Raw genomic sequence first — 53,936 nt, 5'->3', positions numbered from 1 at the left:
AGGGAATAAATTAAACAACCTGAAAGTCGTCATTTCCTAAATGCACCACGGGTATAATGTATTTTAAACAGTTGAATTTTTCCCTATTTAAACAACTACTTCGCAAACCCCTAGGCTATATCGTCGTGATTTCGACCATATTACTAGTTGCCTGTGGCGGTGCTGGCGGAGGCGGAGGCATTGCAAATCAAGCCTGTGAGACGCTAACTCTTCTGACAACGGACACCATACTGCCCGGCGATCCGATAGAATTCAAAACAAACGAAACCCTCCAAGCAGTCTCCATAGTTCTGCCAGACAGCGAAGTCCCGCTGAGTAGTGTTACTAGCGATATGGGGTACATCGTCAGTGCGCCCATAACACCGGACTTGGCAGCAAACGGTGGCGAAATTTTACTGGTTGCAGAAGTAGATGGCGCACGCTGCAACATCCCAGCTATCAAAGTCGATCCCCTCCCCCCGGCTAGTGATACCGATAATTACGCTGATGTGCTGGATACCCTTGAGCAGACACTTATCAAGTTTGAAGAGGCCTTCGGTTACGATCCGGCGACGGTAACAGACGAAGATATCCAAAATGACCCCTATCTTTTGACGGCCCACTACATCCACGAGTTATTCAACGATCCCACCAGTGAAATTAGCTTGGCTTATCAGCGCGACGTGTTCGCGACGATGTCCGCAAATGAAAAGGCCTACATCGCGCAGGTGATGGAAAAACTGGATCTCAAAAGCTTATTAGAGAATTTTGCGAGTCGTTTTGATGGGCCAATCTTTACGACAACCCCAGACTTGGGGGAAATAGGCAATGTTGCCACGACGGAATCGATGGTACGCCGCGCCCAATGCACGGGCAGCTACGCAGACAATCGTAAACATAAAGTGGCGATACATGATGGCGAGACGCTGTCTCGCGGTATGAAGTTGTCATACGAGGCGCAAACTAAACAGAGAAACGCCCAAAGTGCCGCAGCAACCCAAGCGGCTAAGAGCTCAGCACTCAACACGTTATTTACCGTAAGTGGCCAACTAGGCAAAGGGGCTATTGCGACACCGCTGGCGGTATTGACGACTGCGATGGCGGTTAGCAGTATTACCAACAATATGGAAATTGACATGGTTGCAGCGCTGCTGCCATCTGAAATTACGGAAGCCAAACTGACAATTATTCCAAAACCACGCCTCGAAGAAGATTACACCGACAAGTTTTCAGAACCGAGTTGGCTTTTTCGAGTAGATGCGCGAAGCAAAGAATACGACTTTTCTAAATTGGTTTTAGACACTGGTTTTGCGGTATTAGGTGCGCCAAAGAGCCCAGTTGACCCCAACTTACTGTTCGGGGCCAGTGAAGTCGCGAACAGAGTTACCTCTAAATCAGGAACTCAAGATTGCGAGTTAATTGTGCCTCCTATCAGCTGGAATAACATCCAGATTGGCAGTGACTATGCTGAGCCAAAGTTTATTTCAGGCACTGCATTTTCTTTAAACACCGGACAAGATCGTAAAATCACGCCACAGGAAATTGGTCAGTCTGAACTCGAGGTGAAACTGAAATCAGGGAAGTTTCCCTCATATACCAACACGCTCGCGATGGAGCAAGACACCATCGTGATGGAAAACCTCGCAAAATCATTTTTGTTTTCCTCTAGCCCAATTGTTGTCAACAACCCAGGAGAAGTCATTGATGTCGACGTGACCATTCTCAACTCAGTGCTTCCCGAAAAACATGAAATGCAGACCTCCAGTAATCTTAGCGTGTCTAAGACACGAAGCGGAGACTCATTACAATTAAGGATAGCAACCCCCTCGGATCCAGAGGGCTACCCTCAGTACATTACATTAACCTCTACATCTAAAACCCTAGTGCCAACAGAGCCTCGCAGGACAACCGCAGAAGTTAAGTTGGCAGACTTAAAGATTAGTATTGAGGAAACACTAGCCGGTAGTTGCGACGAAACTGTCTACACGGAAGAAAATCGCGCCATCATCACCGGGTTTAGCGATGATGACTCTGTAACTTGGACTTCCGATGGCGGCACGCTGACAGAGCTAGCCAATAATACTGTGCGATTCATTACGGAGGAGGTAGGCACGTTTGTACTCACCGCCACCAGTAATGAAGATAGCAACATAAAGGCCAATGTGACAATCAATACACTAGATTGCGCGGGCAATGTCTATATGAATGCAAACGTGGTGACGAATGCCAGCTCACCAAGAGAAGATTGCACCAACAGCAATCCTGAGGACGTCGAAGTAGAAACCACCTTTGGTGTGGTAGACCCCGATTACGAGGGTCTGTCACCAACAACTATCCGTCAAAAAATGGGCTCGCTGTCTGAAGGCCGCCCGTTTAATTTTGATCAATCGGATTCAGACAATTTAGTCTTTTCTGAAGAGCGCGGCGATCAATGCCTAACTACGAGTGTGGCGTTGATTGCAGACAGCGCTGGCACGATCGAGAATATGGGTGACAACACCATCGGCTTTGGTACCTCAAGCGAAACGCAGGGGCGGTGTATTGAAGTTGAATATTCGGAGGGTGAAAAAGGTACCGATTGCGTTACCTCTGGCGCATTGGGCAGTTACATTATGGCCTGGGTCTTCGATCACGAAGCCGAAGCCGATTACGAATTGCAAATAGATCTTGCCTGCTCTGCTAAACCCGTTGAAGGCCTTCAATCGGGTAATAATATCATTTTCGTTATACATACCTACGATGAAAGTGGCCAAGAAGTAAATGTGCTTCCTTTGACAACTCCCCCTGGCGGCGGGACGACCTGCTTAGATGGTGTGCAGCCTTCGGGTAAACGCTGGACGATACCTGCGATGGCTAGTGGATCTCAAGTAATGATTTATGCCAGCTTCTTTGATTCTGTATTGGCCTCGCCCCCGGCAACTCAACAGGATCCGGGCGAACAAGTGCTGAAAAATAACGGAGATGTGTCCGGCACCATTCAAGTTATTGTGGAATAGCACAAAGCTTAAATCGCCAGTTTCGTCTACCTAGAACTGGCGATTTAAGCTTAAGCCCATCACTTACAAAAAGTGATTTCAGCATTAGAATAAACAATCCCTCTGCGTAATTTTATTGCAGTTTCCTGTAAGTTTACTCACCCTTCCACGATGACATAGTTATTCAGCACGATTTCACTCTCAGGTTAGGTGCCTTTAATTGTAAAAATTTCAAACGGAAAGCTACTTGAGTCAGATCCGAAAATCTAAAACACCCTCTCAATTAATGCTAAACTGACGGTTCGCAACAAGCAGCTCAAGAACACGTCGGCTATGAACAATTCAAAATTTCCCGATCTCAATGCCGAAGCAGGCTTGCTAAGCGAAGTACCCCTTGCTCTATACATCCATATCCCTTGGTGCGTTCGCAAATGCCCCTACTGCGACTTTAATTCACATGAAAAAAAGGGTGAATTGCCAGAGCAAGCTTATATTGAGGCGATGCTAGAGGACCTCGATCAAGATTTAGAATTTATTCAAGGTCGAGAGTTACAAAGCATTTTTATCGGTGGCGGCACGCCCAGCTTGTTTAGCCCGCAGGCATACCAAACCCTATTTAAAGAATTACGCGCGCGGCTGCACTTCGCGCCAGATATTGAAATTACCCTAGAGGCAAATCCCGGTACGGTTGAGCAAGCCCGCTTTGACGGTTATCGCCATGCGGGAATCAACCGTCTATCCATTGGCGTGCAAAGCTTTGATGCCAAGCAGCTTCAAAAACTAGGCAGAATACACAGCAACGATGACGCCCTGAGAGCAATAGCCTGCGCAAGAAATGCCGGCTTCGATAATTTTAATGTTGATCTTATGCACGGCCTCAATGATCAAACCCAAGACGATGCCTTGCGTGATTTGCAGATTGCCATTGACGCCGGTGCACCCCACATTAGTTGGTATCAACTTACCATCGAACCCAATACCGAGTTTTTTAAAAGACCGCCGAGCCTACCCGTAGAAACGGAAATGCACCGCATTCAAAGTGCCGGTTTCGATCTTTTGGCCGAATCAAGTTTCGGCCGCTATGAAGTATCTGCTTTTGCCAAGGCTGGCCACCAAGCGCGACACAATCTTAACTACTGGCAATTTGGTGACTATCTCGCAATTGGTGCTGGCGCGCACGGCAAAATCAGTCAAGTGAATGGCGAGCTTATTCGCTATCAAAAAACCCGCAAGCCGGAAGATTATTTGAGTCGCGCACCGTCTAGAACAAGTAAAACTGACATCATTGCCCGGGCGGATTTACCACTAGAATTTATGATGAATGCGCTGCGTCTGCAGACAGGATTCTCCGCGTCCTTGTTTGAATCTCGCACTGGCTTGGCTTGGCAGACGATAAACCACACCATCGATAAATTTATCAGCACTGGTTTGCTGCAACTCGTTGGCGGCAATTACTCACCAACACCACGCGGCTACGATATGCTGGACTCTGTACTCGCGGAGTTCTTAACCGACTGATGTAGCGCGAATGATGTCACACATACGCCACCGCACCACCGTCGATGCGAATATTCTGGCCATTGATAAAACCCGCTAGATCGCTGCAAATAAACGCGACCAAGTCTGCGACTTCCTGACGCTCTGCAATACGACCGCTGGGATTTGGATATTCCGTTGCAACAATATTTTTCACAATATCATTCCAATCATCACCCCAGCCCTTTTTCTCCGCGCGACGTCGAAAGCCCGCTTCCAATTCTGCAGTGCGAATATAACCTGGCGAGATGGTGTTAACGGTAATACCGGTATGACTCAACTCTTTAGTCAAGCTCACACTCATCGTCGCCAATGCACCTTTGGAGGCGTAATAATGCGGCATGATGCTATTGGGTTGATGACTGCCGATCGTGCCCAGCTGAACAATTCGCCCCCAACCTTTTTCACGCATTGCAGGGCTGAAGCCCTGAATCAAACGTGCCGCCGACAGCACATTTTTCTGGTACATATCCAACCAACCTTCGGTGTTGCTTACCGCCCACTTACCCGCCGTTGCAGTGCCATAATTGTTTACCAAAATATCAATTGTACCCACCGCGCTTTGGGTTTGTTGCAATACTTGATCGCAACCTGCATCGGTAGCTATGTCGCCCCACACCGCATGCGCATTCTCGATACCAGCCGCTACTTGCTCAGCGGCACCTTCTTCGTTGCCATGAAAAACAACGACTGCACCTTCTCTGGCGAGAGTTTGAGCAATCACTTCGCCAGTGCCGCGATTACTTCCGGTCACCAAGGCGATTTTATTCTTTAATTTAAGATCCATACCAAGATACCGCTTGTGTCTGAATTAAGGGTAAGTAAGCCACTGATTTACCACAAACATAGTCGCATACCGCCGCTCTGTGGCAAAATCTGTGAATTGACTATATTACCCAACAACAATCTCGAGGTTGCTCCATGAATTTCTGCCCCCAATGCGCCAGCCCCATTGCCGAACGATTGATCGATAGTGAAATCCGCAAGGGTTGTCCAGATCCCGCTTGTGGGTTTGTATTATGGAACAATCCCGTACCGGTGGTCGCCATGATTGTTGAAGTAGAGGGCGGTGTAGTTATGGCCCATAACGTGACCTGGCCAAAAACGTTCTATTCTATTATCACCGGTTTTTTAGAAGCTGGCGAAGATCCCGAGGAATGCGCGCGCCGTGAAACCATGGAAGAACTAAATCTACATGCCTTGGAGACATCACTGGTTGGGGTCTACCCATTTGCGCAGCAAAATCAGGTCATTATTGCCTACCACGTAAAAGCTGCCGGCGAGATAAAACTCAACCACGAATTAGATGATTACAAAATTGTCGCCCCAGCAGACATTAACCCTTGGCCGATGGGTACAGGACTCGCGTTAACAGATTGGATAAAAACCCAAATCGGTAAATAGGGATTACTAATTAGCGATGGGCGATGGCGGGCGACATATTGATGCTGCCATCTTCCTCTAAGATACCAATATTCTCGCCAGATGCGTCAATCACCACCACAACCCGCTCTTGGAAAAGTGGCCTCCTGATAAAATGAAGTCGCCAACCAAAGCCCTCCATTTGGCGCAATGCCAGTTGTTGCAGCTCATTTAGCATGTCTGCCGCGCCCTGTGGAATAGGAGCATCTCCCCTACGCTTTTCTTGATCCATAGCGTTCACCTTTGTTCAGCGCTTTCAATTTTTATCGCTCAAACCGGCGCTAAACTTGCTACGCCGAGAACGGGCCTTATTCGTGCTGGATCTTCATCACTTTGAACGAGTCACTTATACAAAAGCTGGGCATCGCTATTATCATTTTCGGTAACAATCCTATTGCCTAGCCTATTTTTTTAGCGGTTTTTCCTCCTCTACTTCCTCAGTATCGTCTTCATCCTTTCCGTGACGATCTCGCGCAGCTTCTACCTTGGCATTTTCCCGCGCCGTCTCAAGCTCTTCGGTTAAGGCCGATAGCTCTTCTTTGACTGCGTCTCGATCTATATCTTCCTCACCCTCTATCGGCTCGATTTTTAATTTTTCCTTCAATTTTTTTATTTTTGCCTCAAGATTTTCAACGGCGCTGGCCACTTCTGCTTTGCTAAACAGGATTTCCTCAGCGTGTCCGTTTTTATCTTCTTCCGGCATATTTACTTTTTTCCGGGTTGGAATAAATTTTAATTCCGGTGGCAAAGGTCGCTGATTCATAAATGACGGCGACACAATCTCAATTCCAGCGTCGTGCAGCGCATCTAGCATTTTGCCTCGCAATCGGGAGCGCGCACTAACCAAAAGCCCCGCCTCTTTCAACCAGCCGCTGGCGCGGTAATTAACCGAAAAGTCGCCAAGATTGCGAATTTGCACAAAGCCGTCACCCAGTTCCGCAGCCTCAATCGCTTTTAACAGCGCCGTTTCTATATCGCGGCGATCAACGTCGTAACCCAGTGACACTTCGGCAGACACCACCGTGCCGGATGACCGCACTACGTTGTAGGGTTCTTGCACTAACAATAAATTCGGTACCGTCACCAGCTCGCTGGTTTCGTTCTGAAACTCGACGTGCAGCAAGCCACGCTGCGATACGCGGCCCAATTCATTGCGAAATTCAATGTAGTCACCGGCGCGAAAGCTATTGACCGTGCGCAGCATAAAACCCGCCATTAAATTGCCCATCACCGAGGTAGAAGACAGCGCAATAGCGGCACTGAGTAGCAAACCCACCAAGCTCAACAACTGGCCCCGCAGCTCGCTTTCCATCGGGAAGGTAGTGATCCCCAGCAGTAACCCGCTTAAGCGAAATACCAGCTTGGTGCCCTGTTCGCGGTAGCGAATATCCGCACCGTGATCTTTTTGAACTGCAAATATCTTGCGGGTAAAAAACCAAACGCCGAACAAAAGGAGCATGACGACGGCAAAAGGGCCCCAAACGCCCAGCCAATCGGGTGCCACACTATTTACTGCACCCAGTGCCTCATCCATTTCTTAACTCCCGCTGTGAATTTCATAGTAACTGCAATCGCGACAAACCAAGCAAAATTTGATTACTGCAATTACAAAGTAGATCATCTTGCCAATGTACGCAGACAATTGCACATTAGAGCCCAGAGTATGGCGGATTCGTCCATGCGACGACACGGGGCTATGTGTTAAACTGACGCGCTTTTATACTCTATGCACGACACGGCTCGGCGATCGCCAAAGAGGAATTTATGCCTGTATATCGTTCTAAAACCACCACTTCCGGCCGCAATATGGCGGGGGCACGCGCATTGTGGCGCGCCACCGGCATGAAAGACGGTGACTTCGAGAAGCCAATCATTGCCGTGGTTAACTCATTTACGCAATTTGTGCCCGGCCACGTCCACCTAAAGGACATGGGTCAGCTAGTCGCCCGAGAAATTGAAGAAGCCGGCGGTGTCGCCAAAGAATTCAACACCATCGCGGTCGACGACGGTATCGCCATGGGTCACGACGGTATGCTGTACAGCCTGCCCAGCCGAGACATTATCGCCGATTCTGTCGAATACATGGTCAACGCCCACTGCGCCGATGCCATGGTGTGTATTTCCAACTGCGACAAAATCACCCCCGGCATGTTGATGGCAGCGCTGCGCTTAAACATTCCCGTGGTATTCGTCTCTGGCGGACCAATGGAAGCGGGTAAAACCAAGCTCTCTGAGCACAAGCTCGACTTGGTTGACGCCATGGTTATCGCCGTCGACGACAGCGCCACCGACGAAAAAGTCGCCGAGTATGAGCGCTCCGCCTGCCCTACCTGCGGCTCGTGTTCCGGCATGTTCACTGCTAACTCCATGAACTGTTTAACCGAAGCCCTCGGCTTGTCGCTGCCTGGCAATGGCTCAATGCTAGCCACCCACGCAGACCGTAAAAAGTTATTCTTAGAAGCCGGCCGCCGTATTGTCGAACTCGCCAAGCGCTACTACGAAGAAGATGACGACAGCGTGCTGCCGCGCAGCATTGCCTCCTACGACGCCTTTAAAAATGCCATGGCGCTGGATATCGCCATGGGCGGCTCAACCAATACTATTTTGCACTTGCTTGCGGCAGCCCAAGAAGCCGAGCTGGACTTCACCTTAAAAGACATCGACAAACTGTCTCGTGAAGTACCGCAGCTTTGCAAGGTTGCGCCAAATACGCCGCTCTACCATATGGAAGACGTGCATCGCGCCGGTGGCGTATTCGCTATTCTCGGTGAACTCCATCGCGCCGGTTTACTCGAACCTAACCTGCCGACAGTACACGCCAGCACCATGGGCGCCGCCGTTGCCCAGTGGGACATCATGAGCACCGATAACGATGCCGTGAAAAATTTCTTCAAAGCAGGCCCCGCCGGCATCCCAACCCAAACTGCCTTTAGCCAAGACACACGCTGGGGCTCACTGGACGCCGACCGCGAAAATGGCTGTATCCGCAATTTAGAGAATGCCTTTTCTACAGAAGGTGGCTTAGCGGTACTTTTCGGCAATATCGCTGAGGACGGCTGCGTCGTAAAAACCTCCGGTGTTGATGAAAGCATCTTGGTATTTGAGGGCCCCGCGCACATCTGCGAGAGCCAAGAAGGCGCGGTAGACGATATTCTCCACGACCGAGTTAAAGCCGGCGATGTGGTTATCGTTCGCTACGAAGGCCCCAAAGGCGGCCCCGGTATGCAAGAGATGCTATACCCAACCAGCTATATCAAATCCAAGGGACTGGGCAAAGTCTGCGCGCTATTAACTGACGGCCGCTTCTCTGGAGGCACATCGGGCTTATCCATCGGTCACGCTTCGCCAGAGGCAGCTGCTGGCGGCGCTATTGGCTTGGTGGAACAGGGCGATATTATTCGAATCGACATACCGAATCGCGGCATTAACGTGCTGATCGACGAGGGTGAGCTCAATAAACGCCGCAAAGCGATGGACGCCAAAGGCGCCGATGGCTGGAAGCCCGTGAACGAGCGGCCGCGCAAAGTATCAGCAGCCCTTAAAGCCTATGCCAAAATGGTCACCAGCGCCGACAAAGGTGCAGTGCGGGATATAAACCAGCTTTAATCCACTATTTTGAGTGCATAAAAAAAAGGGGCCAAATGGCCCCTTTAAATTTGGCTGTATCTTCACGCAACAGAAGACAAAACCCGTCCCATTATCTTCTCAGCAAGTAGCCGCTAAAAAGACAGTAGGCGTAATATAGCCTAGAAACGGTCAACTTTTGATAGGCAATTACCCCTAATTTTTGTGGTAGTATTCAAGCGCAAAACCTATGGCCCTGAACTGGGCGACGGTTCGCCGCACTGCCAGCAAAAATCAAAACTGCTCGGGCTCTCTTCGTCACAACGAGAACAAACCCAAGCCTGCTCTGGCCGCTGGCTCAACTCTGCCAACAAGCTTTTTGCCTTGGCCAAATGTCGCTCATCAATCCACAACTCTGGCCACACGTCTGTGAAGGCCAAGCTTCCGGACGCGCCACCTGCATACGTATTGCGCAGTTCGCCAGCTATTCCCTCTGCCAACAACAGATTTTGCACATTCACAACCAACATCAAATTCTGATCGGTAAATATTTTTTCCACCTACCACTCCGCACACTATGGCCGAACCGGACGCACATCAATATCGTTCAGTTTGGCGTCGAAGGCATCGGTCAGCAAGCAGTCATAACGGCGTTCATCGTACTCTGCAAGCCGCTGCGACTGCTGCTCAGTTATCAGACCAGCCGCCACTGCCGATTGTAATTTTTCAGCAAAGCTATCGCCTGGCAATTTGCCATGAAGAACCGCATCGTAGTCGTTTTCAATTTCACTCAACAATTGAAAAGCGCGATGAATACGGCCTTGGGCGTCCTCGTCGTTGTCGCTCATATGTACCGCATCTGCCAATATCGACCGCACCGGATTTTGGGTCATAATCATATCGCCCAAATCGCGAATATCATTATCCGACACGTCAAAGCTCGGCACACCCCAGGGGAAAAATACTACGCGTAACACACAACCCATCCAACGCTGTGGCATATTTTGATAAAAGCCCATTAGCGCTTTATTTAATGCTGTAAAACTGCGTTTTAAGGCAAACTCCGCATGTAGCGTATTAGCTTCGCTGGCATGCTGACTATCATGAAATTTGAGAATAGCGCAGGCGATAACAAGCTGACTATGCACGTCCCCAAGTCGCGCCGACAGTAATTCCCGACGTTTAAGATCACCACCCAGTAGCAGTAATGCAAAGTCCGCCGTCGCCGCAAATACGGCACTGTAGCGATCAATTCTAGGATACCAGCGCGCCGACAAAGCGCTATTTCCGCAATCCGTTTTTGAAAACTTGCTCGCCGTCAAACCCTGCAAAAATCCGCGACTAAACACGCCAGCGGTGTGCGCTAAGTGAGCGCTAAGCAAGCCATCAAAGCGCTCTAAAGCGCCATCGCTGTCATCAGACAGGGCTTCAAGTTCATCCGCCAAATAGGGGTGACAACGCATCGCTCCCTGTCCGAATATAATCATCGAGCGGGTAAGAATATTTGCGCCCTCAACGGTAATCGCGATGGGAATAGTCTGGTAAACCAGCGCCATAAAATTTCTTGGCCCCATTTGAATAGCCCGACCACCCAGAATATCCATGCTGTGATTAATCAGACTGCGCATGGTTTCCGTCGCGTGATATTTGGCCATCGCCGTTAAGACCGACGGCGCGCCATCAGCCAAGGCGCGAGTCACTAGGGCACGATAGGCTTCTAGCATATACGCACCCGCCGCAATGTCTGCGCTGGCTTCTTGAACACCCTCAAACTTGCCAACCGAAATGCCAAACTGGCGTCGAATTCGCGCGAAAGCACCGACCATTAAATAGCTCATTTCGCCACCGGCAGTGGATAGTGCGGGCAGTGAAATACCGCGCCCAGCACCCAAACACTCCACCAGCATCATCCAGCCTTGGCCGATATATTTTTTCCCACCAATCAACATCGACATGGGTATAAAGACATCGACACCGGTTATCGGGCCATTCATAAATGCCGAACCGGGATAATGACGGCGACCGATTTCCACCCCCGCCAAATCTGCGGGAACCAGCGCGCAGGTAATACCGCGCTCAACCTCGTCACCTATTAATCCGTCGGGGTCGCTGAGGCGAAATGCCAACCCCACAACCGTCGCGATCGGCGCAAGGGTAATCCAGCGTTTTGAAAAATTGAGTTTTACGCCCAGAACTTTTTCGCCGTTGTATTCTTGTTCGCAGACCTCGCCGGTATCGGGAATCGCGCCGGCATCCGAGCCCGCCTCGGGACTGGTCAAACCAAAACAGGGCACTTCTTCGCCCTTAGCCAAACGCGCCAGCCAAAAGTCTTTTTGCTCATCGGTTCCGTATTTCAGCAACAGCTCGCCGGGACCTAATGAATTGGGCACCATCACGCTGACCGCCGCCACTGTCGAGCGACTGGCAATTTTGCTCACAACGCGGCTTTGCGCGTAAGGCGTAAATTCGAGACCGCCGTATGCACTGGGAATGATCAGGCCGAGAAAACCTTTGTCTTTTATGAACTGCCACACCGCTGGCGAGAGGTCTTTATCGTGATGATGAATTTGCCACTCGTCGAGCATCTCGCAGAGCTCTGCGGTTTCATTATCAAGGAAGGCTTGCTCTGCTTCGCTAAGTGTTGAAAGCTCGATCGCCTCGAACTTAGACCAATCGGGATGACCGGAAAATAAATCTTTTTCCCACCAGGTGGTGCCGGCATCCAGCGCCTCGCGCTCAGTACTGCTCATCGCGGGCATCATTTTTTTCAATGCCACTTTTGCCGGTGCGCTGATAAAACGGATTCTTAAGCTGTCGACAACAATCACCGCCAGCACGGCCAACAAGACCAGTAAAACGATGGGATGAACAAAGAAGTCACTGCACAAACCAGCCAGCAACCAGGCGCCAACAAACACCGCGCAGCCGCGACGCCGAGATAACTGGAAAGAAAAAATTAAGGCGGTGACAATAACAATTGCAAGAAATGCTAACAGGCCAATCATAGTACCCTCTCTGAGCTGTAGTGGTTTGCGATACAAACGTTTAGATCAGTGAATAGTGCTTACCATGCTACGCTGTCGCAGTGACTATTGCATTAATGAGGCAAAGCCGGCGATCGAAAGTTCACACATAGACCAGTAACGACGCGGCCTAAATTTAATTTAGTTATACCAAAATATGGACTGCATCAACGATGTCAGCCACACTCTCGCCTCTAACTAATTGAAAGAGACCCTTACACGAACTGGAATTTTGTTCTCTGACAAAGAAAGATCGCACGCAATAGGACAGGGCCGAGCGAGCGCTTTGGCTACGATTTAAGCAAAAGTAGAGCTGACAGAGAGCAAAGCAACAATTGTGTATAGGCCACTTTAAAATAATATCGGGATTACAAACATGAACTCCTCAGTCGTTATTAGCGGAGTGGGCCTATGGACCCCAGCAAATAGCATTAGCAACGAAGAACTCGTAAGTAGCTACAACGCGTGGGCCGAACACTTTAACCACGAGAATCACGCTGCTATTGAAGCGGGCGAGTTAGACGCTAAGCCACTTTCCACTGCAGCCTTTATTGAAAAAGCATCTGGCATCAAAAGCCGCTACGCCTATTCAAAAGAGGGTATTTTAGATATCCATCGTATGCGCCCGCTGCTGGAAGTACGCGATGATGAGCAGGTCTCGCATCAAGCAGAGATGGCTATTTCCGCAGCAAAAAAGGCGCTTATAGCCGCAAATAAAACTGCTGCTGATATTGATATGGTCATTGTGTCCTGTGCCTACACTCAACGCTCCTATCCCGCGATTGCGATTGAAGTACAAGCGGCCTTAGGAATCGAAGGTTTTGGTTTTGATATGCTAGTCGCGTGCTCGGCAGCCACTTTTGGCTTGCAGCGAGCCGTTGACGCAATAAAATGCGGCACGTCAAAAGGTGTATTAGTCATTAGCCCTGAACTCACCTCTCCGCAAGTTAATTACATGGATAGGGATTCCCACTTTATCTTTGGCGACGTGGCAACAGCCGTGGTGGTCGAGAGCAGCGAATCGTGCCAATCTGCCCACGCCTTCGATGTGGTAAGCACCAAATGTGTGACGGCGTACTCCAATAACATTCGCTCAAACTTTGGCTACACGTCGCGGACAACCGACCAAGATCCCTATGCTGCGGATATGCTATTCCACCAAAATGGTCGCAAAGTCTTTAAAGAAGTGTGCCCCATGGCCGCCGACCACATTGAGACTCATTTGCACAGCAACGGTATTCAAGTCGCCGAGTTGAAACGCTGGTGGCTGCATCAAGCCAATATCAATATGAATCTCTTGATAAGCAGACGGTTACTGGGTCGTGACGCCACCCTCGAAGAGGCACCGATTGTTCTCGACGAGTATGCCAACACCGCGTCAGCGGGTTCGATCATTGCGTTTGCAAAACATCATGAAGATTTAGCCGCTGGCGATATCGGCGTGATTTGCTCCTTCGGTGCCGGCTACTCTATCGGCAGTCTCATACTTCGAAAACGCTAGCCGCAGTGACTACCTTCCAATTTGGAGGGTAGTCAACGTATCGATTCACAGCTAGCCAGTTAAAGCCTCGCGCCATGCGGCAAGCATGGTGTCGCGCTGCTCCTCACTTACCGCCGCTCGACCCAACCACACGCTCAAAATGATCGACGCCGACTCAGGTGAGCTAATAATGCCCAGCTGCCGGCCATTCAAAGCCAAGCCAAGCCCCTCGTCTGGCACCCAGGTAAGTTGGTAGTGATCTCCCTTCTCTACCGCTAAATACCAGCTGCAAAAGCGAGCAATATCGGCAGCTGCCGGCGCCAACTCCTGCTCGCTAAACGCACCGTCTAAAGCTTTATTGGTCATTTTCTGAAAACGTTCGGCGGACACACCGACCTTGTATTCAATAATAATTTGCTTTGCATAACTCGGTTTTAAAATATCACCGTTCTCGGGCAATGCTTGCTGAGGATCTACTTGTAATCGGGTAAAAGTCAGGTCTTTCCACAACAAGGTGTAGGTCTCACTGCTGACCGTTTGCCACTCGGTGGCATGGGCAACACCTTGCATGAATATCACGCCCGTCATAATCAGAGAATTGAGCCAGGCCCCGCGCCAAACCCCGCCACACACTTTTTGCTTGCGATTCATACATCTGCCCTCTTTCCAAGCCAAGCCACTGATTCGCGCCCCAGCAAATAAAAAACGAATAATTTCAGGACTACCGGCGCAAGCACGTAGGCGGCCGTAATTGCCCACACTGGCGGCACATCGATGTTTACCTGACTACCCAGCCATAAATACGACACACCCACTGCCAAGCCCATTGCCGCTTTGCTCAGCATACTCCACAGCGCAAACATTCTTGCCCCCAGCGCGGCACCCCCGTGCTCTTTAGACAAAGCTTGTGCCAGGCCGGTTTGCATCGCTGAAGGTAGAGCCTGATCTGCACCCAGCATCAAGCCAGTACCAACACTAATCGCGATAAACCAGTAAACATCGCCTTCGCCAAGCAACGCTGCAAAACTAAACAGCAATGCCGAACAGCACAGACCAATTCGCCAAGAGCGCAGGTCACCCAGCTTTTTCGCCAGAAAATACCAAAACGGCACGCCAATTAAACCCGCTAAAAAATAGCTAAGCAGCGCCATCGGCACCGCATCTTCGGCATCTAATACCTCTCGCATAAACAACAGTAAGACTGCTCCGGGTATCGCATTTGCGAACATGTTCACAAACCAGGGCAGCGCTAGGCTCCTCACCCGATAATCAGCCAGCAAGACCTTAAAACTTAGGGTACTATCCGAGCCGGCAGAAAAACCCTGACTACCTTGCAAATAAACGGCAACAAACAGCCCCGCTAGCAAAACGATTAGTGCTGAGGGTAGAGATGACGGCGCCACGAGCGCGGGCGCTAACATCGCTATTAACGTACCGAATAACAGCATGCCCTCGCGACTACTGTTATAACGCAGACGATCCATATTGTGTTGTGAAAGGTTCACAGGTAAGGCCAACCACGGTACAGTAATGCCCGTCCAGCCCAGCATGAGTAATACCAGCGCGAGCGCCAGTATGCTTGGAGGCCACGGATGAGGAATAAATGCCAATGACATTGCGCTGGCAGCGATTAAAAGCCAAGAGCCCAACCACAGTACTCGACGACTGCCGCGACGATCTACCCAAGCGCCAACAGGCAGGTCACTGGCAACATCGCTAATGCGAGCTAGAATAAATATGGTTCCCACCACGGTGTAACCATAGCCACCTTGCTCAGCCAACCACAGCGGAGCATAGATATAAAACGGCAGCCCCAATGCCGCCAGCGGCAAACCGGGCAGCGCATAGCGAAAAAATCGCCAAAAGGCTAAAGGACTCCGCATACAAACTCCGTAGCGGCCAAGGACGGCCCATTACAGACCCACGCAAAGTGATCTGATCAAGGGCGGTATACGTAACAACGAGATTGTGAGATCACTGATATTTATATGCAAACACTAACACCAAGCGCGCCTCTTAATATTGCCGTCATAGGCTCGGGAATTTCTGGCCTGAGCAGCGCGTGGCTACTCGGCAAGCATCACAAGGTCACCTTGTTCGAGCAAGACTCGCGCCTAGGCGGTCACACCAATACTGTTGATGTAATGACCAGCGCTGGCACGGTTGCCGTCGATACCGGCTTTATCGTGTTTAATCAACGCTGCTATCCCAACTTGATCGCCCTATTCAAAGAGCTAGGCGTTGTCTATCAAGGCACTGATATGTCCTTCGGCGTCTCGTTAGATAAAGGCCGCTTGGAATATAGTGGCTCTAATTCAATATCGACTTTGTTTGCTCAAAAACGAAATCTCTTCCGGCCGCGATTTTGGGGCATGATCCGAGACCTCCTGCGCTTTTATAAACAAAGCGCCGCTTGGCTGCATTCACTGCCAGACGATATGTCCTTGGGCGAGTTGCTAGAGCGTGAAAAATTTGGTCCCGGCTTTTGCCAAGACCACCTGCTCCCGATGGGAGCCGCCATTTGGTCAACGCCGGTCGAAAAATTCATGGCCTACCCAGCCAAAACCTTTCTGCGGTTCTGTGACAATCACGGCTTGCTACAAGTTAACGAACGCCCCCAGTGGCAAACGGTCATAGGCGGCTCGCGGGAGTACGTAAAGCGTATTCAGCAAACCTTCACTGGCGATATCCGACTAAACTGCAAAGTGGCCAAGGTGCGTCGCTTTCACGACCACGTCATAATCACCGACAACAATGGTGAAAATCACCGCTTTGACCATGTCGTGATGGCCGGTCACGCCGATCAATCGCTAGCGATGCTCGACGATGCAAATGCCGATGAAAAACGCCTACTCGGTGCCTTTGCCTACGAGCAAAATGACGCCGTACTGCACCGCGATGAAAAGCTGATGCCAGTGCTCGGTGAAGTGTGGTCGAGCTGGAACTATCTCGCCGACAGAGAGCAAGAGGGTAGCAAAGTATCGGTTAGCTACTGGATGAATTCCCTGCAGCACTTGCCCTGTCACGAGCAATTAATTGTTACCCTAAACCCGCTACGCACTCCGAGAAAACATTTGGTTTACGAGCAGTTTAGCTACCAACATCCGGTGTTCGACGATGCCGCCCTCAATGCGCAAAAACACCTTTGGAGCCTGCAGGGCAAACAGCGTACCTGGTTTTGTGGCAGCTATTTTGGCTATGGCTTCCACGAAGATGGTATTCAATCAGGCCTCGCCGTCGCCGAACAATTAGGTGGCGTTTCGCGGCCTTGGAATACGGAACAGGCCAGCGACCGCATCCACGTGCACGCCGCAAGCACCTTAACCGCTGCGGCATGACTGCAGACGATCACACGGCAATATACTGTGGAGAAGTGATGCACCATCGCTTCTACCCCCGCAAACATCGCTTTGTGTATCGCATGAGCAGCTTTTTATTCGACCTGGACAAACTGGATGAGACGGCGCGCCGCTGCAAGCTGTTCTCTTTTAATAGATTTAACTTCTTTAGCTTTTATAATCGCGACGTCGGCAATGGCAGCGGTGAAGCGCCGCGCGAATATCTTGAGCGCACCCTACTCGAGCACGGCGTAAATACCCCTCTTAAGTCCGCAAGCCTACTCTGCTACCCGCGCATTTTAGGATTCACCTTCAATCCGCTGAGCGTTTATTATTGCTACGGTGACGATTTGCAACTGTTCGCTATCTTGTACGAAGTCAGCAACACTTTTAAGCAGCGCCATACCTACTTAATCCCCGTATCTGAAAGCGATCAAGGCAAAGGCATAGTTCGCCAGCAGTGTGATAAAAATTTTTACGTATCTCCATTTATTCCCATGGCTGTGCGCTATCATTTTAGAATGCACCTACCAACGGAGCGTATCAGCTTGGCAATTCGCGAGACCGAGCATGAAAAACCGCTTCTTCACGCGGTATTTCGGGGCGAAAGACGTCCTTTCTCAGATCGGGAGTTACTTAGAAATTTTATCAGCTTGCCGTTAATGACAATTAAGGCCGTTGTCGGTATTCACTGGGAAGCCCTAAGACTTTTTATCAAAGGCGTGAAATTAGTACCTCGCCCAGCTGAACCGAAAGCGTCAGTTTCACGTATTGAGCAATAATTGTGATAGAAAACGCTAAGGGTTCACTATGAAGACAGCCACTGCTGCTCTCGAAAATAATATCGGTTCTGGCTGGTGGGCGAAGCGCCAACAGCAAATGGTTGCGAAAGTTCTCGCCCCACTATCACATGCAAAACGAGGTGTTTTGCGGCTCACACTGCCCAACGGCAACAGCATCGAATTCGGCGAACACCCCTGCGATCATTTCAACCCCGTAATTGTGCTGCACAACTGGAAGGCTGTGCGCAAAGCCTTTACCGGCGGCTCAGTGGGCTGGAGCGAAGCGTATATGGATGGCGACTGGGACAGCCCCGACGTCGCGATGTTAGTGGAATGGATTGTCATTAACGAAGACTATTTTGGCGGCATGCTAGACAGTGGCAAAATCGAGGGCGCCTTCCAAAAGTGGCGACATCAACGCAATGCCAATAGCAAACGAGGCAGCCGACGCAATATTTCCTATCACTACGACTTAGGTAATGAGTTTTACCAGCAGTGGCTAGATCCGAGCATGACCTACTCAGCCGCCTATTACACCGACGATCATCAAACGCTCGCCGAAGCGCAGTACGCTAAATATCAGCGAATCATCGATCTGCTTGATATCAAAGACGGCGACCGCATTCTCGAAATTGGCTGCGGCTGGGGCGGGTTTGCTGAACAAGTTTGCAGCCAAAAGAAAGTCTCCCTGCATGGCATCACGCTTTCTGAGCGACAGCTAGAGTTTGCTCAACAGCGCTTGGCAAAGGCTGCGACGGTAGGCAGTGCCGAATTCAGCCTAACCGACTATCGCGATACCAAAGGTGAGTACGACCACATTGTCTCTATCGAGATGCTAGAAGCAGTGGGCGAAAAATATTGGCCAAATTACTTCGAAACCGTCTGCAAGCGCCTCAAGCCAGGCGGCAAAGCCTCGGTCCAAATTATCACCATTGAAGACAAACGTTTTGCGCAGTACAGCACTAATCCCGACTTCATTCAGACCTATATTTTCCCAGGTGGAATGCTGCCAACACCAGATATCTTCAAGGAACAAGCGGAACTAGCTGGCTTGAGCGTGGCCGATGAAGAAGCCTTCGGCCTAGATTATGCCCGCACCCTCCGTGAGTGGGGCGATAAATTCCATCAGCGATGGGAAGAGATCGCGCCGCTGGGCTTTGATAAGCGCTTTCAAAGAATGTGGCATTACTATTTAACTTATTGCGAGGGTGGCTTCCGGGGTAATTCCATCGATGTTTATCAGTTCGTGCTGGAAAAGCCTGCGCAACATTAGCAAGCACTTAAAACAGCAATAAAAAAGGCCGCGCGAATGTAGCGGCCTTTTTTATTACCGGTGAGAAAAACTACTTCGCTTTTTCCGCCACTGCCGCTCGGCAGCCCTCAACCCAAGGCATAATTAATTCCAGGGCTGTTTTGTCATTTTCTGGCAGCTCGTCGTGACACTCGGCCAATGGCGTAATCCGTGAGCCCCATTTAATGACCGCGGCGCCCCAGGTTAACCCCGCGCCAAAGGCGGCGGTTAAAATTTTATCACCCGGTTGAATACGTCCCTCTTCCAAAGCTTCGCATAGAGCAATCGGTACGGTAGCAGCAGACGTATTGCCGTACTTCTCTATATTAATCACTACCTTTTCCGGTGGCGATTTCATTCGTTTCGCCAAGGTATCGATAATTCTTAAATTTGCTTGATGCGGAACCAAGAGGTCGATTTGCTCGGGCTCTAATGCTAACTTCTCCAGCACACAGGTGATAGCCTGCCCCATACCGCGAACCGCCCGTTTGAAAATTTCTTGGCCCTCAAAATTCACATCAAAAAAACCGTCAACGCCAGCAAAGCGCTCGCGTACCGTACCCGAATCTCGCGCCGCTAATATATCTCGCGCTTCGCCGTCGCAGCCCAATTTTTCCGCGATTAAACCGCACTCTTCATCGCAGGCCTCTAAGACCACCGCGCCAGCACCATCGCCAAACAGCACCGATACATCCCGTATCGTGTAATCGAGAAAGTAAGGAATACGGTCAGCGCCAATGACCAACACCTTTTTCATCGCGCCGCTGCGAATCATAGCGGTGCCGATACTCAAACCGTATACAAAGCCGGTGCACGCGGCATTGAGGTCAAAAACCGCCGCATTCACCGCGCCGATACTGGCCTGAACAAAAGATGCCGCATTAGGTATTAATGTGTCGGGACACGCTGTGCCTAAAATCACCATATCTAATTCGGTTGCATCTAACCCCGCAACAGCCACGGCACGCTTAGCCGCTAAACTGGCGAGCGTCGCGGTAGACACATGGGAAATACGGCGCTCTTTTATGCCTGTACGTGTTGAGATCCACTCGTCGGAGGTATCTAAAAACGTGGCCAAATCTTCGTTGCTAAGCACCGCAGGTGGCAAACATTTTCCCCAGCCTGTGATATTCGCATATTGCATAATGGCCTCTTAATTCTTTGTGAATGATCGACATTATGCCGAGCAATGTTAGCACTGTCACCCAGCCGACAAGGGCGAGACGGGTAAATTTAACAGCAAAACTACGTACAATCCCCTATGAAATAAGCACCTTTTAGACGCAAAGACAAGATTACAACATGCTAAGATAGTGACAATGCAAATTTAGCAAGGTGCAAAGGATGAAAACAAACAAACGCTGGGGAAACGGAGCCAGAGTAGATGATCTCGATACTGGTAAAAAAATCCTTCTCAAATCTGCCGTTGATTGTTTCATTACCAAAGGCATCAAATCCACGACGATAGAAGATGTAGCCAAAGTCGCGAACGTCACTCGTCGCACGGTATATCGCTATTTTAACGGTAAGTCGGACATCATTGCCGCGCTAATTGATATCGAGCGCGAACGGATGTTCACCAAGATTTACGATATTGCCAAACTTTACGACAATAACTTCCCGTTAATGCTCGAAGAATGCATTTGGTTTGCTGCCAGCTATAAGCCGCCTGAAGCCGGTAAATTGGATCTCGTTTCGGGTGCGAATGGCCCAGAAACGGCACCGCATATAGACACAGATGAGTCTGTTGAGCACTGGCGCGAGCTACTAAAAGAACCATTAGAAGCCTACAACACGCGTAACAATCGCAGCGTAGACCTCAACGACCTCATTCCAATTGTCGGTCGGCTGGTACTTTCCTATCGCCAATTGCCCTCTACGAAAGAACAATTCAAAGCCAGCCTCAAAGCACTAGCGCTTTAATCACAGCGGGCAATTTGCCCGCTGGCCCCATCCGGTATTCTCTTGGTCAATTTTGCTATTGTGCCTTATTAGCCAGCCGCCTAAGCTTCGGAACATCGTAATTCCGCGTCAGATGCAAAGGGGCAAGCTATGAATTTCGACTTTTCTGACGACCAGAAAAATATCCAGGATCAAGCGCGATCAATGTTAGCGAAAGAGTGCAATAGCAGCGTTGTACGCCACGTTATTGATACCAACAGCGGCTTTGATGAGGCCTTATGGCAGCAAATTATTGCCTTGGGCTGGCCAGCTATTAGTATCCCAGAGCAGCACGGCGGTCTCGGCCTCAGCTATCTCGAACTATGCGTTATCGCTACCGAATTGGGCCGCTCTCTGGCGCCGGTGCCGTTTATCGCCTCGGTGTATCTCGGCACCGAAATCATCAAAGCTGCAGCATCAGAGCAACAACAAGCTGAATGGCTACCAGAACTGGCAAGCGGAGAAGTCATTAGCACGGTGGCGATTGGCAGCGATAAGTCATCCTGCCGCGTAAGTAACGACACCCTCAATGGCAGTAAATCAGCGGTCTTACACGGTATGATTGCTAATCGCGCTATTGTCGCCGCAAGCGACGAGCAAGATGAACTGCAGTTATATCTGGTGGATTTACACCACAGTAGTATTCAGCGTACAACCCAGAATAGCCTCGACCCAAGCTTGCCGCGTGCGGAGCTGGTTTTTAACAACACACCCGCGATCAAGCTTAGCGGCACTCTCTCTGCCAAAGCTGCAATAAGCCGTGTTTTCGACCGGGCGGCGGTCTTGCTGGCATTTGAGCAAGTAGGTGGCAGCGAAGCTGCCATCGACATGGCCAAAGCCTACACCACCGATCGCTACGCCTTTGGTCGCCAAGTCGCCTCATTTCAGGCTATTAAACACAAGCTGGCCGATATGTTTGTGGCAAAAGAACTCGCCAAGTCCAATGCCTATTACGGCGCGTGGGCGCTGTCTGCCGATGCTCCAGAACTCGCTCTCGCCGCGGCAACAGCGCGGGTTAGCGGCATAGACGCCTACTATCTCTGCAGCAAAGAAAACATCCAGGCCCACGGCGGCATGGGCTTTACCTGGGAGTTCGACTGCCACCTTTACTACCGTCGCGCACAAGCACTATCGACCCTTTTAGGTGGCAATCCCTATTGGAAAAGCCTGCTTGTCGACCGACTTCTCGCCGCCTAAGCCACCATCGTATTGCTGAGGAATAAGCATGGATTTTAAAGATTCACCCGAACAGGCCGCGTTTCGCGCCGAAATACGGAGCTGGTTACAAGCCAACGCCACCGCAAAATCTGCGGGTGGCGGACGCAAAGATCAATCCGACGCCTACGAAGATGCCAAAGCTTGGTATAAAAAAGTCGCCGATGCGGGCTACGCCTGCCTGAATTGGCCCAAGCAATACGGCGGCGCTGGCCTCAGCGATATTCACAAAGTCATTTGGTCACAAGAAGTCGCAAACTACGCCGAACCCGATGGCTATTTTGTGATTGGTATCGGCAATTGCGGTCCCGCCATCATGCATTTCGCCACAGAGGAGCAGAAACAAACGCTGCTGCCACCCATGGCCAGTGCCGAAACCGTGTGGTGCCAAATGTTTTCTGAACCCAGTGCAGGCTCAGATGTGGCCGGCTTGCGCACCAGCGCGGTCGCTGACGGCGACAATTGGATAATTAACGGCCAAAAAATTTGGACATCCGGCGCGCAGCACTCCGACTACGGCGTAATACTTTGCCGCACCGACCCGACTATCTCTAAATATCGCGGTATGACGATGTTCTTTATCGACATGAACCAGCCGGGTGTTGAAGTTAAACCAATCAAACAGATGGACGGTGGCGCCCATTTCAATGAAGTGTTTTTCAATAATGCCATTATTCCTGATGCCTACCGTCTGGGTGATGTTGGCGGTGGCTGGGGCGCCGCGCTATTGGTGTTAATGAACGAACGATTAGCCATTGCTGGTGTTCAACCCGATGGATTCCCAGAGTTTTTACAATTAGTCAAAACCCTGCACATAGACGGCGAGCCTATTAGCGCCAACCCTGCGGTGCGCGAGCGTCTTGCCGAGTGGTACTACAAACACGCGGGAATAAAGGCATCGACAAACCGCATGTTAACCGCCGTTGCCAAAGGTGGAATGCCTGGCGCTGAAGCCGCATTAGGTAAGCTGGTGGGCGCGGTAATGAATCAAGATATTGCCGATTACGCGATACAGCTGCTAGGTGACGCCGGCGTTATTTGCGAGCCAGACATTGCCGAACAACAAGCACACTTCCAAAAAACCGTGCTGTTTTCCCCTGGCATACGTTTAGCCGGCGGTACCGATGAGGTTATGCGCAATGTCATTGCCGAACAGGTACTTGGCCTGCCGCAAGAGCCCCGCGCCGACAAAGGCCTCGCATTTAACGAAATACCCAGTGGAAATCAAAGCCGCTGAGGCCAAATAGACACGCATAGCGATCCGATTGATATAAAGTGCCCAATCGGGTCGCACTGTGACACAGGAAAACCAGATCTTGTTCACAGTTTTCATACGCGGGTTCACTCAGTAAGTGCTTTTCCCTATACTTCAAACAGCTCTTCCCACGTACCTTGATCACTCGGTAAGCGATTTACCAGATCAATAAGTACACGAGGGCGTCAACAATGAATAACTCAGGCAAACAAGACAGCGCAATTTTCCATGAAATCCGTCGCAATTTAAATGCTATCAGCCAATTTGGTAGTAAACGCGCCGAATGGTGGTTGAACGTCAACTATGCTGAAGTTATTGAAATGCGCGACGCGGTTAGCACAAAATTCCAACAGGTACGGGTTGCCAACTAATCCCGTGCCATTAACGATGGCACCCTATGATTGATTGGCACGCGATTGATACCGTCCTCCTCGATATGGATGGCACCCTGTTAGACCTGCACTACGACAACTTTTTTTGGACCCAACACCTACCCCGCCGTTACGCAGAAATACACGGCGGCGACCCAGAAAGAATAAATGATCAACTTATGAGCCGCATCATGGCGGAAAAAGGCTCACTTAACTGGTATTGCCTGGATTATTGGTCCGATCAGTTAAAACTAGACATTATTGCGCTTAAACGTGAAGTTGCCCACCTCATCGCCCCACACCCCAGCACCAATGAGTTTCTCCACGCACTCAAAGCCAGTCATTGCGACGTGTGGCTGGTGACGAATGCCCACCGGGGCAGCTTAGACCTAAAACTTGAACACACAGATTTGGGTGAGCATATATCCAAAATCATTAGCTCCCACGAACTCGGCATCCCAAAAGAAGACACGGAGTTTTGGCGCAAGCTCCAACAACACTGGCATTTCGACCCCACTCGCAGTCTGCTAGTTGACGATACCGCCAGCGTTTTAGACTCCGCAGCCGCCTTTGGAATTCGCCACCTGCTCACCTTACGCCAACCGGATAGCAAGCAAGCCCTCCGGGATTCGCTCACCTATCCAGCGGTATTAAGTTTCGCCGAGGTTTTACCTATTACCCGTCAATCTTAACGACGACTACCAGATTAGCAACGCTATGAATAAAACACCCCAAAGTGGAATTCGCATCGATAAATGGCTGTGGGCTGCACGCTTTTTTAAAACCCGCAGCTTGGCGAAACAAGCTATCGAGGGCGGTAAAGTCCAATACAATGGCGACCGCTGTAAAGTGAGTAAAGAAGTGCAGGTGGGCGCCCAACTTACCATTCGCGTTGGCTTCGACATCAAAGTCGTCGACATTATTGCCCTGTCAGACCAGCGCCGCGGTGCACCAGAAGCGGCGCTCTTATACACTGAAACGGCAGAGAGTATCGCCGCCCGGGAGCAAAACGCAGCAGACCGCAAAGCACTGGGCAGCGCCTTCGCACATCCCGAGCGCCCGAATAAAAAGCAGCGCCGGCAAATTCATCGCTTTCAGCGTATAACTGACGAAACCTAGCAAATTGCCGAGTGTTTTGCGCCTTATGGCCGGGACATAGCTAGGGCGGCGCTCTCAATTTGCTCGATAGCCTTTCATACTCAGCGTAGGTGAAGGTCCTTTTTGCAACCCTCCTGCTGAAAACGTAGTTATTGTCTAGCAAACTTCAAGCACGCCTCTTATTTCCAGCTGAGCAAAGATAAATTACGCTAGAACCCGTATAATTCTGCCTTTATTACGTCACCAAAGTCCGTATTCCTATGAGCGACAGCATCAACCGTTTTATTTTCGACAATACCGATGTCCGCGGAGAACACGTTCGTTTAGAAAAAAGCTATCAGGAAATTCTCACTATCCATCACTACCCACCCGGCGTGGCCAATTTGCTCGGCGAATTTCTTGCCGCGGCCAGCTTGCTGAGTGCGACTATTAAATTCGAGGGTTCCCTCATTCTGCAAGTTCGCGGTGACGGTGAAATTCCGCTGATTATGGCTGAGGCTAATTCCGAGCGCGAGCTCAGGGCCATCGCCCACGATGCAAGTCAGGCAATGAGTCTCGACTTTAAAAGCCTAATCGGCAATGGCCAGCTCGCAATGACCATTGAACCGAAACATGGCAAGCGCTACCAAGGGATCGTTAGCCTGGACGGCGACAGCCTTGCCCATTGCCTGGAAGCCTATTTCGAACAAAGCGAGCAACTTTCTACCCGTATTTGGCTTTGCGCCGACGCAAATAGCGCCGCCGGTCTTATGCTGCAAGAACTACCCAGTAAATCCCCGGACAAAGACCGCTGGCAACATCTCGTTACCATTGCCGATACCGTAAAAGACGAAGAACTACTCACTCTAAATGCCGACACCTTGCTTTACCGTCTCTACCATCAAGACGCCGTGCGTTTATTCGACGCCAAGCCATTAATCGCGCGCTGTCAGTGCAGCCGCGAACGGGTCGAAAAGGCACTGATATCTATTGGTCAGGCGGAATTGAACGACATTATTCACGAGCAGGGGCAAATCGAAACCAACTGTGAGTTCTGCAATCGCCTATATCAATTTAGCCCGACAGATATCGCCGCCATGTTCGATCAAAACATCCCCATAACCCGGCACTAAATCAGCAAAAATACCCAAACGCAGATTTATGTGATCAAAGGTTAGCGCTGCTATGGGTTTTTTGTAATAATGGCGCCCCAAATTACCAGCCATCATGGGGGTTCTCCTTGCTCTCCGACCCCGCTGCTAGACCCAGGCTGCTCTCAGGATTACGTGACAGGAAAACAGAGAATGAGTGCTGAAACGACGATTTACAAAGATTTAAGCCCCGCGCAATTGATTGAGCAGGCCCTCAGCCGTGGCGAAGGCCAACTAGCTGATACCGGCGCACTAGTTGTGACTACCGGCAAACGCACCGGCCGCTCTCCCGGCGATCGCTACATTGTTCAAGAGCCATCCACCTCTGACTCAATTGATTGGACAAGCGTAAACCGCCCCTTCGACGCAGCAAAATTTGACGCTCTTTGGGATCGCGTAGAAGACTACCTCGCAGACCACGACAGCTTTGTTTCTAATCTCCATGTTGGCGCTCACGAAGATCACTACATTCCCGTTGTTGTGAACACCCAAACCGCATGGCAAGGTCTGTTTGGCCGCAATATGTTTGTGCGCCCCGGCAAGTACAACCCCAAAGGCAAGGAAGAGTGGACTATCCTCAACTGCGCCGGTTTTGTTTGCGATCCCGCCCGCGACGGCACCAACTCTGATGGCTGTGTCATTATCAACTTTGCCCAGCGCAAAGTGTTACTCGCCGGTATGCGCTACGCAGGCGAAATGAAAAAAGCGATGTTCTCTGTTCAGAACTTCCTGCTGCCAGAAAAAGACGTTATGCCAATGCACTGCTCAGCAAACGTCGATGAGCAAGGCAACACTACCCTATTCTTCGGTTTGTCTGGCACCGGCAAGACCACCCTGTCAGCAGACCCAAGCTGCTACTTAATCGGCGATGACGAGCACGGCTGGGCGAAAGGCTCGGTGTTCAATATCGAAGGTGGCTGCTACGCAAAAACGATCAACCTAAGCCAGAAAAACGAGCCCATTATTTGGGACGCGATCCGCTTTGGTTCTATTGTAGAGAATGTGGTGATTGGCGAGCAAAGCCGTCACGCCGACTACGACGATACCAGCCTGACCGAAAACGGCCGCTGCTGCTATCCGCTAGAGAACGTTGAGAAACGTGTTATCGAAAACGCCGCTGGCGAGCCGAAAACCGTTATCTTCTTAACTTGCGACGTGTCAGGTGTTATCCCACCTATTTCCATTCTGTCTAAAGAAGCTGCCGCATTCCACTTCCTAAGTGGCTATACCGCACGTGTTGGCTCAACCGAACTAGGCGCAGAAGCGGGTATTCACCCCACCTTCTCTACCTGCTTCGGCGCGCCGTTTATGCCTCGCGCAGCTGGCGAATACGCTGAATTGCTGATGAAGCGCATTGACGACTTCGACTCGCAAGTTTACTTAATCAATACTGGCTGGACTGGTGGTTCAGGCGCCGCTGGCGGCACTGGCTCACGCTTCCCAATTCCAGTAACTCGCGCTGTGGTTGCGGCAGCCCAAAATGGTTTGCTGATCGGTGCTGAAACTGAAACCTTAGAAGCGTTGAACTTGACGATTCCTAAGTCAATTCCAGGCGTCGACGAAAAATACATTAACCCGCGCAAAGCGTGGGGCGATGTAGATGCCTATGACACCGAGGCCAGCAAATTGGCTAAGTTGTTCCAAGAGAACATCAAGAAGTTTGATGTTTCTGACGCTATCATTGCCGCCGGCCCTAAAGGCTGAGCGAAAAGGTAAGCAAATTAAGGGCAGCTAGGCTGCCCTTTTTTTCGTCCCAATAATCTGTACCGTCTTTACTCTATACTGTCAGCAACTAATTCACACCGAACCGAAACGCTTATGTCTGCAGCTAACCTGCCTGAACAAATACAATATTTCTTGGATCAATATCAGCAGGCATTTACAGACAATACCCTGCAGCGCGTCGTGCTCTCGAAATACCAAGGCGACGAGGCAGACTTAAATCGCGTTACCATTCGGCCGGTTTTACTAAAGAACGCTCTCGCGCTGTCGTTTTTATACGAATATCAAACGCGACACGTGACCAAAAATCTCAGCCTCAATGAGTCACTGGCTTTGCTAACAAAAGAGCTGCCCGAGCATTACAAAAACGCCCACATGGTCAGTGAAACCAAGGAAATTCAACTGCGATTCAGTAAAAAAGGAAAGGCGCTAATTAACGAACATCATGTAAAAGGCGCAAAGTCCGGCCTCGCACAGCCCGATCTTAGTCAAAACCGAGCGCATAACCGCGAGAAACACCGCTTTGTGAAACAGGATCGTCCCTATTTAGCAGCGCTCGGTGTGACAGATGCACAGGGCCAAATTATTCCCGCCATGTCACGCAAGTGGAAGCAAATAAATAAATTTATCGAGGTACTGTCGGGCGCGATTGAAAACACGAGACTGGTCGAGCGGCAAGAAATTCATATAGCAGACTTTGGCTCAGGTAAGGCCTATCTGACCTTCGCCGTACACGACTACCTAAGTGACACATTGGCAGTGAAACCCCAAGTCACTGGCGTAGAGCTTAGGCAGGGCTTAGTCGATTTATGCAATCAAACCGCGGCCAAACTAGCCTTGCAGGGAATCAAGTTTGAACAGGGGGATGTTCAGCATTTCGCGGCGCAAAATATCAATATTATGATCGCGCTGCACGCCTGTGACACCGCCACCGACTACGCTATCAATATGGGCATTCGCAGTAACGCCGACATTATTATGTGCTCACCCTGCTGCCACAAACAAATTCGCCCCCAGCTAAAAAGTCCGTCGATACTGGCGCCCTTGCTGCAACATGGCATTCACCTTGGGCAAGAAGCGGAAATGCTTACCGATGGCCTGCGCGCACTATTGTTAGAAGCACATGGGTACGACACGCAAGTGTTTGAGTTTATTTCACTGGAACACACTAACAAGAATAAGATGATTTTGGCGCAAAAACGCAAAGTACCGCGCGACAATCACGCGATACTGACACAAATTGCCGAATTAAAACGCTTCTATGGCGTTAAAGAGCACTGTCTAGAAGAGCTCCTTAACCAGCAGGTCGGCTGACGCTTTATACCGCTGCCAAAGTAGGAGTACGGCCATACACTCGCCCGCGCAAGCCGCTCAAATCAAAGGGCCGCCACTGGCCTTCGCGCTGGGCCAAGCGATCGGCGATAGCGTACATCACCGCCAAATTATGCGTTAATCCAACATGGCTTCCCGGCACCCGTAAATTCTCGGTTTGCGCACTCAGGGTTTTATCAACGCACAAATTCCAATCTACAATACCGTCTCCCTCACTGTAGATCGCCGTTGATGGCACACTCGGCGTATTGCGCCAGCAGTCCCCCCACTCCAACATAGGATCGGTCATCGCACCGGGATTTAACATCTCATATAGTTTTAAAACCGGGCCAGTAACGCCGCTCATATCAGGAATATGGATAGGCGAGCCCAAGGTGATTACCTGTCTAACAATATCTGGATTTTTGTTCGCCAAGGTTCGTGCATAGACACCGCCCAAACTCCAGCCCACTACACTGACCTTTCGACAATAACGAGCGGCCAAGTCTTTTACATGGCGCTCAAAATCAAGGTATACCTGTTCGCACAATCCCGTGTTTCGACCTTGCTCCCAGCCATAAGCTGCAAACCCCGAACGTCGTAAAAACGCCCTCATAGCCGCGGTACCACCGTCACCAGTCATAAACGACGGCGCGATAACGATCGGATGGCCATCACCGCACTTAATAGTGTCTAAGCGAGAGCGAAAAGACGCCATCGCCAACATTTCGAAGATAACCCGTAATTCTTTTGCGGTACTTAAAAAACTCGGCGCTCGAACACCGGCAACGCTATTCTTATTATCCATCTTATCCCCTTAGCCTACCTTAACCACGCTGGCGCTAACTGGCAGCACTGGCGTAAACCGCTAGAACTCTGGCTTACAAATAGTAACAGTTATATAACCGTAATATTGCCAACTGTGCAATCGTCAATTACCGAGTAAGCACAATAGCGAAGAGTTCATCCTCAGCTGAATAAGGGAAATCACGGAGCGAATTTAATTATTAGTATGCGATTTCTAATTTTAATCCGTAGTCTTGGCTCCAATCAGCGAGTTTATGTCGTTCTCGGCTGAACCGGGTTAAACAAAACCCCTTAATTTTTGGATGAGGACATCAGTATGACCGAAGCAAGTAAAATCGAAAAAGCCAACGCCTTAGCGAAAGACGTATTTTTAGCTAATCTTGGTTTGGCAGGCAAAATTTTTGAACAAAGCCAAGATCTGCTGAAGCAAACTGAAGCCAAGCTTAAAGAAACGGAAAGCAAATGCAAAGACGCTTACAGCAAGCGCAACGAATTCTTTGACAGTCTGGTCACCCGCGGCGAAAAAGTTCAGAGCGACACCATTGCCAAGTTCGAAGAAGGCAAAACTGAACTAAGCAGCAAGATTGAAAGCAACAAATCACAAGCAGTGGCTAAGTTTAAAGACACCAAAGCACAAGCTATCGCCAAGTTTGAAGAACTGAAAAGCGAAAGCAACGCAGCTGTTGAAGGTCAAATGAAAACCCTGCGTGAAAGCTTTGACAAAGTAAAAGGCAAAGTATCTCGCAACAGCGATGAAGTGGTTGAAACCGTAGCATCGTAAGCATTCGATACCTGTTTTCAGGTATCAAATCCTAGGTCTGTATCTCACCTATGCTTTTGCACGATGCGCCGCTTGGCCATCGTGCTTTTTTCATACCTGAGCGCAGAACAAGTTTCAGTTGGTATGTAACTTAAAGCATACGCCACTTAATTTAGTAAACCGTTTGCAATGGAGAAAACCATGAGCAAAGAAAGTAAAAAAAGCCTGCAAGATCTTAAAGACGTAACAAATCAAGCTAGCGAATTAGCGAAAAGCATTTGGCTCGCTGGGCTTGGCGCCTATGGCCGCGCCTACGACGAAGCCCATGATCGCTATGAAAAGGCGAGCAAAGAAACTCCACGCCTATTCACCGACTTAGTTGACAAAGGCTCTCGCCTTGAAAGCCAGGCTCGTGAAAAACTCGGTGAAGTAACTAGCATTGGCAAAACAATTTCGATTGAAGAACGCATTAGTAAAATGCGTGCCAGTCTTGGCTTCGGTCATACTGCCAGCGTAGATGACGTAGAGCGCTTAGAGAAAAAGCTAGACGCTTTAAGCAAGAAAGTAGACGCACTAGCCAAAGCGAATAAACCAGCTGCCGCCAAAGCGCCTGCCAAGAATGCTGCTGCACCTGCTGCCAAAGCCGCAGCGCCTAAAGCAAAAGCTGCTCGCAAGGCACCTGCCAAGAAAGCCGTTTAACGCTGATTAGCTGGATCGTTCAAGCAACGGTCAGCAAAAAGCATACGATAGCCTGCTTCCTAGTCAAATAGGTTGCGGGCTATTTTTTTCGCCTTGTGGTTTTTCGCAAAAAATTCCAGCCACAAGCTCAGCTCTAGACACCACCAGCGCTTCATGGCACCTTGTGGCCTCGCTCACAAGAATATCGATATATCAATGAAAACCCGCGACAAAATATTATTGCGCAGCCTAAGTCTGTTTAACGCGGAAGGCGAACCACACGTCACAACCGTCGACATTGCCAATGAACTCAATATTAGTCCCGGTAACCTCTATTATCATTTCCACGGCAAAGAAGAAATTATTCAAGAATTATTCGCCGCATTTGAAATTGAGTTAATCGATATTTTAACCGCGCCAATTGAAAAAACGTTGGGAGCAAAAGACGCCTGGTTTTATTTGTATATCGTTTTTGAACACATCTTCAACCATCGCTATTTGTACCGCAATCTCAATGATATTCTGCAGCGCTATCCTCAAATTGCTAAAAAATTCTCTAAACTGTTAGAGCTAAAAGTACAGGCCGTTCGCGCAGTTGCTTTGGAGTTGCGGTCGCAAAACTTTATCGACGTCGATGACATACTACTAGAGCGACTTTGCGACAATGTCGCCATGTCGCTGACCTTCTGGCTCAATTACAACCAACTCCGTGAGCGCAACACCAGCAATGAATTATTAATTCACCAGGGGGTATTTCAGGTGATGTCACTGGTGTCTCAGCACCTACGACCGGAGTATCGCTACTTTTACGATGAATGCTGCGCGCTATTCGAGGCTCTCGCAATTTCCGACCCAGCTTAAATTAAGCTGTCAAGGCTCGCGCCCGCCCCCTAGATTTTGCATAATGTCCGGCTTCTAAAACCAGACTAAGCAGACCTATGAATTCCATTCCCAGCCGTATAGCCCAAGAACTGGGCGTTAGAGAAGCGCAAGTCAGCGCTGCCGTTGCCTTGCTCGACGAAGGCGCTACCGTTCCGTTTATCTCTCGCTATCGTAAAGAAGTCACCGGTGGACTCGATGACACTCAAATGCGAGACCTGGAAACACGGCTTGGCTACCTGCGGGAACTGGAAGATCGTCGCACCAGCATACTCAATAGCATTAAAGAACAGGAAAAATTAACCCCGGAACTTGAAAGGGACATTCTCAGCGCAGACACCAAAAACCGCCTCGAAGATCTCTACCTGCCCTACAAACCAAAGCGTCGCACCAAGGGTCAAATTGCAATCGAAGCCGGCCTGCTGCCGCTGGCAGACACCCTGTTCGACAATCCAAACCAAGACCCCGCAACACTTGCCCTTGAATATATCAATGCGGAACTGGGTGTCGCCGATGTGAAGGCGGCCTTGGACGGCGCCAAATATATTCTTATGGAACGCCTCAGCGAAAATGCCGACCTGCTCGCCAAGCTACGCAACTTCCTATGGGAAGAAGGACTGCTTTGCAGCACCGTAATGACAGGCAAAGAATCGGAAGGTGAGAAATTCCGCGACTACTTCGCTCACAGCGAAGCCTTGAAAACGACCCCGTCTCACCGCGCTTTAGCCATGTTCCGCGGTCGCAACGAAGGTATTCTCAGCCTAGCCATAAAATTTAACGAAGAAGAAGGCAGTGTTCACCCCTGCGAAATCATGGTCGCCAAGCATTGGAACGTCATTGACGAAGGTCGCGCCGCGGATAGCTGGCTAAAAGAAGTGATTCGCTGGACCTGGCGCATAAAGCTTTACACCCATTTAGAAACAGACTTATTGGGGCAGCTGCGTGAGCTCGCCGACACCGCTGCGATTGACGTGTTTGCGCAAAACTTAAAGGACTTGCTGCTGGCCGCTCCCGCAGGACAGCGCGCGACTATCGGCCTCGATCCCGGTTTGCGGACCGGTGTAAAAGTCGCCGCCATCGACGCCACTGGCAAAGTATTGGATCACTGCGCGATTTACCCCACCCCACCGCAAAACAAAATTGCAGAATCGGCTGCCATCCTGCTAGCCATGATTAAAAAGCACAATGTCGAACTCATCGCGATTGGCAACGGCACCGCAAGTCGCGAAACCGAGCGCTTCGTCAAAGATTTACTTTCGGCCCGCCCAGAACTAGGTTGCACCAGCGTAATGGTTAACGAGTCCGGCGCGTCTATTTATTCTGCCTCTGAATACGCTGCCCGTGAATTTCCAAACCTCGACGTAACTATTCGCGGGGCAATTTCTATCGCTCGCCGCCTGCAGGACCCCTTGGCGGAGCTGGTGAAAATCGATCCAAAATCCATAGGCGTCGGCCAATACCAGCACGATGTTTCGCAAACTGCCTTGTCTCGCACCCTGGAAACGGTGGTGGAAGACTGTGTAAACGCCGTAGGTGTAGACGTAAACACCGCCTCTCCGGCTTTGCTGGCCCGTGTATCTGGTCTGAACCAAAGTATCTCGGCCAATATCGTTGAATACCGCGACCAACACGGCGCATTTAAAAACCGCGCGCAATTGATGGAAGTCAGCCGCTTCGGCGCCAAAACCTTCGAACAAGCGGCAGGGTTTTTACGGGTTATGGGCGGTGATAATCCTCTAGACGGCTCGGCCGTGCATCCCGAATCCTATAGCGTCGTTGAAAAAATCGTGCAGCGTTGTGGTCGCGCTGTGAATGATGTGCTCGGTGACAGTAGCTTCCTTAAAACTATCAAGCCTAGCGAATACGCCGACGAGCGCTTCGGTATTCCCACCATTACCGACATCATCGCCGAGCTCGACAAGCCCGGCCGCGATCCGCGACCCGATTTTAAAACGGCGAGCTTCAAAGACGGCATCGAAAAAATCTCCGATCTTGAGCCTGACATGATTCTGGAAGGAGTCGTGACCAACGTCACCAACTTCGGTGCATTTGTTGATATTGGCGTGCATCAGGACGGTTTGGTCCACATTTCGGCACTGGCAAATCAATTTGTGAAAGATCCACGCACCGTCGTTAAAGCCGGTGATATTGTCAAAGTAAAGGTCATGGAAGTTGATGCGCAGCGCAAGCGAATTGCATTGTCCATGCGCTTAGATGACAAGGCTAGCGAGCAGGAGTCGAGCAATAGTGGTGGCGAGCGTCGCGGCAGCCGCCGGTCGCCTGCAGCGCCAAAGCAAGCACCACAAAAAGAAGTGAATTCAACAATGGCAGCACTCTTCGCTCAAGCGAAACAAAACAAAAGCGGTCGTCTTTAAACTAAACGGGGCAGTATCACCGCCCCGTTTCCTCTCCCTCAGCCACATCAATGACTGGGTAAAAGCACCCCAGCACACTGCTGATTTTTGCTTTCTTTGCTCGTCATAATTTCGTTGCGGCTCTGCTCAAAGGCTGGATTGTTGTCAGCAAGTTTTACCGCTTGATCAATAGCTAATACCGCATCACTGCCGCAATTATTTTCAAGCAGTGCAAAGGCATAGTTATTCCACAGCGCGGGGTCGTCCGAGTTGGTCTGCAGCAACTGGCCAAACAAATCCACCGCGAGACTAGCGTCGCCCTGCGTGAGAGCAGCGTTAGCCAAGGCGGTGAGCACGGGCTTGGAATTTGGCCACCGCTCCGCCGCCAAGGCGTAAAAAGCCATGGCCAATTCAACATCGCCCACCTGCTCAAATTCATACGCTGTCGCAATATACTGCGTCGCTTTCGCTGTGGCAGGCAAGCGCTGGCTGTCGACGAGAACTCTCGCCCAGTGATCGGTGCGCGCCCAGGTCGCCATAAATGTGGCAAATGACAGGCGATAATTTTGATGGGTGCCGGAGTGCAAAATTAGCTCGTCCGTCATTAAGTCATAGCCAACAGCAACCGCGTAATGCCACTGTGGCCACCAAGCAAAGCCGAGATTTTGGAATACCAATACTGGATTGCCCGCGTCTATTTCGGTGAGTACCGCAGATAAATTCTTAGCTAAAGGATAGGGAAGCAAACCAAGCCGTCGCGACGAGGCCTGCATTTCAATCGCCAAGGAGCCTTTCTTTCCTGGAATAAAAAGCTGTTTCGCTAAGGATTGCTGATCGGTATCGAGGTCCCAAAAGCGCGCTATTTCAGTAAGCGCGGCCGGCCCACAATAGAAATCTTGCTGAGCGACAAACGGCACCGCCAACAAGCGCTGTGTGGCGAGTGAGCTGACATTGTCATTTAACGGGATGGATGAGCATGCCTGCAGTAGCAGGCATGCAAGGAGAACACTAGTTAGCCGCATTCACAAATGGGAATATGTCAGTGATACCTAAAATATCAGTAATGAAGAAAATTAAGACGATCAACGCCAATAAACCAACCGCGCCTGCACCGGCGGGCAATTGATCCATTTTTTCTTGCAGCATGGCCAATTCAGTCGGGGTCAGCGAATCGATTCGCGCCTCAACGTCAGCTGGCGATACACCTAATTCCACTAAGCGCTCGCGCACATTCTCCTGTGAAAGTGCCGCTTTCATCTCTGCGCGATTCGTATCAATTGCGTACTCCGCCACCATCCGATCCGTGCTAATTACCCCAGCAGATGCGGTCGTTGCCATCACGCCAGTCCAGACCATGAACCCGCTCATCACAATCGCCGTGGTGTTACGTTTAAATGTTGTCCTAGCCATAATTTATTTCCTTTATCCAATGGTTTACCGAATGACCGCCATTTGCGGTCATATTTTTATTCGCTTGCCACGCTTAAAATTGCTGAGTTTCTGGCTTGTTTAACACTAGCTGACCGTCATCCTGAACAGGAATAGTTGCGCCTGGTTCATGATCCATAACAACCGTGCCAGTCTCGCCATTCAGCGAGTACGTTACGCTGTATCCAGTTACCCGCTGTTGAGGGTCTTTAACCGTGTTGCATCGGCGTTCAGTGGTGGTATACACGTCGTTCTGCTGCATATTGCCCTGAACCTTGTTACCGGCATAGCCACCAGCCGCGGCACCCGCAACAGTGGCAAGCTTTTTGCCGTTACCGCCACCAACTTGTTTGCCAATAACACCGCCGATTACTGCGCCGATAATGGTACCGGTGACTTTGTTTTGATCCTTCACTTCAGCTTGGTGCTGCACAACTTCGTCATAGCACTCTTCACGATTTGTGTAGTAGGTTTCCGTCACTGGCTTAGAGGAAATAACCTCTGCGAAACTAGGTGTTTTGTTTTCAACATAGCTGTTGTAACCAGCGTAACTACCTGCAGCCGTAACCGCCACTGCACCAAATATTCCGCCAATCAATAAGTTCGTATTCATGTCACTACCCCCAATTCCTGTTTAACAGGATTTTATATCCTTGTTTCACTATGACCGGCTAATTCAGTCAGAGTGCCGAGAAAAATAGTGCAGTATTCACACTTAAAACCGCTGAACTCATAGTAAAAACGCCAAATACACGACAATTTCAGCGATTTGCTGCGCTGCGCCCAGGGCATCCCCAGTATATCCACCAATGCGGCGACGCAGATAAGCGGCGTAGCCAAACCGAAATATCAGCAAAGCGAGAAACATCGGCATCAGCGCCGGCAAATCGGAAAAACTAAGCAGTGCTAATATCGGCAACCCGGCCCACAGCCAATGAGATAGCGGCATGGCAGTCGCCAGCGGCTTAGACTTACCATCGCCGCGGACATAGTGCAGATCCAGCAGATAAGACACTGACAGCCAACGACTTACAATATGCGCCCAAAACAAGGCACTAAGCAATGCTAGCGTTGAAGGCATAGCGAACAGGGCCGACGCTTTTAACCCCAGCACCATGATCAGACCAACGCTGCCATAGCTGCCAATGCGCGAATCCTTCATGATTCGCAACACATCATCTGGGCGCCAACCGCCGCCAAAACCATCACAACTATCGGCAAAGCCATCCTCATGAAACGCGCCGGTCACCAAGATCGACGCCACCATAGACAGTAATACCGCTATAAACACATTATCGAAAAGAGCCGACGCTAGCATAAAGCTCAGCGCCGAGATCGCCGCTACCAAGGCGCCGACCAGTGGAAAATAGCGCGATGCACCATTGAGCTTTTCATCGCTAAAGTCGGGATCAGCCGGCACCGGTATACGAGTTAAAAAGCCGACCGCGAGCAGAAAAATCTGCCATTCACGCAGTATTTGATGACGTGCTATCACTGACAAGTCCACCTATCCCAAAAATTGTGCCCGGCAATACCGAACCATTACATTTAACGTCGTCTAAGAAACCGCTGCACATACTAAGCGACGCTAGTCATGCATTACCAGACTTGCCTCGCTCTGCTAAACTAGACAATCTTCACACCATTTTGCTAAACATTAAAAAGGTTTCCATTATGAGTATTCAAACCGGCGACAAAATTCCCGCAGTTACACTCAAAGTGATGGGTGAAAAAGGCCCACAAGACATTAGCACCGAAGAAATTTTCTCAGGAAAGAAAGTAGTACTTTTTGCTGTACCTGGCGCGTTCACACCGGGTTGCACACTGACTCACTTGCCAGGCTACGTGGTAAACGCCGACAAAATGAAAGCCAAGGGTGTTGATACCATTGCCTGTATTTCCGTCAACGACGCCTTTGTGATGGACGCTTGGGGCAAGAGCCAGAATGCAGAAGAATTGTTAATGCTTGCCGACGGTAACTGCGAATTTACCGAAGCCCTAGGTTTGGTAATGGACGGCTCAGGCTTTGGTCTTGGTCAGCGTTCACGTCGCTACGCGATGATTGTCGACAACGGTACCGTGAGCCATTTAGCACTAGAGCCCACCGGTGCGGTGGATGTTAGCGCGGCAGAAAAAATACTCGCTCTGCTGTGAGTCCCGCTGTGCACGCACCCCGCGTGCTCATATTTGATTCCGGCGTCGGCTCACTGAGTATCGGCGCCGCGATTCATCGCCTTATTCCCCAAGCAAACCTGCTCTACGCCATGGACCATGGCGGCTTTCCCTATGGCGAGTGGCAGGAAGATGCACTAGTACCACATATTTGTCAGGCGGTATCCGCGCTATTGCAAAAACACCACGCCGACATCCTTGTCATGGCTTGTAACTCTGCCAGCACAGCGGTATTACCCGCCTTGCGCGGTATTCTCAACATACCCGTGGTCGGCGTGGTACCGGCAATTAAGCCAGCAGCGCAGCGCAGTCGCAGCGGTGTCATCGGCCTACTCGCCACCCCCGGCACCGTCGCCCGCGCGTACACCGCTCAGCTCATTAAAGATTTCGCCTCGCACTGCTGTGTCATCGCGGTGGGCAGCCGCAGCTTAGCACCGGCAATTGAATCGCAGTTTTGGAACGACAGCTCAGTTGACGAGGTACTGCAGCAAATTAAAGCTGAGCTATGCAAACACCCTCGCGCAGCAGACATGGACACGGTGGTACTTGCCTGCACGCATTTCCCATTAATTCAAAAGCCACTCGCCGAACTAATGCCGGGCATAGAATGGATAGACTCTGGTGACGCCATCGCTCGTCGAGTGCAACATCTTATAGGGGAGCTTAATTTGCCACTGGACAAAGGTGACAGTGAAGGGAATCGAGAAGTTATTATTTTAGGGGAAGAGCGAGCGACGCCGACCTTAACGAGTCAACTTGAATCACTTGGTCTTAAACTTATCGACTATTAAATTGGCGAACACTTTCTTCGTATTCTGCTAGGACCATAGCAATATTTTCTAAACCTACATTATAACTATTGATACGTTTGCGCTTACGCTCTTCGTTATCTCGCCCAGTGCCAATCGCCGTTTTGTCGATGGTGTCTAAACACTTTATATACCGCAGACTATTGTCGAAATAGCGCTCTACTCTGCGCTTGGCAAACTCCATGGCTTCGGCATCGGCGATTGCGCCATCGGGGAACTGCTGCGGTGGTAAGGGAAGGACACAAGACGCGTGAGCGATGGACCCACACAGAGTAAAAAATAAAAAGCTGGGAATTAAAAAACGCATTGCACTTTCCGGCAGTTTTACTAATTGCCAAAGTATACAGAAAATCCGGCTAGACGCAGCCCAACCGGATCACAACAACACAAAAATGCGAGAAAATGCTATAAAGCGCGCGGATCAAACCCTTCCGCATAGAATTGGCTATACCATTTACGGAATTTCGCAATCGGGCCATCACCGTCACACAGAATCGGCAGCGGCCGATAAATTTTGTGTTCCCAAATTGGCTTATCTTCTTCAAGCTGGCCAACGATATTGGCGATGATCGCCGCGTTAACACCGCCCTTCTTCACTTCGCCATTTATCTTGGGTTGAATAAACGCAAAGCGCACCTGCACTTTGTGTTCATCAATTGGCGTTGTCAGACCCAATAGGAATGTATCGGCAATCCCTTCGAACTTGGTAAAACCCTGACCTGGACCTGCGCTGCCAGTGCGAATAGATCCTTTCACCTCACCGCGCGGTGTTGGCATATTTGCGACCTGCAAACCGCGAACAAAGTAGCCGTCGTAAGTGGTCTCCCACTCAGGAAACGACGCCGTACCGTGCACATATTTAAAGTGCGCAGGGTCAGCGGCGTTCTCCGCCATTTCTTGCGGATGAGTGTGGATAATCCACTCGTAGCGATCCTGCGGCGACCAATCATCACTATTGGCCTCGTCATGGCTGATAACTTCCCACAGCGGCGCAACGCCGTCTGGGTGGTACCAGGCCCAAATTACCTGATTTGTTTCGCGGATCGGAAAGCTTTTCAAACACTTTTTACCTGCCACTTTTGGCGGCATATTCTTCGCGTAAGGCACCTCTACGCACTCACCCTCGGGGCTAAACTTCCAAGAGTGAAACGGGCAAACAATATTATTGCCTTCAATTCGGCCACCGCCAGTACCTGAGCGCTCGTGAATACCGTGGCCCAAATGCGCGCCCAAATGAGGACAGTAGGCTTCCATCAATACCGCCTTACCGGCCTCGGTGCGAAACAACACCAATTCTTGCCCAAAATAATGTACCGCGCGGGATTGGCTTGGCGCTAGCTCATCGGAATACGACACCGCAAACCAGCCAAACGGCATAGGCATGGGGTAGCGTTTCATTGCGTTGGTATCGGTCGTCATTTTCTTATCCTCGGCTGAGATGGCCTATCGCGGTGCTATGCGATCAGACCTCAGTAGGGTGTTCAGTTGGCTTCAAAAACACAAGCTCTCAATTGCCCACCACTTTACTCTTCGAACGCTGAGAGACAATGACAAAATGAGACATGAAACTGGCAAAAAACGCCATGGAATGGATTCTTATTGCAGCGCGGCAAGCTCTGAGCTCGCCGCACAGAGCCATATTACTTCCAGTTTTTATAGCGCTCCATCATGACATCGGCGCCCATGCGGATCAGTGACTCATTGGCCGAGCCCGGTTGCACACCGGTGCGCAAAATGGCCTGCTGCACAGCAACTTCCTTAGCAACTTCTTCCATGGTCGGCGCATCTACTTCGTCGCCGTCTTCGGTTTCTGTTTCTCCGCCCGCCGCCGCGCGAATAATCGCTTCGCGCTCTGAACCAGGCTCCGCGCCACTGCGACGCACCACCTCTTCAACAGCCAAGTCCTCCGCTGCCTGCTTGCTACTAATACGCTTACCTTGGGCGTCGTATATACCGCTATAAGGCTCGTAAGCCGTTTCTGGCGGCACACCTGCGCCGATACGTATCATGGCCGCTTCCGTTGAGTCTGGCGCTACCCCCGCTTTTTTCACCGCCGCCTCAGCCGCCCGCGCCTTGCCAACCTGCATTGCGGTAACCGGCTGGCCACGGCGATCGTAAATACCGCCGGCTTGCGCGCTTGACTCGGCTTCAGCTTGGGTTTGAGTCTTTGCCGCCGCTTGACTGGAACCGCTTGATTTAGCGGGCGCACTTTCCGCACCGTAAGCAGGTGCTGCCAAGCACACAGAAACTAAAGCTAAGGTATTGAAAAATCTCATATATCGCCCCTGAATATCATGTAAAAACTATCTTGTTTTTCTATTTTCTACGCTGCTCGCGAGCCCTGAGAGCAGCTAGCACTGCAGCGAGTATTCAACACATGCTAATATCAGCGCTATGACAAAAGTTGAAGCTCCACTACAAGATCGCTTCGGACGCGGAGTTAACTACCTGCGCCTATCGGTCACCGATCGCTGTGATTTTCGCTGCGTGTATTGCATGTCGGAAGATATGACCTTTTTGCCCCGCGCGCAAATTCTCACTTTGGAACAGTTGTACGACATTGCGAGCAGCTTTGTTCAGTTAGGGGTCAAAAAAATTCGGCTAACCGGTGGCGAGCCACTCGTTCGCAACAATGTCATGTCGCTAATAGAACGGCTGGGGCAGCTAGAACACCTTGAGCAACTTCACCTCACCACCAACGGCGCTCAGCTCGACAAATTCGCCAAACCGCTGAAGGCCGCTGGACTCACGGGTATCAACATCAGCTTAGACAGCCTGCAAGCCGGTCGCTTTAAGGAGTTAACGCGCTTTGGCGAGCTGCAAAAAGTATTGACCGGTGTCGACGCCGCGCGGGACGCAGGATTTAACCGCATAAAATTAAACGCCGTTATTCTCAAGGGGCGTAACGACGACGAAATTTTAGATTTAGTCGACTACGCCCGCGACAAGCACATCGACATCAGCTTTATAGAAGAGATGCCGCTGGGGAATATCAGCGAGCACGACCGCGCGCTTAGTTTTATCAGCAGCGAGCAAATTCGCACGCAAATCCAAGAGCGCTACGCCTTAACCCCGACCACAGAAAATACCGGCGGCCCATCGCGCTACTACCGCATGGCCGACAGCCAATCGCGAATTGGATTTATCTCGCCCCACAGTCACAACTTCTGCCATCTTTGCAATCGAGTTCGACTCACCGTCGAGGGACGCCTACTGCTGTGCCTTGGCAATGAGCACTCCGTTAGCTTAAAGGAAATCGTAGACCGCTACCCCGGCGACCACGACAGACTGCGCGACGCAATAATTAAGGCCATGGATTTGAAACCAGAGCGCCATCATTTCTCACTGGATGACGAGCCCCAAATTGTTCGCTTTATGAATACCACCGGCGGCTAATTTAGCAATTTATGGCGACAGAAGATCATATAAGCAAGGACATCATCGCCCAGCTCAATTTAGCGCCGCATCTTGAGGGTGGCTTCTACAGCCGGACGTTCACTTCAGCTCACACGGTCAAAGACCGCGCAGCGATGTCGGCCATTTACTACCTGCTCAGCAAAGAGAGCTCGGTCGGTCACTTGCATAAAAATCACTCCGACATTCTCCACTTTTGGCAGCACGGTAGCGCTATTGACTACACCTTGCTTGCACCCGATGGCAGTGTCACTAATATCGTCATGGGACCGGATTTAGCCGCTGGTCAGCAGCTGCAGATGCTGGTACCCGGTGGCTATTGGAAGGCATCAGAACTGCGGCAGGGTGAATATGGTTTGATATCTGAGGCTGTATGCCCAGGCTTTGATTTTAATGACCACAAACTGGCTGACGCCAGTCAAATCCAGCGCGATTACCCACAACATTGGGCGACACTAAAACACCTCATTGCTAGTTGAGCCCTGAACCGGATCCACCTTATGACAGACGCCCGCAAGGACATAGAACAGCTCATCGCCAAACTCGCCGAGCAGGGCTATATCGCCAGCTCCGCCATCGCGACCACACTTTATATTGCCCAACAACTAGAGCGTCCGATACTTATTGAGGGTCCGCCGGGTGTGGGTAAAACCGAACTCGCCAACGCCACCGCCGCGATGCTGGCGAAACCACTGTTCAGATTGCAGTGCTACGAAGGCCTGGACGAAAGCAAAGCGCTTTACGACTGGAAGTACAGCAAACAGCTTTTGTATGTGCAAGTTTTAAAGGAACAACTTCACGATATTCTCGACGGCACCGATGGCTTGGCGAATGCCGTCGAGCGCCTCCATAATTTTGACGATATTTTTTACTCGGAACGCTTTTTAGAACCGCGCCCCCTTCTTAAAGCGCTGCAAAGTGACGACGGCGCGGTATTACTTATCGACGAAATCGACAAAGCAGATTACGAATTCGAGTCGCTGCTCTTAGAAATTCTGGCCGACTTTAGCGTTACCCTGCCAGAAATTGGCACCCTGCGGGCACGCCATAAACCCTTGGTGATACTCACCAGCAACAACACCCGCGACCTCAGCGATGCGCTTAAACGTCGCTGTCTACATTTGTACATCCCCTTCCCCGAAGCAAAACTGGAAAGCCGGATTGTACAAAGCCGCGTACCCGCCGTACCTGACGAGCTGCGCCGCCAGCTGGTCAACTTCGTACACGGCGTTCGCGAGCTCGACTTAAAGAAGCAACCAGCCATCAGCGAAACCATCGATTGGGCGCGCAGCCTGCTGCTCTTGCACTGCGACAGTTTGTCGAGAGAATTGGTCGAAGACACCCTCAACGTACTGCTCAAGTACGAAGAAGATATCAATATGGTCAGCCCCGAACTTCACGGCTTGATCAAACGTGCCAGTAGTAATTTATAAGCGCCGTGGACGAAACTCTGCTGCAATTCATTCGCCACCTTCGCAATAATGGCTTGGCGATATCAACCGCAGAAACGCTGGACGCCATGCGCGTAGTGGCGACCCTCGGCTATAGCGATCCGGATTTACTGCGAGACGGCTTGGCGAGCTGCCTTGCTAAAACCGTCGAAGACCACAGTCACTTCGCCGCATGTTTTGAGCGGTTTTTCCGCGCCCCCATCGGCGAAAGTATCACTGACAACAATACCAAAGACGAGGCGGAAAACACCGACCTCGACGACACCAACAATCCAAATGAAGGCGACGGTGCAGGTGGCGGCGAAGGCGCCGGCAATGGCCAGGGCAGCGGCGGCTCGGGAAGCATTGGCCAACGCGACAACACACTTAGTGAAGTGATTCGCGCCGCCGCAGAAATCGGCTTAGAAAATATTAAGTTCCGCACTCAGCGCGGAGTTTATCGGCGCAAAATTTTAAATGCGCTAAACGACGAACAAAAAGTATCTGACATCCAACAACTGCAAGACGCTGGCGAAATAGAGCAGGCCCTCATACTCGGCCAATTGCGCGACCGCCAAATTGCCGCGGTAAAGGATGTCATCGACCGCCAGCTATTATTAAACAACGACGCGGCAGGCAAACAGCTTCGCGATGACACCATAAAAGACACATCGCTGTCTGCCATGGAGCATTACCACCGCGAACGATTGCCACCACTGATCCGCAAGCTCGCCAAAAAACTTGCATCTCGCCACCGGCAACGCCATAAGCGTGCGCGGCGCGGCAAACTCGATCTTGGCAAAACCCTGCGTCGCAATATTGCCTACGGCGGCATTCCCTTCCACCGATTCTGGAAAACCACCCGCAAAGACAAAAGCGATATTTTTGTGCTGTGCGACATAAGCGGTTCCGTCAGCGCCTGGTCGCGGGTGCTATTGCTCTTTGTGCAAGCGCTAAGTGATGTACTGCCCAATACCCGCAGCTTTGTGTTTTGTGGGCAAAGCATTGAAGTCAGCGATTTGTTTAAACAGTACCCCGCTGACGAAGCCATGGCCATCATTCAACAGCGACATGGCTTAGGCGGCAGTGACTACGGCTTAGCGCTCAATAGTTTTTGGAATCAAATTGAAGACAAGCTCAATCGCCGAAGCTGTGTGATTATTCTTGGCGACGGTCGCGGCAACGGCGGCGACACGGGAATAGACGCCCTGCGCAGTATTTATCACCGCGCCAGACTGGTGTTGTGGTTTAACCCGGAGTCACACTACAGCTGGAACACCGGCGATTCGGAAATCCGTCGCTATCAAAGTGCCAGTCACTATGTTGCTGAATGTGGGTCGCTGCGCAAACTAGAGCGACTGCTGGACCAATTACTGAGCTTACTGCGATAAGGCATATACTCACTATACAGCGTGCAAATGCGGTATCCTTGTCACACAAAATCGCTACAGTCACGGCAATCCTCAGCTAGCTCGGGCCATCATGAATAAATTAAAACACTTTATTAGCCAGTCATTTATCGGTGGTGTATTAGTTATCGCACCCGTGATCATTCTATTGCTGGGTCTGCGCTGGTTAGTGAATAGCGTGCAATCTTTAATTGCCCCCATGACGGCACCGCTTGTTCGCCTTACCGGCGCACCACCGCTATTGATCGACGCGCTGGTGATCGCCCTCATTTTGCTAAGTTGTTTTATCGTCGGCACCATCGTTGCCACCAGTGCCGGACGCTGGATTCAAAATTTTGTCGATGCTCATCTAGCGCGCTTTGCCCCCGGCTATCGCCTTATTCGCGACATCATTCAGCAAATGTTTGGCGCCAATAGCAATTCGCCGTTCACCAAAGGTGAGGCGGCCGTTGTGCAACTGTACGGCGTGGATAGCCCAGCACGCGCCACCGCAATTATCACCAGCCGCCACAGCAATGGCTGGTATACCGTCTTTGTACCCACCGGCCCAAACCCAACATCCGGTTTTGTCTATCACCTGCCTCCAGAGTGCGTAGAACCTCGGCCAGATATTAAACTCGACGCCGCATTTAAATCGATTATTTCCTGTGGTGCCGGTTCTGCGGAACTTGGCGTTATCAAATAATCGGCTAGCTAGGCCTACGCGAGTACGCCAGCACCAAAGGCCAACACAGCGATCACACAATGACCCAGTCCACACTCATCAAACCGGTCCTCAAAGTCTGCAGCCTTATACTGCTAGTCTTTGGGCTGATGATGACTGTACCTCTACTCATGGCCATCATTTATCACACGGGCAACACCGCGGCCTTTAGCAACGCCATCGCACTGACCGTGGGTCTCGCTGCTGCCGGTTGGATTTTATCGCGCTCACATCGCATCAATATGCTCACCCCGCGGCAAATGTTTTTAATCACCACCAGCTCCTGGCTGCTCATTTCATTAACAGGCGCCCTGCCGTTTTTACTCATACCCGGATTCTGCGGATTGACCGACGCCGTGTTTGAGTCGGTATCTGGTCTCACCACCACCGGCTCTACCGTGCTAACTGGGCTAGACAGCATGCCACACGATATTTTGGTATGGCGTTCAATCCTGCAGTGGGTTGGCGGTCTCGGGGTTATCGGCATGGCCGTCGCGATTCTGCCCTTTCTGAAAGTAGGCGGTATGCGCCTATTCCAAACGGAATCTTCTGACTGGTCAGACAAAGCCATACCGCGCTCACGCACCATGGTCACCATGATTATTTACGTGTACATCATGCTCACGTTTCTGTGCACGCTAGCCTATATGTTCACCGGCATGGATAGCTTTCACGCCGTCAATCACGCCATGACTACCATCTCTACCGGCGGCTACTCAACCTCAGACAGCTCCTTTGCCCAATTCGCCGACCTTGGCAGTCACTGGGTCGCTATTATCTTTATGATCCTCGGCGCACTGCCCTTTGCTATTTACGTTCACTTTTTAATTAAGCGCAGTTGGCGGATATTTAACGACCAACAAGTTCGCGGTTTCTTACTCACTATTTTAATTATAAGTGTGATCATTACCCTCCATCTCATGTCAGAAACCGGCATCGACCTTTTGCACGCCTTAACCTACAGCACATTTAATTTAGTCTCAGTCATCACCACCACCGGCTATGCCAGCGGTGACTATTCGCAGTGGGGCGAACTGGCGGTGGCGGCCTTTTTCTTCGCGATGTTTATTGGCGGATGTTCAGGTTCAACCAGTGGCGGCATTAAAATTTTCCGCTTCCAATTATTATTTATGATGCTGCAAGAAAGCATCGTGCGCGCCGTTCACCCCCGCGCCATGATCCGGCGGTACTACAATGGCCGACGCGTAGACGACAGTATCGTGCTATCTGCCGTTACCTTTGTCTTCATCATGTTGGCATCCCTGGTGGTCATCACCTTGCTCCTCGCGTTTAGCGGCTTAGACCTTATGACCAGCCTCACCGGTGCCGCGACCGCTTTAATGAACGTCGGTCCCGGCCTTGGCGACACCATCGGTCCCGCAGACAATTTCTCTAGCTTGCCCGATAGCAGTAAATGGATTCTCAGTGTGGGAATGTTACTTGGCAGGCTAGAATTTATGACGATTATCTTGGTGCTAACTCCAACGTACTGGAAAAGTTAGCGCGCCGTATCTAAGGCGCGCTCAGGTGTATTCGCAATACTCAATTACTGCTAACGTGCACTAACAGAAGCTGTTTTTTAAACAAGGCCAAGACCTGCTGAAAAGCCTGATAGGTAGGGTGATCTTCCTCGTCAACGTAATCGCGGGTTAACACGGAGTGCGCGCTAGCTTTGATATTGTGTGAATTCCCCTTAGAAGAATCGATACTAATTCCAATAAACTTGTCGCCAAAATTTTCTGTTAAATATCGAAAGCGATTTTCAGGCACCATTTTATCGCCGCTAAACCTAAGCCCGATTAGACAAATATCATCCCGCTCCATTCGCGCCTTAATCTTAGGAATATCGCTAGGATTCACATCGATATCATGACGCAGTTTTTTACTTAACATAAACGGCATAGACGGCTGAGATAAGACCGGCGCAATCACAGACTCATCGGCCATCATTGCCAAAGCAAAACCACCGCTAAAGCACATACCAATAGCCCCCACCCCCGGCCCGCCACAACTGCGGTGTGCATCTCGCGCTAAAGCTCTGAGCCAATCGGCAATCGGCGCCTCTTCCCGAAACGCAAAGCGGTTAAACTCCTTAGAGACACAAAGCTTAGACATCGACTTAAGCAAATTCTTTGTCGAATAGCTCATCCCAGGCGAGCCTATCAAAGAGGGTAAATAGGTCGTGAACCCCTCCTTATTCAAACGCCGAGCAAAATTCCACACCTCGTCATAAATTCCCGGTATTTCGTGAATCACTATAATCGCAGGCCCTTCACCCGATTTATAAACCGGCCGCGTCACCCCCTTAAAGGAAAAACTGCCCGGCTCAAAATCGGGATACATCTCAACGATCGGCGCCTGCTTATTAGTACCGGCTTTCCATTGGGGTGTATCTATGGCGCGATTCGGCATTATTTATTACCTACGTTATTTACTAGACGGGACGTCTCTTACGAAACCGAAACATACTTAGCGCTCTTCGTTAACGATCGTCGCCAAATAAAACAGGGGATTTGCACGTACTACATATATTGATCGACTTTGGCCTTTTAAAATCTGGTATGACGATCTACGCAGGAATAAGACTATGCCACGAGACTTGATCGCATTGCTAACCATTATTCTTGGGTAAAACTCTGTTGCTAATAATACGTTTTAACTCCGCATCATATTTCTCTCCATCTAGCTTCTCAACCCAGCTACTCCAACTCAACGTTTCATATTTTTGGTATATTTTTAATATGTCGCCTGCCACAACAGTGATCTCGATCACTTTCTCATTTACATGCATCGAAACCGCTCCACCTCCGGTAGTAAGCTTATAAGCTATCGTATGCCGCCCAGGAGTTAACTCTGCGAAACATGTGCTATTTCCCACCAAACTAGTTAATAGTGGCAGTTTAACTTCTATTCCATTTATCTTTGTAATAGAAACGTATTCATCGCAACTAACGAAGGCAAGCTGCTCTATCGGAAGTGGCGATCCATCATACGATCTGTAGTTAGCTACACTACAGCCAGAAAGGAGCACTACAAAAATCAAAAATATAAAATTTTTTTTGATCATAATTATCTCTACAACTCTCAGTGTTTTTTAAGATCAGAGTAATAAGCGCGAGCTTACAAACGTCCTAATTGACACATTTTTTGAAAGCAAACGATTCACCTAAGTCACAAAAACTATTGACTTCCAACTCTCATACAAATGTAAGATTTACTTGCTCCCTATAATTCAAGCCAGCGTAAATACTACAATCGGAATACTCTGGTCATCCTATCGCGGATAGAAGCTTTATCGAGCCAGTCTAACGTTGTTAACTTTTAACCCAACCTCAACCATCCTCTAAGACTATTCCCGATATCAGAAATCTCTTCTGCGCAGACTTCGTGCTGCATCGAGTAGCTACGATATTTAGGTTTAAATCCCATACTTTGCAGAATTTGATTGGCGGTATGACCCATGCTTTCTTGCACCATTGGGTCTTGGCTGCCGTGGAATATATGAATCGGCAGGTCTTTGTTTGCCTCATTGAGTTTTACTTCTTTCGCGGTGGCGAAATAAGTCGACATAGTGAGTAAGCCCGCCAGCGGCTTTGGGTAAGATAGTGCGGCGTGGTAAACCACGGCGCCGCCCTGGCTGAAACCGGCAAGCACGATACGTTCGCTGGGGATGCCCGCATCTAGCTCGCGCTGAATTAAGTCGCGCACGGCGGCAGCGGAGGATTCTATCTGCACTAGATCTATCTCGCGCTCTATCGACATCGCAAGAATGTCATACCAGCCGGGCATAACCATGCCGCCGTTGATGGTAATGGGAATTTCCGGGGCGTGGGGAAATACAAAACGAATGCCGTGATTGTCTGGCAAACCGAGGTGGGGCACCACGGGCACAAAGTCATGGCCACTGGCACCGAGCCCGTGTAACCAAATAACGGCGGCGTCTACAGCGCCTTTAGGTTCTACTATTTCACAATTAAGCAATGTGTGGCTCCTGCGTGTAGTAATTTACGAGATTTTTAACGACATATAGAAATCTATTTCTTAAGCCAGGCCTCAAGAAGGTCTGCATTGCGAATATTTTTCCGGAAGGCAACGTCGGCTATATCGCCAATAATTGGAATGCAACCAATTAAAAAATCGAGGCCTATATTGCCAAGCATTCTCAATTTTAAAAATCGCGGTGCTTTAAGTCGATGCGCCTGCCAAACGATAATTAAACCGAGAAGCGCGCTTGCAAAATCACCGGCGACAGGCAATAAGCCGAGTAAGGAATCTATCCCAAAACGCCACGGTGTATTGGGGATTCCCCATGCGCCATCCAATAAGATGGCGAGTTTGCGACTGCGCTGCAGCCGCTGTTCTGCCTCTGGCGATATCATTTTTTAGCGATGATATAAACAGCGTGAATGATACCGGGAAAGTAGCCGCAGAGGGTTAGAATGATATTTATCCAAAAATGCTTACCTAAACCAACTTGTAGAAACACGCCCAATGGCGGTAATAAAATCGCAAAGATGATACGAATGATATCCATAGTATTTTTCTCGTTCCTTATGTGTGAGTTAGAAATGACATGCTAAAGGTAGCACATAATTATCAATTTCAACTCATCTGCGAGCGCAGTATAGGCGGACGCGCTAGGTTGATCTGAACACTGTTGTTGAATATGCTCTACGCCCAAAATACATTGTAGCGAGCCCGATCTTGGTGAACATCTCGACAAGTACCCGATATATTCCAAACGCCAGCGAAATGCTGCAATTCGAAGAAATTGGTAAAGACCTTTTTCGCGCCCGTCACAATCTAGACAATATGGCCGGTGTTACCTTTGGTGGACAGGCGCTAGGGCAATCGCTCGCCGCCGCAACGCTCACGGTTGATGACTGGCAGTGCCACAGCCTTAGCGGGGTTTTTATGCGGGGCGGCATTATCGACGAGCCCATTGATTACCGTGTTGAGCGTCTCAGCGATAGCCGCAGTTTTGCGACTCGCCGTGTCACCGCTGAACAGCGCGGACGGGTGATATTTGAGCTGCAGTGCTCATTCCATAAAGGTGAGGCAGGATTAAGCCACCAGTTTGCAGATCTAGGCAATCCCGCCGATCCAGAGTCGCTATTAAACCTTGCGCAGTTTGCCAAGCAAAATGCCCATCGCCTGCCAGAGCACATCGTTGCGGTACTCAGCAAACCCTATATTTTTGAGCTTAGAATGCTGGAGCCGGAACACTATTTTGACAGTCCTGAGACTTCGTTTCGCGACTACTGGATTCGCTTGCCGTCCGCCAAGGTGGTCAACGATGAACGCGACCACCATTCTTTACTAGCGCTTCTGTCGGACTACTGGATGCCCGGCACGATCGCGGTCTCCCACGGTCGAGACTCGGGCATTAACTTTTTGGCGTCGCTGAATCATTCCATGTGGATTCACGCGCCAGTCAAGGTCGATCAATGGCTGTTGTACCGCACCGAAAGCCACTGGGCGGCAAATGGCCGAGGATTGGCCACCGGTAAAATTTTCACCCAAAGCGGCGAGTTAATTGCCACCGTTACCCAAGAAGCGGTATTACGCTAAGGCAATCAATATCCATAAAAAAACCCCAGCACAGGCTGGGGGGGCTACAAGGTAGATTCTTATTTAAAACCGATCGCTACTAGGGTTGCGCTGCCTCCACTTTGCGGCGGAAGGTACCAGATACACGAACGGTATTGTCACCGCCCGGCATAATTTGCTCGCCACCCACCACAACAGCGGTTGCCGTATAGGTGCCGTTCACAAAACCATCATCATCACTGATAATTTCAATCTGGCACGCCGCCCCTGGCGTCAATATCGTTTTTCTCAAAACGGTATCGTAGGTTGTAGTTTCATACTTCACGCCGACAGCATTAACGGCAACATTCACAATGCGATTATCGCTTGGGTTAATGCTGGCGCAATCGTATACACCTACTTCGCGGGGGGCATTAAGCACGTCTACGCCGAACTTAATAATACGCTCACCGCGATCCATTGAAATACCATAGCTGGTTTCAAAAGTTGAGATTCTGTCAAACTGATCCTCAAGGAATTTGAAGCGATCACCGGTCTGCCAATCCGGGCTGCCATCGTTAATTTGCAGAGTAACACCGACTTCTTCTGCAGTTAGTGCGCCTTCATCATCTACGCCACCTTCTGGGCGGTTTAGACGGATGGCGTAATTGCGAAATTTGCCCGTTACAGAAAGTGTCCGCAAATCCTCCTCTAAACCGTTATCCACAGATATCATCGTTGCACTGTAGCTGCCCTCATAATACTTTTCGCCACGCGCTTCCGTCGTAATAGTGCAACTACCACCAGACGGGGCCGTTGAATACACCGTTTCCAGTTGATAAGTGCCCACCTTGATTGAAAGCTGGGGGCCCGTAGTTTTGCAGTCGTAGCTCTTATCGCCGGCCAATGCTGCTGACGCCTTTAGTGAAATGATGTCGGAGGCATTACCAGTGAAGGCCGGCGTGCCGTCATCCGGGCTCGTACCACCAAGCCCCATACGATTTTCAAGTAGGAAATATTGATTATTACCCAACTCGAACGTGCCGCCGTCGCCAATTTCTATTGAGCCAAACTTTTCTAGTGGCAAATCGCCCGTTAACGCGCCAGCAGTGCCAACGTGGCGATAAATACGGAAAGGGGTATTTATCATTTCAAAGCTGGTACTTGCGTCCCGATCCATTTTTGCGGACAAAATAACGGCCTGTAAGCCGCCGATATCACTGGCATAATCGAGGCGAATTTTACAGCTACTGGCAGCATAGTTGCCGCTACGATCTGAGCCCGTTTGCGAGCTCATAAATACCCCAATCGTCAAACCTTCTCCGCAATCCTGTTCTCCAAGTACAGGGTCGGTAATGTTTACACTTAATCTAACAGGAAAAACACCTTGGGTTGGCGTCAAATTAAAATTACGCTCATCAGGAGTAAACTCTAGTCCGCGTAAACCAAAGCCACGGCGAACCTCACCAAATCCGAGATTATACGATTCACCTCCAACAATATTTATGGTGGCTCCGTTGCGGCCGTTTAGCGAAGCATAAACTGCATTATTTAGATCACCGCTTACGCCGCCGTCAGTACCACCCGTGTCACCGCCATCACCAGTATCAACTGCTTCTGTCGTCGCATAGAAATAGCCATTGGTCACAGATCGGAGCGGTGTTCCTACCCGCCCATAAAGTTGGCCGGTAAAATAGCCCTCATACACTGGACCCGCCTGCAAAACCTTAATAATACAGCTGCCGTCGTTGGAGCCAGCGCCAGCGTTAACACCCATAATATTCTGCAATACAGTGTCATCACCGCTCTCGTCACAGCTATGCGTGCCAACGGCCTTGGGTATAATCACACGCCATTTGTTTAGTGCGGACGAATCACTACCTTCAATATAAACTTGCGTGTTCTCGATATTATTAGCTAGTACGGTGACCGTATCGGTATAAGTGTACGTATCCCCATTTATGTCACCCGTGAATCCATCGCCGGTAAAGCGCCCTTTCCCTTCATTATTAACTGCAGGGTCTGTGTTATCACCCGTTCCACCGGTTCCGCCTGTACCTGATCCACCGGTACCGCCAGTTCCACCTGTACCTGATCCACCGGTACCGCCAGTTCCGCCTGTACCAGACCC

At 50.3% G+C, this 53,936-nt stretch carries 52 protein-coding genes; 30 read left to right on the top strand and 22 right to left on the bottom strand.

The annotated features are described in order from the left end of the window. The first annotated feature begins 56 nt into the window (after positions 1–56). Both AAC007_RS14345 and hemW read left to right on the top strand, forming a co-directional pair. Complete coding sequence (locus AAC007_RS14345; RefSeq protein ID WP_339677694.1) at positions 57–2,975, top strand: hypothetical protein; 2,919 nt, start codon at positions 57–59, stop codon at positions 2,973–2,975. A gap of 312 nt (positions 2,976–3,287) precedes the next feature. Further along, positions 3,288–4,472: a radical SAM family heme chaperone HemW gene (hemW, locus tag AAC007_RS14340; RefSeq protein WP_339677692.1), complete on the top strand. Its 1,185-nt coding sequence runs from the start codon at positions 3,288–3,290 to the stop codon at positions 4,470–4,472. A gap of 16 nt (positions 4,473–4,488) precedes the next feature. Here the strand turns inward: hemW and AAC007_RS14335 are convergent, their stop codons facing one another. Next, positions 4,489–5,277 carry an SDR family oxidoreductase gene (locus AAC007_RS14335; RefSeq protein WP_339677690.1) on the bottom strand — a complete coding sequence of 263 codons (789 nt, stop codon included), beginning with the start codon at positions 5,275–5,277 and terminating at the stop codon, positions 4,489–4,491. A 134-nt stretch (positions 5,278–5,411) separates the two neighbouring features. Here AAC007_RS14335 and AAC007_RS14330 point away from each other — a divergent pair, with 134 nt between their 5' ends. Then, positions 5,412–5,894, top strand: a complete 483-nt coding sequence (locus AAC007_RS14330) for an NUDIX domain-containing protein (RefSeq protein ID WP_339677688.1) — start codon at positions 5,412–5,414, stop codon at positions 5,892–5,894. Between the two features lie 10 nt (positions 5,895–5,904). Here the strand turns inward: AAC007_RS14330 and AAC007_RS14325 are convergent, their stop codons facing one another. Beyond that, on the bottom strand, positions 5,905–6,144 hold the full coding sequence (locus AAC007_RS14325) for a hypothetical protein (RefSeq protein ID WP_219043205.1): 240 nt from the start codon (positions 6,142–6,144) through the stop codon (positions 5,905–5,907). Between the two features lie 171 nt (positions 6,145–6,315). Further along, on the bottom strand, positions 6,316–7,446 hold the full coding sequence (locus AAC007_RS14320; protein WP_296434096.1) for a mechanosensitive ion channel domain-containing protein: 1,131 nt from the start codon (positions 7,444–7,446) through the stop codon (positions 6,316–6,318). Between the two features lie 230 nt (positions 7,447–7,676). On the opposite strand from AAC007_RS14320, the gene ilvD reads away from it, so the two are divergent. Then, positions 7,677–9,518, top strand: coding sequence for a dihydroxy-acid dehydratase (gene ilvD, locus AAC007_RS14315; RefSeq protein WP_339677684.1), 1,842 nt, complete (start codon positions 7,677–7,679; stop codon positions 9,516–9,518). Positions 9,519–9,724: 206 nt separating this feature from the next. Here the strand turns inward: ilvD and AAC007_RS14310 are convergent, their stop codons facing one another. Together AAC007_RS14310 and AAC007_RS14305 are read right to left on the bottom strand one after the other, a co-directional pair. After that, positions 9,725–10,036: a DUF2007 domain-containing protein gene (locus AAC007_RS14310; protein ID WP_296434097.1), complete on the bottom strand. Its 312-nt coding sequence runs from the start codon at positions 10,034–10,036 to the stop codon at positions 9,725–9,727. A gap of 15 nt (positions 10,037–10,051) precedes the next feature. Then, the gene (locus tag AAC007_RS14305) at positions 10,052–12,481 is read right to left on the bottom strand and encodes an acyl-CoA dehydrogenase (protein ID WP_339677681.1); all 2,430 of its coding nucleotides are present in this window, start codon (positions 12,479–12,481) and stop codon (positions 10,052–10,054) included. A 394-nt stretch (positions 12,482–12,875) separates the two neighbouring features. Between AAC007_RS14305 and AAC007_RS14300 the strand changes: the two genes are divergently transcribed. After that, entirely contained in the window at positions 12,876–14,000 is a 1,125-nt protein-coding gene (locus tag AAC007_RS14300; protein ID WP_339677679.1) for a beta-ketoacyl-ACP synthase III, read from the top strand. A gap of 51 nt (positions 14,001–14,051) precedes the next feature. Here the strand turns inward: AAC007_RS14300 and AAC007_RS14295 are convergent, their stop codons facing one another. Beyond that, positions 14,052–14,630 carry a chalcone isomerase family protein gene (locus AAC007_RS14295; protein WP_339677677.1) on the bottom strand — a complete coding sequence of 193 codons (579 nt, stop codon included), beginning with the start codon at positions 14,628–14,630 and terminating at the stop codon, positions 14,052–14,054. Then, positions 14,627–15,862 (bottom strand): MFS transporter, encoded by a 1,236-nt coding sequence (locus AAC007_RS14290; RefSeq protein ID WP_296434101.1) that lies wholly within the window; start codon positions 15,860–15,862, stop codon positions 14,627–14,629. The genes AAC007_RS14295 and AAC007_RS14290 overlap by 4 nt, the downstream gene beginning before the upstream one ends. Positions 15,863–15,967: 105 nt before the next feature. Here AAC007_RS14290 and AAC007_RS14285 point away from each other — a divergent pair, with 105 nt between their 5' ends. From AAC007_RS14285 to AAC007_RS14275, 3 genes are read left to right on the top strand one after another with little or no spacing between them, the layout of a single operon-like run. Beyond that, positions 15,968–17,317 carry an FAD-dependent oxidoreductase gene (locus tag AAC007_RS14285; RefSeq protein WP_295873138.1) on the top strand — a complete coding sequence of 450 codons (1,350 nt, stop codon included), beginning with the start codon at positions 15,968–15,970 and terminating at the stop codon, positions 17,315–17,317. Then, the gene (locus AAC007_RS14280) at positions 17,314–18,099 is read left to right on the top strand and encodes a DUF1365 family protein (protein WP_339677673.1); all 786 of its coding nucleotides are present in this window, start codon (positions 17,314–17,316) and stop codon (positions 18,097–18,099) included. Before AAC007_RS14285 ends, AAC007_RS14280 begins: the two co-directional genes overlap by 4 nt. Positions 18,100–18,127: 28 nt before the next feature. Beyond that, positions 18,128–19,372, top strand: coding sequence for a cyclopropane-fatty-acyl-phospholipid synthase family protein (locus AAC007_RS14275; protein WP_295873142.1), 1,245 nt, complete (start codon positions 18,128–18,130; stop codon positions 19,370–19,372). 70 nt (positions 19,373–19,442) lie between these two features. On the opposite strand, the gene AAC007_RS14270 is transcribed toward AAC007_RS14275, so the two are convergent. Next, positions 19,443–20,534 carry a ketoacyl-ACP synthase III gene (locus tag AAC007_RS14270; protein WP_339677671.1) on the bottom strand — a complete coding sequence of 364 codons (1,092 nt, stop codon included), beginning with the start codon at positions 20,532–20,534 and terminating at the stop codon, positions 19,443–19,445. A gap of 200 nt (positions 20,535–20,734) precedes the next feature. Here AAC007_RS14270 and AAC007_RS14265 point away from each other — a divergent pair, with 200 nt between their 5' ends. The 9 genes from AAC007_RS14265 (at position 20,735) to AAC007_RS14225 (ending at position 29,436) form a co-directional block, all read left to right on the top strand. Further along, positions 20,735–21,313: a TetR/AcrR family transcriptional regulator gene (locus AAC007_RS14265; RefSeq protein WP_295873146.1), complete on the top strand. Its 579-nt coding sequence runs from the start codon at positions 20,735–20,737 to the stop codon at positions 21,311–21,313. A 129-nt stretch (positions 21,314–21,442) separates the two neighbouring features. Further along, the gene (locus AAC007_RS14260) at positions 21,443–22,528 is read left to right on the top strand and encodes an acyl-CoA dehydrogenase family protein (protein ID WP_295873148.1); all 1,086 of its coding nucleotides are present in this window, start codon (positions 21,443–21,445) and stop codon (positions 22,526–22,528) included. A gap of 28 nt (positions 22,529–22,556) precedes the next feature. Beyond that, positions 22,557–23,783 carry an acyl-CoA dehydrogenase family protein gene (locus tag AAC007_RS14255; protein ID WP_339677670.1) on the top strand — a complete coding sequence of 409 codons (1,227 nt, stop codon included), beginning with the start codon at positions 22,557–22,559 and terminating at the stop codon, positions 23,781–23,783. Positions 23,784–23,992: 209 nt separating this feature from the next. Further along, on the top strand, positions 23,993–24,172 hold the full coding sequence (locus AAC007_RS14250; protein WP_295873152.1) for a hypothetical protein: 180 nt from the start codon (positions 23,993–23,995) through the stop codon (positions 24,170–24,172). A gap of 26 nt (positions 24,173–24,198) precedes the next feature. Beyond that, the gene (gene yrfG, locus AAC007_RS14245) at positions 24,199–24,864 is read left to right on the top strand and encodes a GMP/IMP nucleotidase (RefSeq protein WP_339677667.1); all 666 of its coding nucleotides are present in this window, start codon (positions 24,199–24,201) and stop codon (positions 24,862–24,864) included. Between the two features lie 25 nt (positions 24,865–24,889). After that, positions 24,890–25,291: a S4 domain-containing protein gene (locus AAC007_RS14240; RefSeq protein ID WP_339677665.1), complete on the top strand. Its 402-nt coding sequence runs from the start codon at positions 24,890–24,892 to the stop codon at positions 25,289–25,291. A gap of 239 nt (positions 25,292–25,530) precedes the next feature. After that, positions 25,531–26,382, top strand: coding sequence for an Hsp33 family molecular chaperone HslO (gene hslO / locus AAC007_RS14235; RefSeq protein WP_339677664.1), 852 nt, complete (start codon positions 25,531–25,533; stop codon positions 26,380–26,382). Between the two features lie 69 nt (positions 26,383–26,451). Then, positions 26,452–28,104, top strand: coding sequence for a phosphoenolpyruvate carboxykinase (locus AAC007_RS14230; protein ID WP_339677662.1), 1,653 nt, complete (start codon positions 26,452–26,454; stop codon positions 28,102–28,104). Positions 28,105–28,218: 114 nt separating this feature from the next. After that, entirely contained in the window at positions 28,219–29,436 is a 1,218-nt protein-coding gene (locus AAC007_RS14225) for an SAM-dependent methyltransferase (RefSeq protein WP_339677660.1), read from the top strand. A 4-nt stretch (positions 29,437–29,440) separates the two neighbouring features. Here AAC007_RS14225 and AAC007_RS14220 read toward each other — a convergent pair whose 3' ends face one another. Beyond that, complete coding sequence (locus AAC007_RS14220; RefSeq protein ID WP_339677658.1) at positions 29,441–30,241, bottom strand: alpha/beta hydrolase; 801 nt, start codon at positions 30,239–30,241, stop codon at positions 29,441–29,443. Positions 30,242–30,556: 315 nt separating this feature from the next. Between AAC007_RS14220 and AAC007_RS14215 the strand changes: the two genes are divergently transcribed. The 4 genes from AAC007_RS14215 (at position 30,557) to AAC007_RS14200 (ending at position 34,932) form a co-directional block, all read left to right on the top strand. Continuing rightward, entirely contained in the window at positions 30,557–31,021 is a 465-nt protein-coding gene (locus AAC007_RS14215) for a hypothetical protein (RefSeq protein WP_296434122.1), read from the top strand. Between the two features lie 180 nt (positions 31,022–31,201). Then, positions 31,202–31,699: a phasin family protein gene (locus AAC007_RS14210; RefSeq protein ID WP_339677656.1), complete on the top strand. Its 498-nt coding sequence runs from the start codon at positions 31,202–31,204 to the stop codon at positions 31,697–31,699. Positions 31,700–31,894: 195 nt separating this feature from the next. After that, a complete protein-coding gene (locus AAC007_RS14205) occupies positions 31,895–32,539 on the top strand; it encodes a TetR/AcrR family transcriptional regulator (protein ID WP_296434124.1) in 645 nt (214 codons plus the stop codon). 77 nt (positions 32,540–32,616) lie between these two features. Beyond that, positions 32,617–34,932, top strand: a complete 2,316-nt coding sequence (locus AAC007_RS14200) for a Tex family protein (RefSeq protein WP_295873170.1) — start codon at positions 32,617–32,619, stop codon at positions 34,930–34,932. A 47-nt stretch (positions 34,933–34,979) separates the two neighbouring features. Here the strand turns inward: AAC007_RS14200 and AAC007_RS14195 are convergent, their stop codons facing one another. The 4 genes from AAC007_RS14195 to AAC007_RS14180 form a co-directional block, all read right to left on the bottom strand. After that, complete coding sequence (locus AAC007_RS14195) at positions 34,980–35,933, bottom strand: PA2778 family cysteine peptidase (protein ID WP_339677654.1); 954 nt, start codon at positions 35,931–35,933, stop codon at positions 34,980–34,982. After that, positions 35,920–36,321 (bottom strand): PA2779 family protein, encoded by a 402-nt coding sequence (locus AAC007_RS14190; protein WP_296434127.1) that lies wholly within the window; start codon positions 36,319–36,321, stop codon positions 35,920–35,922. The genes AAC007_RS14195 and AAC007_RS14190 overlap by 14 nt, the downstream gene beginning before the upstream one ends. A 73-nt stretch (positions 36,322–36,394) precedes the next feature. Further along, positions 36,395–36,952, bottom strand: a complete 558-nt coding sequence (locus AAC007_RS14185; protein WP_219043233.1) for a glycine zipper 2TM domain-containing protein — start codon at positions 36,950–36,952, stop codon at positions 36,395–36,397. 117 nt (positions 36,953–37,069) lie between these two features. Next, positions 37,070–37,834, bottom strand: a complete 765-nt coding sequence (locus tag AAC007_RS14180; protein ID WP_339677696.1) for an adenosylcobinamide-GDP ribazoletransferase — start codon at positions 37,832–37,834, stop codon at positions 37,070–37,072. A gap of 179 nt (positions 37,835–38,013) precedes the next feature. Here AAC007_RS14180 and AAC007_RS14175 point away from each other — a divergent pair, with 179 nt between their 5' ends. Then, positions 38,014–38,493: a peroxiredoxin gene (locus tag AAC007_RS14175; RefSeq protein WP_219043235.1), complete on the top strand. Its 480-nt coding sequence runs from the start codon at positions 38,014–38,016 to the stop codon at positions 38,491–38,493. Between the two features lie 8 nt (positions 38,494–38,501). Continuing rightward, complete coding sequence (gene murI, locus AAC007_RS14170) at positions 38,502–39,302, top strand: glutamate racemase (RefSeq protein WP_339677652.1); 801 nt, start codon at positions 38,502–38,504, stop codon at positions 39,300–39,302. Here murI and AAC007_RS14165 read toward each other — a convergent pair. The 3 genes from AAC007_RS14165 to AAC007_RS14155 form a co-directional block, all read right to left on the bottom strand. Beyond that, complete coding sequence (locus AAC007_RS14165; protein ID WP_296434130.1) at positions 39,289–39,627, bottom strand: hypothetical protein; 339 nt, start codon at positions 39,625–39,627, stop codon at positions 39,289–39,291. The genes murI and AAC007_RS14165 overlap by 14 nt on opposite strands. Before the next feature lie 98 nt (positions 39,628–39,725). Continuing rightward, positions 39,726–40,739, bottom strand: a complete 1,014-nt coding sequence (locus tag AAC007_RS14160; RefSeq protein ID WP_219043238.1) for a Rieske 2Fe-2S domain-containing protein — start codon at positions 40,737–40,739, stop codon at positions 39,726–39,728. Positions 40,740–40,960: 221 nt separating this feature from the next. Then, the gene (locus AAC007_RS14155) at positions 40,961–41,596 is read right to left on the bottom strand and encodes a hypothetical protein (protein WP_339677651.1); all 636 of its coding nucleotides are present in this window, start codon (positions 41,594–41,596) and stop codon (positions 40,961–40,963) included. Between the two features lie 118 nt (positions 41,597–41,714). On the opposite strand from AAC007_RS14155, the gene moaA reads away from it, so the two are divergent. From moaA to AAC007_RS14125, 6 genes are all read left to right on the top strand, one after another. Continuing rightward, complete coding sequence (gene moaA, locus AAC007_RS14150) at positions 41,715–42,716, top strand: GTP 3',8-cyclase MoaA (protein WP_339677649.1); 1,002 nt, start codon at positions 41,715–41,717, stop codon at positions 42,714–42,716. 11 nt (positions 42,717–42,727) lie between these two features. Continuing rightward, positions 42,728–43,213: a cupin domain-containing protein gene (locus tag AAC007_RS14145; RefSeq protein ID WP_339677647.1), complete on the top strand. Its 486-nt coding sequence runs from the start codon at positions 42,728–42,730 to the stop codon at positions 43,211–43,213. Positions 43,214–43,234: 21 nt separating this feature from the next. After that, positions 43,235–44,167: a MoxR family ATPase gene (locus tag AAC007_RS14140; RefSeq protein ID WP_339677646.1), complete on the top strand. Its 933-nt coding sequence runs from the start codon at positions 43,235–43,237 to the stop codon at positions 44,165–44,167. A 5-nt stretch (positions 44,168–44,172) separates the two neighbouring features. Next, positions 44,173–45,555 carry a VWA domain-containing protein gene (locus AAC007_RS14135; protein ID WP_339677645.1) on the top strand — a complete coding sequence of 461 codons (1,383 nt, stop codon included), beginning with the start codon at positions 44,173–44,175 and terminating at the stop codon, positions 45,553–45,555. Positions 45,556–45,646: 91 nt separating this feature from the next. Beyond that, positions 45,647–46,258 (top strand): DUF502 domain-containing protein, encoded by a 612-nt coding sequence (locus tag AAC007_RS14130; protein ID WP_339677644.1) that lies wholly within the window; start codon positions 45,647–45,649, stop codon positions 46,256–46,258. A gap of 131 nt (positions 46,259–46,389) precedes the next feature. After that, entirely contained in the window at positions 46,390–47,778 is a 1,389-nt protein-coding gene (locus tag AAC007_RS14125) for a TrkH family potassium uptake protein (protein ID WP_339677643.1), read from the top strand. 40 nt (positions 47,779–47,818) lie between these two features. Here the strand turns inward: AAC007_RS14125 and AAC007_RS14120 are convergent, their stop codons facing one another. The 5 genes from AAC007_RS14120 to AAC007_RS14100 form a co-directional block, all read right to left on the bottom strand. After that, on the bottom strand, positions 47,819–48,688 hold the full coding sequence (locus AAC007_RS14120; protein ID WP_339677642.1) for a dienelactone hydrolase family protein: 870 nt from the start codon (positions 48,686–48,688) through the stop codon (positions 47,819–47,821). A 199-nt stretch (positions 48,689–48,887) separates the two neighbouring features. Beyond that, a complete protein-coding gene (locus tag AAC007_RS14115) occupies positions 48,888–49,343 on the bottom strand; it encodes a hypothetical protein (protein WP_339677640.1) in 456 nt (151 codons plus the stop codon). A gap of 254 nt (positions 49,344–49,597) precedes the next feature. Then, a complete protein-coding gene (locus tag AAC007_RS14110; protein ID WP_339677638.1) occupies positions 49,598–50,257 on the bottom strand; it encodes a carboxylesterase in 660 nt (219 codons plus the stop codon). A gap of 53 nt (positions 50,258–50,310) precedes the next feature. Further along, positions 50,311–50,655, bottom strand: a complete 345-nt coding sequence (locus AAC007_RS14105) for a DUF4112 domain-containing protein (protein WP_339677636.1) — start codon at positions 50,653–50,655, stop codon at positions 50,311–50,313. Next, a complete protein-coding gene (locus AAC007_RS14100) occupies positions 50,652–50,810 on the bottom strand; it encodes a YqaE/Pmp3 family membrane protein (RefSeq protein WP_219043250.1) in 159 nt (52 codons plus the stop codon). The genes AAC007_RS14105 and AAC007_RS14100 overlap by 4 nt, the downstream gene beginning before the upstream one ends. 173 nt (positions 50,811–50,983) lie before the next feature. Between AAC007_RS14100 and AAC007_RS14095 the strand changes: the two genes are divergently transcribed. After that, positions 50,984–51,847 (top strand): acyl-CoA thioesterase domain-containing protein, encoded by an 864-nt coding sequence (locus AAC007_RS14095; RefSeq protein WP_339677633.1) that lies wholly within the window; start codon positions 50,984–50,986, stop codon positions 51,845–51,847. A 79-nt stretch (positions 51,848–51,926) separates the two neighbouring features. Here the strand turns inward: AAC007_RS14095 and AAC007_RS14090 are convergent. Then, the coding region (locus tag AAC007_RS14090) for a hypothetical protein (protein WP_339677631.1) at positions 51,927–53,936 on the bottom strand (2,010 nt) is incomplete at its 5' end.

It is taken from the genome of uncultured Zhongshania sp., assembly GCF_963975605.1.
Taxonomy (GTDB): domain Bacteria; phylum Pseudomonadota; class Gammaproteobacteria; order Pseudomonadales; family Spongiibacteraceae; genus Spongiibacter; species Spongiibacter aquimaris.
The sequence above is the reverse complement of the archived record's forward strand: the minus strand, read 5'-3'. Positions and strand labels throughout refer to the sequence as shown.

Coding starts and splice junctions, on each gene's coding strand:
- AAC007_RS14230 (WP_339677662.1), top strand. CDS start 26,452: ATGGCGCCCCAAATTACCAGCCATCATGGGGGTTCTCCTTGCTCTCCG.
- AAC007_RS14205 (WP_296434124.1), top strand. CDS start 31,895: ATGAAAACCCGCGACAAAATATTATTGCGCAGCCTAAGTCTGTTTAAC.
- AAC007_RS14270 (WP_339677671.1), bottom strand. CDS start 20,534: ATGCAATATGCGAATATCACAGGCTGGGGAAAATGTTTGCCACCTGCG.
- AAC007_RS14335 (WP_339677690.1), bottom strand. CDS start 5,277: ATGGATCTTAAATTAAAGAATAAAATCGCCTTGGTGACCGGAAGTAAT.
- AAC007_RS14190 (WP_296434127.1), bottom strand. CDS start 36,321: ATGGCTAGGACAACATTTAAACGTAACACCACGGCGATTGTGATGAGC.
- moaA (WP_339677649.1), top strand. CDS start 41,715: ATGACAAAAGTTGAAGCTCCACTACAAGATCGCTTCGGACGCGGAGTT.
- AAC007_RS14105 (WP_339677636.1), bottom strand. CDS start 50,655: ATGATATCGCCAGAGGCAGAACAGCGGCTGCAGCGCAGTCGCAAACTC.
- AAC007_RS14115 (WP_339677640.1), bottom strand. CDS start 49,343: ATGATCAAAAAAAATTTTATATTTTTGATTTTTGTAGTGCTCCTTTCT.
- AAC007_RS14330 (WP_339677688.1), top strand. CDS start 5,412: ATGAATTTCTGCCCCCAATGCGCCAGCCCCATTGCCGAACGATTGATC.
- AAC007_RS14175 (WP_219043235.1), top strand. CDS start 38,014: ATGAGTATTCAAACCGGCGACAAAATTCCCGCAGTTACACTCAAAGTG.
- AAC007_RS14345 (WP_339677694.1), top strand. CDS start 57: ATGTATTTTAAACAGTTGAATTTTTCCCTATTTAAACAACTACTTCGC.
- AAC007_RS14225 (WP_339677660.1), top strand. CDS start 28,219: ATGTCTGCAGCTAACCTGCCTGAACAAATACAATATTTCTTGGATCAA.
- AAC007_RS14120 (WP_339677642.1), bottom strand. CDS start 48,688: ATGCCGAATCGCGCCATAGATACACCCCAATGGAAAGCCGGTACTAAT.
- AAC007_RS14185 (WP_219043233.1), bottom strand. CDS start 36,952: ATGAATACGAACTTATTGATTGGCGGAATATTTGGTGCAGTGGCGGTT.
- AAC007_RS14130 (WP_339677644.1), top strand. CDS start 45,647: ATGAATAAATTAAAACACTTTATTAGCCAGTCATTTATCGGTGGTGTA.
- AAC007_RS14155 (WP_339677651.1), bottom strand. CDS start 41,596: ATGAGATTTTTCAATACCTTAGCTTTAGTTTCTGTGTGCTTGGCAGCA.
- AAC007_RS14285 (WP_295873138.1), top strand. CDS start 15,968: ATGCAAACACTAACACCAAGCGCGCCTCTTAATATTGCCGTCATAGGC.
- AAC007_RS14240 (WP_339677665.1), top strand. CDS start 24,890: ATGAATAAAACACCCCAAAGTGGAATTCGCATCGATAAATGGCTGTGG.
- AAC007_RS14220 (WP_339677658.1), bottom strand. CDS start 30,241: ATGGATAATAAGAATAGCGTTGCCGGTGTTCGAGCGCCGAGTTTTTTA.
- AAC007_RS14275 (WP_295873142.1), top strand. CDS start 18,128: ATGAAGACAGCCACTGCTGCTCTCGAAAATAATATCGGTTCTGGCTGG.
- AAC007_RS14195 (WP_339677654.1), bottom strand. CDS start 35,933: ATGCGGCTAACTAGTGTTCTCCTTGCATGCCTGCTACTGCAGGCATGC.
- AAC007_RS14210 (WP_339677656.1), top strand. CDS start 31,202: ATGAGCAAAGAAAGTAAAAAAAGCCTGCAAGATCTTAAAGACGTAACA.
- yrfG (WP_339677667.1), top strand. CDS start 24,199: ATGATTGATTGGCACGCGATTGATACCGTCCTCCTCGATATGGATGGC.
- AAC007_RS14255 (WP_339677670.1), top strand. CDS start 22,557: ATGGATTTTAAAGATTCACCCGAACAGGCCGCGTTTCGCGCCGAAATA.
- AAC007_RS14200 (WP_295873170.1), top strand. CDS start 32,617: ATGAATTCCATTCCCAGCCGTATAGCCCAAGAACTGGGCGTTAGAGAA.
- AAC007_RS14280 (WP_339677673.1), top strand. CDS start 17,314: ATGACTGCAGACGATCACACGGCAATATACTGTGGAGAAGTGATGCAC.
- AAC007_RS14215 (WP_296434122.1), top strand. CDS start 30,557: ATGACCGAAGCAAGTAAAATCGAAAAAGCCAACGCCTTAGCGAAAGAC.
- AAC007_RS14160 (WP_219043238.1), bottom strand. CDS start 40,739: ATGACGACCGATACCAACGCAATGAAACGCTACCCCATGCCTATGCCG.
- AAC007_RS14260 (WP_295873148.1), top strand. CDS start 21,443: ATGAATTTCGACTTTTCTGACGACCAGAAAAATATCCAGGATCAAGCG.
- hemW (WP_339677692.1), top strand. CDS start 3,288: ATGAACAATTCAAAATTTCCCGATCTCAATGCCGAAGCAGGCTTGCTA.
- AAC007_RS14325 (WP_219043205.1), bottom strand. CDS start 6,144: ATGGATCAAGAAAAGCGTAGGGGAGATGCTCCTATTCCACAGGGCGCG.
- hslO (WP_339677664.1), top strand. CDS start 25,531: ATGAGCGACAGCATCAACCGTTTTATTTTCGACAATACCGATGTCCGC.
- AAC007_RS14140 (WP_339677646.1), top strand. CDS start 43,235: ATGACAGACGCCCGCAAGGACATAGAACAGCTCATCGCCAAACTCGCC.
- AAC007_RS14300 (WP_339677679.1), top strand. CDS start 12,876: ATGAACTCCTCAGTCGTTATTAGCGGAGTGGGCCTATGGACCCCAGCA.
- AAC007_RS14145 (WP_339677647.1), top strand. CDS start 42,728: ATGGCGACAGAAGATCATATAAGCAAGGACATCATCGCCCAGCTCAAT.
- AAC007_RS14320 (WP_296434096.1), bottom strand. CDS start 7,446: ATGGATGAGGCACTGGGTGCAGTAAATAGTGTGGCACCCGATTGGCTG.
- AAC007_RS14265 (WP_295873146.1), top strand. CDS start 20,735: ATGAAAACAAACAAACGCTGGGGAAACGGAGCCAGAGTAGATGATCTC.
- AAC007_RS14165 (WP_296434130.1), bottom strand. CDS start 39,627: ATGCGTTTTTTAATTCCCAGCTTTTTATTTTTTACTCTGTGTGGGTCC.
- AAC007_RS14100 (WP_219043250.1), bottom strand. CDS start 50,810: ATGGATATCATTCGTATCATCTTTGCGATTTTATTACCGCCATTGGGC.
- AAC007_RS14290 (WP_296434101.1), bottom strand. CDS start 15,862: ATGCGGAGTCCTTTAGCCTTTTGGCGATTTTTTCGCTATGCGCTGCCC.
- AAC007_RS14295 (WP_339677677.1), bottom strand. CDS start 14,630: ATGAATCGCAAGCAAAAAGTGTGTGGCGGGGTTTGGCGCGGGGCCTGG.
- AAC007_RS14250 (WP_295873152.1), top strand. CDS start 23,993: ATGAATAACTCAGGCAAACAAGACAGCGCAATTTTCCATGAAATCCGT.
- AAC007_RS14125 (WP_339677643.1), top strand. CDS start 46,390: ATGACTGTACCTCTACTCATGGCCATCATTTATCACACGGGCAACACC.
- ilvD (WP_339677684.1), top strand. CDS start 7,677: ATGCCTGTATATCGTTCTAAAACCACCACTTCCGGCCGCAATATGGCG.
- AAC007_RS14305 (WP_339677681.1), bottom strand. CDS start 12,481: ATGATTGGCCTGTTAGCATTTCTTGCAATTGTTATTGTCACCGCCTTA.